The following is a 50,935-nucleotide window of genomic DNA, read 5'->3' on the forward strand; positions in this document are numbered from 1 at the left end:
ACTTCGGTTATCCTGATTAAAGTTAGCAGCTGCTCCTACCCCACTGAAAGGAGTGATCATCTGTTTCACAATGGTGGTTTCATAACTCAGGTTACCGTAAACAGGCGCGCTGGCTACAATGGCCGTATTCAGCTGGTAAACGGGTTCTATAGCCGTCAGCGCATTGGGATTGATATTCATTTCATCAAAACCGCTGTCGCATGATGCCCAAAAAACCAGGCCCGCCGCTACTATATATATTTTTAAATTTTTCATGACACAATGGAATTAAAGGGTTAAAACTTTAAATTAAGGTTGAAGCCAATGCTTCTTGTGATCGGCAAACCGGTTGCCTCCAGCCCCATCATATTATCAGAAGGGAACCCAAATTGGTCCGGATGGATATGAGGCACCCATTTCTTGATCACCGCCACATTGTTGGCGACTGCATTTAGTCTCAATCCCCTGACCGGAAAATTTCCAGGCAGCATTTTGGTAAAGTCGTAACCGAGTGAAATTTGCCTCAATTGCCATAGGCCTGCATTGAAAACCGATTCCTCGGAAAGCTGCAAAGAGCGGACCGATTCATAATACAATTGGACCTCAGCTGGAGTGGTGTTGATTTCCCCGTTGGGATTGACGCCCTCTCCCACCACAAAGCCAACATCTCTCCCCGGTAAGGTTCCCTTGTCCAGGCCATGTCGCCAGGCATTGGTGTGGGTGCCGGAGATCATCTTATGCCCCAGCTTAAAGTCTATCAAAAAAGAAAGGTTTATACCTTTATAATCAAATCCATTGGTAACTCCCCCCACCCAAAGGGGAATGGCACTGCCAAACGAAATCTGCTCGGGAGTACGCAGGGGTCTGCCGTTGCCCGGATCGTGTATAATTCTTCCCTGATCATCCCGCAGGTAGCCAAATCCATAAAGCTGGGCCATGGGTTGGCCTACCACGTGCCTGAGTTCCCCATGGAAATCCGCGGTACCCACCGTGATGCTGTTATCACTCACATCATCCCCCAAATCCAGCACTTCGGTGATATTGTAAGCAGCATTCAGATTGGCAAACCACCTGAAATCCGGAGTGGAAACGGGCTGTAAGTTTAGCATCATTTCCACCCCTTCATTCTTACTTTGTCCGACGTTGATCAATTGGTTCAAAAATCCTGTGGCATCGGACAGTTGGGCCTGAAGAATCTGGTCTGTAGAAAGCTTGTGGTAATAGGTCACTTCAAATCCAACACGGTTGTCAAAAAGCTGCATTTCCAATCCAAACTCCCGTTCAGTAACGGTCATGGGCCTTAGGTTTTCATTGGGAACCACAGAGCCGCTGATCCCTCCCAATGGCTGTGGCATCCCGTTGGAGTTGGGAAACTGTTGTGCGTTGATGCTGTAAAACAGGTTATTGGAATAAGGTTGCACATCTGTGTCACTGCCCACTTGGGAGTAAGCTGCCCTTATCTTTCCAAATGATATCCATTCCGGCAAAGTGGCCCCAAAAGCCTGTGAAAAGATAAAACTACCGGTAATGGAAGGATATAAAATGCTGCGGTTTGCGGGAGACAATGTGGAAAACCAATCATTCCTTAAAGTGCCGTTGATGTAAATGAATTCTTTGAAGGATATTTCGGAAGCCATGTAAAGAGAATTGACCTGACGTTCATGGAATTGGTATATCGGATCCCTTAAACGGCTGTTGCCGATCGTATATAGCTCTCTCGAAAAGAAATCCTGGACAAAGACATTGTGGCGGCTAAACCTCCTGTACATCTGATTGCCTCCCAGGTTCAGGTCTATTCCAAAGTTGCCGAACGTTCTGTTGGCTCCCAAAAGGAAATCTGCATTAAGCTCCCTGACCATACTGGCATCCTGCACATATTGGCCATTGACAAATCCGGGAGGTGCCGGCACTTGGCGCTGGGTACCGTGGGGAAGATTGTATTCCTGTTCCCTGGCAAAATAGTCCTGTCCCACCCTGCCTTGGAGAAACAACCAGTCCGTGAAATTATATCTTGCGGTGATGTTGCCAAAAACCCTGTCTCTGTCTATCAGATCAAAACGCTTCAAAGCAAAGTAGGGATTGGTCCGGTTTGTGAATCTGGACCATACCGTTTCATTGCCGTTTTCATCCTCCGCATTGTCTCTCAATACATCCAAGGGCATGGAAGTGGCCAACGTGTAAATGACTACAGGGCTGTAATCCTGTTCAGCTATGTTGGGAGGGTTTCTACGGTGTTCTTTGGAATAGTTGATGTTACCTGACACGGTCAGCTTATCCGCAAACGTCTGGGTAAACCCCAAATTGACCGTTTTCCTGTTAAAATCCGATTTGGGCACAATCACCTGGTTATCCATATTGGAAATCATCAGGTTAAACCCTCCGTTTTCTCCTGCTGAGGACAGGGTGATGGAATTGGTCCAGGTGTATCCTTGTCTGTAATAATCCTTCACGTGGTTACGCTGGGGCTCATAAGGCACTTCCAAACCGTCAAAAAGCGTGTGCGTCATGCCGGGTTCAAATTTTTCGCCAAAACTCCAAACACCTGAGGTTGGAAACGGAGAGGTAGGCCTGTTACCATTTTCTCCCTGTCCGTACTCATATTGGTAATCCCTGTAGTCCAAAGGGGTGTCTGTGGTGAAATTGCTGTTGACCTCCAAGCCAATTCCCCTTCCTTCGCCTTTCGTTTTGGTGGTAATCATGATTACGCCGTCCTTCGCCCTGGATCCATACAGTGCAGACGCTGCACCGCCTTTAAGCACCGTCATGGACTCGATGTTGTCAGGATTGATGCTGTTGAGGCCGTCTCCGCTATCGGAAGTCCTGTTGCTCCCTCTGTCAGCATAATCCCCTCTGGCTCCAAAGTTGGTGTTATCTATGGGAATTCCGTCCACCACTATCAAAGGGGAGTTATTCCCTCCAAAAGATGACTGCCCTCTTATTCTTATCTTGCTGGTACCGGAAGGTCCGGCTCCAAGAGGGGTGATGTTGACGCCAGCCATTTTTCCCTGAAGGGCGTTCATAAAATTGGGTGTCCTGTTGATGGTCATTTCATCCGAGGCCACCGTCGCCGTGGAATAACCCAAGCTTTTCGCTTCTCTTTTGATACCCAAGGCAGTAACCACCACTTCATCCAATCCGGAGATATCCTCCTGCATGACAACATCGATCACACTTCTGTCTCCAACGATGATCCGCTGGCTTTGAAAGCCGATAAAGGAAAAAACAAGGACAGCACCATCATCTACAGAAATGCTATAGTTGCCGTCCAAATCCGTAACGGTGCCTTGGGTACCGCCTTCTACCAAGACGGATACCCCGGGAAGCGGCACACCGTTGGCATCTACAACCTTACCGTTTACCGTTATTTCCGCGATAGTCAAGTAAAGCGATTCCGATGGCTTATCAGATAATTTCACATGGATATTGCCATTAACCTGTTTAAAACGATAACCGGATATGGAGGAAATCCTGTACAGGAGATCATATACGGAAACACCACTTTCATTCAGCGAAAAAGTATGGGGATAGGAGAGAATGGATTTATCATATACAAATTTAAACCCAGTCTTATTTTCAAGTGTCCTGAAAAGCTCCCTGGCATGTACCTGTTCCACTTTCAAGGTAACTACGGCATCCATTTTGGTCTTCATGGATCCGTCCTGGTCATTTACCCTGGCTATTGCCAGCACCTGGTCGTTTTGGGCCGCACAAACCATAGGCAGAATCGTTTGGAGGATCAATCCAAACATCAAGATTGCCGCCTGTCTCATGTAAGATCGTAGTTTTTTTCTCATAGTATTGGGCCATTTGTTAATTGATTATTCTCAGTTTCCGTTGACATCCAAAAGCATATATTTCTATTGGAATATCCGTAAGTGTTTTTTTGTCAAAATCTTAGTCCTTTATTTTGATCAGCACATTTTTGCCGTTGATTTGATAATCGATGCCATAGACAAACTGTAATCCTATAAGAATATCTTCCAGTTTTTCATTTTGATATCTCCCGTTGATTTTCCATGGCGACTTAGGTGTACCAAAGACCTGTATGTCCACCCCGTACCACCTCTCCAAAAGGTCGATGAGTTCTTTCATGCCTGCGTCCTCAAGCAGGATTACGCCTTCTTTCCAACCTGCCACTTTTTCTACATCAAAAGGCTTGAATTCATACTCCCATGAGTTCCTGTTGACCAGTATTTCTTTGCCGGGTGTCAGGTAATGAATATTTTTGTGGTTCCCCATGGGTGAAGGAAAATGCACCTTGAGCTTGCCGCTGACCAATGACACATCGGTTTCCATATCGAATTTTCTGGATCTGACATTAAATGAGGTGCCCAACACCTCCAAAGTCACCCCTTCCGTCATCACCACAAAGGGAAAAGATTTATCTGACATCACTTCGAAAAAAGCCTCTCCCGTCAGTTTCACCTCCCGTCTTGACCCTTTGAATGCTTTGGGAAACGCCAACACTGTTTCATAATTCAGATGCGCCACTGTTCCGTCCGGCAGTATGATTTTTGATTTTCTTCCTTTCCCGTTGTGGCTGGTTATCCACTCTATGGCTTCCGGCTCACCAATGTCGCCAGGTATCGGGCCGGGGACCAGCGCATCCCATACATATCCCGAAAACAGACTGATCACCAATATCGCGGCTACTCTGGCCCAGGGTTTGAATCCCCAGAAGCTCAGTCCTCCCCTTTCCCCTTTCTTTTCCTTTTGCTTGTTTTCCTCTGACAAAATGTTCGAAAGCAGGGTTTCCGACTCATCCTGTGTCATATGCCTTTCCCTGAATTTCAGCCTTGTTAAAAACTCCTGGGCTTTCAAAAACTCCTTTCTGTGCTGCGGGTGATTATGGATCCACTTTTGCCAAAAAACAGTACGCTCCTCATTGGGCTTGTCATGCCAATCCACAAAATCCCTGTTGGAAATCAATTCAAAAAAGATATTTTCTTGCTGTTTGCCCACGAGATAAGATGCTTTTTAAATTTATAAGGGGACAATTCTCAAAATGATACCGGGTTTTGACAACTTTTTTCAAAAAAATATTAAAGACGCCGCAAGGAACAGCTTTAAATTCTCTTTTGTTCTTGTTTTAACAGTGCGCTATTTTTGGCAGAAATCAAATAATGGCGTTTATTGTATCCGCTTTCTAAAAGTATATGCTTAAATTTATTCCAATAAACAGTTTAACAGAACCTGAATGAAAATCATACTATTTGGTATATCTAAAGAAATCATCGGCAACAATCAGCTTACGCTCCCGGAGGGACATGGCCTCACTACTGTACTTGAGTTAAAAAAGTGGCTTTTGAAAAAATACCCTGTCATGGGCAGCCTCAGTGCCGTGGCCATCGCAGTGGATCAGGTATATGCGGAAGATGAAACACCCATTTCGGATAACCAGGAAATAGCATTGATACCACCCGTAAGCGGAGGATAACATGAAGACGATCAAACTGGTAAAACATATCGATCTGAATGAAGTTTTCGGGCTTCTGGAACATCCTGAAGCGGGAGGAATGGATATTTTTGTGGGCACCGTAAGAAACCATGCCCACGGAAAAGAAGTGATGCAGCTTGATTTTGAGGGTTACGAGCCCATGGCTCTGAAAGAAATGGATAAACTCGCGACCAAAGCCCTCGAAAAATGGCCCATCATGAAACTGGTGATGATACATGCTCTGGGGCCAAAAAAAATCGGAGAACCTGTGGTGGTCATCGGCACGGCCACTGCACATCGGAGAGATGCCTTCGAATCCTGCCGGTTCCTTATTGATGAGTTAAAAACATCGGTGCCTATTTGGAAGAAAGAATACTTCGGAGACAAAACTGTATGGGTAAATGCCCATCCATAAGATATTGGAACAGAAATTTTGAAGAGGCAGCTTTATGCAAAAAAAATTGGTAGACAAATACGGACGTGAACTGAATTACCTAAGGCTCTCTGTCACTGACAGGTGTAACTTCAGGTGTTATTATTGCATGCCGGAAGAAGGAATTGACTTTGTCCAACGCAAGGACCTGCTCTCCTATGAAGAATTGGAATACCTCACCCGCATATTCTGCGGGATGGGGGTAGATAAAATAAGAATTACCGGTGGAGAACCCTTTGTCCGTAAAGGCATCATGCATTTTTTGGATCAGCTCAGTAAAATTGACACCCTCCAACAGATCACCGTAACCAGTAATGGCACCATCACGGCGGAACAAATAGATGACCTGAAAAAAATGGGCATCACAAAAATCAATGTCAGCCTGGATTCCCTTGACCGGCAGCGTTTTTTTGAAATGACCAGAAGGGATAAATTTGACGAGGTTTTTACCTGTATTCTCAACCTCCTGGATAAAGGTTTTACCGTCAAATTGAATTGTGTAGTGGCTGACGATAAGAATGTGGCGGACATTATACCTTTCGTAGCGCTCACCGAAAAATATCCGCTTGCTGTCAGATTTCTGGAAGAAATGCCTTTTAATGGTACCGGTAAATTCGAGACACCTAAGTGGAATCATTTGGCCCTCTATGATTACATAGCAAAGCATTTCCCCACCATTCAAAAACTTAGGGATGAGAAAAACAGTACCTCTACCAATTATAAAATCCCAGGTTACAGCGGTTCGTTTGGCATCATACCTTCTTTTAGCCGGACATTCTGCGGCAGTTGTAACAGAATAAGGTTGTCGGCCACAGGGGAAATGAGAACCTGTCTTTATGGACCTCCATCCACTAACCTAAGGGATGTTCTTAGGCAAGGCGCCACCGAAACCGAATTGATGGACGAAATTCTCCGCGCTGTGGCCAGGAAAGAAAAAGATGGGTTTGAAGCTGAGGCACTGAGTGCCAAGGCCCCAAAAAAATCCATGTCTTATTTGGGTGGCTAAGTGCCGTATACCCATAAAGCAGACCCCCCGTAATTTAATCTATCAATCGACCCCGTTTTCAAGAATAATCTCATAAAGACATCATGACAAGCGTAGAAGAGGCCAAACAAATTATTTTAGCTCATAAAATGCCTCAACATACAGAAACCGTTCCGTTAGGTGAATCACTCCACAAGGTTTTGGCCCAGGATATTTTTGCGGACAGGGATGCTCCACCATTCCATCGGGTCACGATGGATGGCATCGCCATCCGCGCATCAAGGCTTCAGGAAAAAAAAGGGTTTCCGATTGAAAATATACAAGCCGCCGGTCATCCTCAGCTGACGTTAAAGGACGAAAACCATTGTATGGAGGTGATGACAGGTGCTGTTTTGCCTGAGAATACAGACTGTGTTATCCCCTATGAGCAGTTGAGAATCGAAAACGGTACCGCTTATGTTACCGATGGTACTTTCACAGCCCACCAGAACGTGCATATGCAAGGTACGGATGCAAGACAGGGAGAGGTGCTTTTCCGATCAGGGCTGCACATCAATCCCGGAGCCGTAGGGGTCATGGCTACTGTGGGCGTAGAAAATGTATCTGTGATCAAAGCTCCAAAAATCATCATCTGCTCGACGGGAGATGAGTTGGTGGATATTGACGAAAAACCGCTACCCCACCAGATCAGAAAGTCCAATGTTTACATGCTCCAAACTGCCCTGAAGGAATTCGGCATTGAAGCCAATACCATTCACTTGGCAGATGATCTGGACATATTGGAGCGGGAACTTAAAAAGTTGCTGGATGAAAATGACATTCTCCTTTTTTCAGGAGCCGTTTCCAAGGGAAAATATGATTATCTTCCCGAAGTATTGGAAAAGCTGGGTGTCAACAAAAAAATACATGGCATAAGACAAAAACCGGGTAAACCGTTTTTGTTTGGGCAAATGGACGATCGCCTGGTTTTTGGCTTTCCCGGAAACCCTGCCTCTACCATGACGTGCTTTCATCTCTATTTTAAACCATGGCTCATGACCCATCTTGGTTTAGAAGGCGGAAAAACGACGGCCGTATTATCTGAGGATGTGGTATTCCAGCGCCCTGTCACCTACCACCTTCTTGTAAAAGTGGATACAGCCGGTGCCACCTTGACTGCCACACCTGTCAGGAACTCGGGATCCGGAGACCTGATCCACCTGGCAGAAGCAGATGGCATCCTATCACTACCCGCGGATCAGGAACGGTTCCCTAAAGGTGACAAGTTTCCTTTAACCTACCTGACGAATAAATGGCTGCTGTAATGCATTTCAGGGGGCATGTTTTCCCAAATTCATGCAGGGATATGAGAAATAAGGGTTATCCTATGATTGATTAATTCAAATCCTATTCAAAATGAAAGAGATTAAAGAAATCATAAAAGCATTCGATACAGCGGTCCAGGCCGGGGAGCAAGTTGCTTTGGCCACGGTGGTGCGGGTGGATGGATCTTCTTACAGACGTCCGGGCGCGCGGATGTTGGTTACAGAAAATGGCGCTCTTACGGGCGCTATAAGCGGTGGGTGCCTTGAGGGGGATGCCCTGCGGAAAGCACAGCTGGTGATATTCCAAAAAAAATCCATGTTGGTCACTTATGATACCACCGATGATGATGATGCCAAATTCGGTGTGGGCCTGGGCTGCAACGGCATCATTCACGTCCTTATTGAGCCCATCGACCCTGAACAGGAAAACCATCCGGTTACTTTGTTAAAAAAATGTCTGGAAGACCGTGAAGATAAAGTTTTGGTGACTTTATTTGACATAGACAATAAACGGAGCGAGCAAAAAGGCACCTGTTTGCTTTATCGAAATGTTAAAGGTGAATTCACCGGGACCGAAAGGCACTACGGCCCGTGGTTAACAAGTATAGAGAAGGACATACACGAGGTGTTGGCATCAAAAAAATCCCTGATCACTTCCTATCAACAACCCCAGACCATTTACGCATTTATTGAATCGGTGCAAGCTCCGGTCACTTTGATCATAGCCGGTGCAGGAAATGATGTCATTCCTTTGGCCAAGCTGACACAGGTGATGGGTTGGGATACCATTATTGTAGATGGCAGGGCCGACCATGCCACAAGACACCGGTTTCCTCATGCTGAAGATATTCTGGTAGGGAAAGCCGAAGAGCTGGTTCCATTACTCCGCCAAGACAGCAGAACAGCCGTAGTGCTGATGACCCACAATTTCAATTATGACCTTACCATTCTGAAAGGGCTGTTACCCCTTCAGATTCCTTATTTGGGCGTATTGGGACCGAAGAAGAAGTTGGAAAAAATGATTGAAAACCTGGAAAAGGAAAACATCCATCTTTCTGAAGCGAACAGGGAAAACATATTTGGACCTGTGGGGTTAAACATTGGGGCCGAAGCCCCGGAAGAAATTGCCTTGTCCATAGTTGCCGAAATCAAAGCCGTGCTGTCCGGAGAAAAAGGGACCTTTTTAAAAGAAAAACCGGGTCCGATACATGATGAAGAGAGAAAAAGGATAACAGATGAATCCAACGAGTTTAAAAAGTCCCTCCAAGGGAATTGACCTTGGAGGGTATGTGATCTATAAAAATTACTGAATGGAAATCTGCTTAGGCGTGGTATCCTTTTTGGATTCCTCCTGTTTTGGGACTTTTAATTTCAAAACCCCTTCCTTGTATTCTGCGGAAATTTTTTCTGCTTTGATATTTTCAGGCAGTTGAAAACTTCGCATAAATGAGGAATAACTGAATTCCCGTCTGGTTATTTTTTTATCCTTTTCTTCTTTTTCCTCCTTCTTTTCACAGGAAATCGTCAGGATATTGTCGTTTAGATTGATTTTTAAATCTTCTTTTTTCATACCGGGAACAGCTACATCTATCAAAAACTGACCGTTTTCTTCTGAAATATTCACTGCCGGAACAGAAGTACCTAATTCTAGTCTGCGACTAAAAGAATCCTTATTAAAGAAATCATCCCACACAGAATTAAATGAGGGGAACAAGTCGCTGGTCCAAGGGAAATTTGATTTGATTAATGTCATGGCATTGAGGATCTATTTGTATACAAATATCCTTAACGCCCTATCAAGATGGAATGACGGGAATCATCACGATCCTGGATTTTTGTCATTTACCCCACTTCTTATTTTTATGGGCTTTAAAACTTCATTTAGCGGCAACAGGTAAACATCGAGACCGCCGCACTCCTTTCCAGCCCACCAATCCCCTAAAAGGGTTCACAGTGATGAAATACACCATCGCGAGGAGCAGTACCCGGTCGTCAGGTTTACCGTATCACTGTCTGCGCCGAAGCGATCCCATGAAGGGTCCGTATAGAAAAAGATTGCTTTCCCTGTTGGCCGGGATAAACTCCTACTGATGATGATAGACGGCTTTCTTTGACGTTCTTGCTCCGGACTCTCGTTAAACTTAACTGTCTTTTTCTTTTAACGTAGCCAAAAAACTCACCAGATCCCGGATTTCCCTCCTTGTCAGGTATTCCTTCATATCGGGCATGCTAGAGGGGGCATCCCTTCTCTCTACGATATGTTCCTTGAGCACCACGGTGTCAGGTTGGTTCCCTATCTTTATTTTGATGGTATTGTTATTTTCCTCGGCTTTAATCCCAGCTACCTTCTTATCATCCTTTAACCGCAGGGTTACAACCCCAAACCCCGGAGCAAGTCTTTTACTGGGATCAATTAATGCCTCAAGGAGTTCCTGCCTGCTTAACTCACCGGCAATCCCGTTAAGACGGGGGCCGGCATTTCCCCCAAAATCATCATAAGCGTGACATTTTATACATTGTCCGGTGGGATGCTGAAAAAATATCCTTCTGCCTTTTGAAACGTCGCCGCCATACATGCTCCCGCTATAAGAGGCCAGCAACTCGTCTTCGGAGAGGCTTGCCTTGATTTTGTCATATCTCGAAAGCAACTTGTCTGCATCCATCATCTCAAGTGCCTCATGAAGCTCCAATTCTATAGCGGGCGATACATCCCCCGCTTCCAGTTTATCCAATATTTGGCTGAAGATCGGTTCGGAACTTGGCTTTTCCACCTTTGCCAGTGTCAATAAAGCCGCCTGCTGTTCTTCAATTGTCCGCTTTTCGATAACATCAGCAAGTAATTCAGCTTTTGTCGCATCAGGAATATCCAGTTTTTCCATCAGGTCCAATCCGGCTACCCGCACATTTTTATCGCTGTCGGAAAGCGCTGTTTCTATGGCCTTATCCATAGCAACCCCATTCATGACGGCCATGGATCTCAAAGAGGCTTCCCTGACCTCGGCGTTGGGGTCGGTCTTTAATTTGGACAACAACCGGTCGGTTCCGCCTTCAATACCCAATAAGCCAATGGCATTCACCGCTGCAATCCGTAAATCTTTATCCTGATGGTTGATCAGGTTCATCAAGGTACCGGAAGCCACTTTCCTGACCAAGCCGGCATCTCTTTTCATTTCCCCGCGATACCAGCCGTCCACCCTGTCCAGTACAGAAGGATCTGCCCAGGTACCCAGGGCGTCCAGGGTCTCCATACGCATATTCTTTGGAGCATCCTGTCTAGCTGCGAATTCAAGCAGATTATTGAGCGCTTCTTGGGTCCCCGTTCTAAAATTGGCATTGATAGCCCTCCTCAGTAAAGGCTCTGACCGGAAGCGGTTGTCTTTCAAAACGGCTCCCAATGCTTCCAAAGCATCAGGAATGGAAGTATCGTCATTGATTGCCCTGGCAGCTTCTGCCACAATATACTCATCCTTGTCTTCCAAAAAAGAAGCTATCCCAGGATCTTTCATCCTCCTCAATGCCACCACCGCTGCGAGCCTTACGGCCCTGGAAGGGTGGTCCTTTAAAGCCACGACGGAAGACGCATCCCCCATCCTGCTCAAAGCCAAACTTCCGGCATGCCTCAGATAAACGTCCTGATCATCATTTTCCTCCAGCATGGTCACGATAGACGAGAGAGCCTTTTTGTGACCGATTCTTCCCAAAGCTTCCGCCGCAAAAAAGCGAACCCGGGGTTCAGGGTCCTTCAACAAGGTGATCAGACCATCAGCGGCACCTTCATACCTTATGTCTCCCAGCCATCGGGCTGCCTGAGCCCTGATTTCCCCATCTTGATCATTAAGATAAGGAACCAGCACCGCCGCATGCTTCTCCTGTTTTCTGGCTAGCTGACTGATGCCCCAAATGGCGTGTATCCTGGCAAGACGGTTATCCGTTTGGTCTAGCTGCCGCTCAAAAGCTTCCAGTGACTTGTCTCCTCTTTTGGCCAACTCAAACTGGGCTTTTTGGCGCAATCGTTTGTCCTCATGGCTCAAAAAATATTCAAGCTCGGAGATTTCCAGCCCACCAAAATCTTTGGCCAGGTTTTCTGCCGTGGATTTTCTGATTTCCCGATTGTCGGATTTTTGATCGTCCAGCTTCCATATCCTTCCATAACCCTTGTTTACCCATCCGTCGATCCAGTCCGCAAAGTATAAAGACCCATCGGGTGCAAAATCCATTCCCGTGGCCAGAGTGCCACCCATAATCTGCTGTGTTTCCGCAAGCTCGAAACCTGCTCCTTTGGGATTTAATTTAAAGGCATGGATTCCCGAACGGGCGGGGTTTCCGGCAAACTCGGCCACAAAAAAAGTATTTTTCCATTTCGAACCCAATGCGGTTCCCGGATTGTAGACCATGCCGGTCGGGCCGTTAATATAATTGGCTATGGCAGGAATGAAGTAAGCGGCCTGGTCATCTGACCGGGGTGTATGCATATTTTCCTCCATCCATACTTTATAGGGGTTGTTTTTAGGATCCCTGTATTTGCCAAACTGCCAGTTGATCCGCCATCCCGTATCAGAACCCTCCACCAGATAAACGATCCGTTCCCTTTCTCCCCTGTGGTCTCCATCATTATCCACACTGATCAAATTTCCGAAATCATCAAAAGCAAATTCATGGGTGTTCCGCACCCCATACGCAAAAATCTCAAAGTCACTCCCATCCGGATTGGCCCGGGCAATGACCCCGCAATTGGGATATTCATGTTTGTTTCCATCCCCGTCCTCACCGTTGAAACCGATATCCCCAATACCCCAATAAATCTTCCCTTCAGGCCCAACTTTCAGCCCGGACATGTTGTGGCCCCCGAAGCCAATATGTACCCCAAAACCATGGGCCAGGGAGGTTTTTGCATCCATCAAACCATCTCCATTGGTATCTTCCATCCTCCATAGATCCGGAGCCACACCTACAAACAGAGCGTCATCATGATACATGACGGCCCCTGCCACATCGGTTATCTCTTCATGGAAATCCTCGACGGTCAACTGGGCCCTATCAGCCAGACCGTCGCCATCCGTGTCTTCCAGTCGATAGACATTTTCCTTCTCCACCGTAAGATCCCGCCAGTCATGAGAGCCGTCCTGGTTGATGTCCGGAAGCCATTCATTTTTATGGCTGTTTTCCGGAGACAGTTCCTGATGCAGAAATGCCCGTCTGTCCTCAGTGGTTTGCATACTTATAGAAGCGATTTCCCAATCCTGATGGCTTCTTATATCAAATTCAGAAATTTTTCTGCGATTAGTACGTGAATAAAACACCCTCCCTAAGTCATCTACCTGAATGGAGATAGGATCTGCCACAAGAGAGTCCACCGCCCAGATTTTCATTTCCAGATCCTCATGCAACTCCGGCTTTACCATCTCCTCCACAAGGCCGGCAAGTTGCTCCGCCCGTTCGGGAGAAACGGTTTTTATTCTTAAATCCTCCGGACTTTTCTTACAGGAAAAAAACAGGAATAGGACCATACCGCCTATTAAAAATCTCTGTAGATGGGTTATCATTAACTGTGGTTTGTTCATCACGCTGAATACAATTCTTTATTCTTCTGGTGGTATTTGTCCAATACCTCATGCATACATGTTATTGCCAATTATAATCGCTCATTCCGTGTCTGTAAGGGTAGCCAGAAAACTCACCAAGTCCCTGATCTCCCGCCGTGTCAGTAAATTTTTCATGTCCGGCATGGAAGACGGCGCATTGTCTCTCTGGGCAACGTGTTCCTTTTTTACCACGGTATCGGGCTGGCTCCCCATTTTCAAGCTGATGCTCGTGTTGTTTTCAGCTGTCATGACCCCGGATACGGTTCTATCATTGTCCAATTTCAAAGTCACTGTCCCAAATCCCGGCGCCAGCCTTTTTCCCGGGTCGATCAATGCTTCGAGAAGTTCTTCCCTGCTCAATTCATTGGCAATACCGTTCAGTCTGGGGCCTGCATTTCCTCCGATATCATTATAGGCGTGACAACGGATGCACTGCCCGGTCTGATGCTGAAAGAATATGCTTCTCCCTTTTCTGACATCCCCTCCATATAGGCTGCCGCTGTAAGAAGCCAATAATTCGTCCGGACTTGAGGAAGAGCGGATATGCTGGTAACGTTCCATAAGGGAATCGGATCCCGAAGCTTCCAAGGCTTCTGCTAGCTCCAATTCAATTTCCGCCGAGAGGTTCCCGGATTCCAGCCTGTCAAGGAGTTGTTCGAAAACAGGCGCTGAATATTCAGGATCAACTGTTCCCAAGGTCAGCAAGGCCGCCTGTTTTTCTTCGGTTGTCCTTTTCCCGATCACATCAGCAAGCAATTCCGCCATCAGATCGCCTTCCATTTCCAGTTCGGACATAAGATCCAAAGCGGCCACCCGCACATTTTTTTCCCTATCCCCGGTAGCCTGTTCTATGGCATCGTCCATCCTTTTCCAATCCATTTTTGCCAGTGAACGAAGGGCCATCTCCCTGACTTCTGGTTCCCTGTCCTGCTTAAGCATGGCAAACAGGGCGTCATGCGCATTTTCAATATCAATTTTCCCTATGGCACTGACTGCGGCAAGCCTAATGGCTGCATCATTGTGGGAAATGAGCTTAAGAAGTACATCTGCCGATAACCTTCTGACGTCACGCAGATCTCTGCTGATTTCACCCCTATACCTGCCATCAACCCGGTCTAAGACAGATGGGCTTCCCCAGGTGGCCAAGGCATCCATGGCTTCCACCCGCATGGCCGTGGGGGCACCTTCTCTCGCCGCAAAATTCAAAAGGTTACCAAGAGCCTCATCCGTCCCTACCCTCAGGTTGGCATTGATGGCCCTTCTCAATAAGGGCTCTGAACTGAACCTGCTTTCATTGAGGACATTGCCCAAAGCCGGTAAGGCAGGCTCAATGGAAAAATCATCGTTGATACCTCTGGCCGCTTCGGCCACAATGTATTCGTCAGGATCCTGTAAGAAATCGGCTATGCCCTCGTGTTCCATTCTTCTCAATGCCACCACAGCGGCTATCCTGACAGATCGTGACGGATGGTCTTTTAATGCCGTTACCGCGACACTGTCTCCTATTCTTGCCAATGCCAGACTCCCTGCATGTCTTAAGTAAACATCCTCCTCGTTGTTTTCCTCCAGCATGGTGACAAGGGGTTTTATGGCCGGCGAATGAGCGATTCTGCCCAAAGCTTCGGCGGCAAAAAAACGAACCCTGCTGTATTCATCTTTTAGTAAAGGGATAAGCTGATCCCCCGCACCTTTATGTCTCACATCTCCAAGCCACCTGGCAGCCTGAGCACGTATCTCTTCATCCTGGTCTTTGAGGTAAGGGAGCAAAATTTCTGCATGGGAAATATCTTGCCGTGCTAGCTGACTGATTCCCCAGATAGCATGGACCCTTGCCATTTGATTGCTTTTCTGCTCCAGCTGGCGCCGGAAAATATCCACTGAGGCCTTGCCCCTTCCGGCCAACTCAAATTGGGTTTTCTGCCTTACCCTTTGGTCTTCGTGGCCCAGTAAATTTTCCAACCTGTCTGTCTCCAGCTTTCCAAAATCCGCTTTGATCAAGGCCTCGGTATCTTTCCTGATTTGGGAATCGACGTTTTCGCGGTCCTCCAGCTTCCATATCCTGCCATAATCCTTGGTTCCCCAGCCCTCGATCCAATCAGCGAAATACAACGCGCCATCCGGTCCAAAGTCTATGCCTGTGGCGAGGACACCGCCCATGATTTTTTTGGTTTCTGCCAATTCAAACCCGGCTCCCTTAGGCTTCAGCTTAAACGCATGTATACCGGAGCGTGCCGGGTTACCCACGAACTCCGCCACAAAAAAGGTGTTTTTCCAGGAAGGACCCAATGCGGTTCCCGGGTTATATACCATACCTGTAGGTCCGTTCACGTAATTGGTGATGGGGGGTATAAAATAGGCTGCCTGATCATCTGATCTGGGCGTATGCATGTTTTCATCCATCCATACTTTGTAGGCATTGTTTTTGGGATCCCTGTATTTGCCAAACTGCCAGTTGATTCTCCAACCGGTATCCGATCCATCCACCAAATAGACGAGCCTTTCCCTTTCTCCCCTATGATCTCCGTCATTATCCACACTGATCAGATTTCCGAATTCGTCAAATACGAATTCATGGGTATTTCTCACGCCCATGGCAAAAATTTCAAAATCAGTCCCGTCCGGGTTAGCCCTGGCAATAACCCCACGGTTGGGATATTTATGGTTACCGCCGTCCGTGCCTCCTCCGTGGAATCCTATATCCCCAATGCCCCAATAAACCCTTCCATCAGGTCCCATAATCAATCCAGACATCCCATGGCCTCCAAATCCTATGTGGACGCCATAACCATGGGAAATAGATGTCATATCATCCGCCAATCCGGTTTTTTTATTTTCCCGGATTCTCCACATATCCGGTCCTGCCCCCACAAAAAGATCATCGCCGTACTTCATCACCGCGCCGGCTACATCCGTCACTTCCTCATGAAAGTCTTCCAATACCAATTGGGACCGATCAGCCAGTCCATCACCATCACTGTCTTCCAGCCGGTATATGTGTTCTTTTTCCAGGGTCATGTCCCTCCAGTCATGGGAGCCATCACCGTTGAGGTCTGCTAACCATTTGTTTTTATCGCTGTTTTCAGGCGAAAGTACCTCTTTTAAAAATGCACGCTTGTCCTCAATGGATTGTAAACGGATAGAGCCGATTTCCCAGTCCTGATGGCCCCGGATATCAAACTCAGAGTTCTTCTGTCTGTTCGTCCTGCTGTAATAAAGCCGTCCCTGGTCATCGAAATTTATGGAAATAGGATCATACACCAATGAATCCGGCGCCCACAAATGTATACTGAGTCTCTCATCCAGTTCCGGGTTCACGAGGTTCTCTATTTCCCTGGCCATTTCCTTTATCCTGGCTGGTTCTATTTCCTTAATCCGCAAATCCTGGGGAGAAGGATTGCAGGCAATGAATACCACATTGATGCAAATAAAAACGACTAAGCGGGACATGATCAAGCCAGTCTTTTCTGACAAAAAAGAACGATGCATTTTATATTTTTAATGATAACATGTTTACTCCTACTTCAATAACCAAGTAGGATATGTATTGATTTTTCCGGGGCTTAATATAGGTAAAAGAAAAGGATAGGAAAACGGTTTTTTTATAAAGGTATTAAATTTATGCTGTTTTCACTTTCCAAAGCCATCAGCGGTGTGAGCAAGCGGACCGGGATGCTTTAGCCTTTCCACACAATTTGCCAGTGACCTGAAATTATGGTAAGCGGTTTTCCATATATGCCCCTTAGGGGTTTTGCTGTGGTGAGGTTCCTTATCCAACCCTCCTGAATACCATTCCCCATGCTCGTGGTCAATGAGATACTTTTGGATATAATCCCATTGTTTCTCGAATTTTGAGAAGTAATCCCATTCGTCATCCGGATATAAATCAGCCATGATCAACAGGGTGTTGAGCCCCTCCGCTTGGGCCCACCAGTTTTTTGTATCTTTTACCACCTCAGGTTTCGTGTCCCCCTTGAAATAGTAGCCACCGTCATAGAAGCCTCCCACTTCATCGTCCCACCCGTATTTCAGGGCATGATCCACCATTTTCTTTCCCACCTCCCAAGTCTTTTTGTCATTTTTTATACCCAATACATGGGAAGCTTCCATCATCAAATAGGCCGTTTCTACATCATGGCCATAGGAAACATGGTCAATGGAATGATGCCTCGCTATCTCTTCCGCGGTACCCTCCCTAAAACTTACCGGCTTCCAGTCCGGGTATAAAAAAAGTTGCAGGTAACCCTCTTCCTGTACAATGCGGTCCCTTATAATCACCAGTAACTCTTCAAGTCTTTTTTTCAATAAGGGATCTTTCCAAACGGAATACAGTTCTGTAAATGCTTCCAAAAGGTGGATGGAACTGTTTTGATCTTTGTAGCCGATGGTAGCGGTGGAAGGTGTGTCTTGGGCTCTTTTAAGCGGGGAGCCATCTCTGGTCAGGGACTGAAAATATCCCCCGTAAACCGGGTCATGGCTATGTTCTTCCAGCCATCGAAAGGCTTTTTGGGCAAGTTCCAACGCACTGCTGTCCCCGCTTACCGCAAAATAAGCTGCCAGTCCATATATGCCAAATGAGTTGCCATATGCCGTTTTTTCCTCATCGGAATTAGAAATGACGTTGCCCTGCCGGTCCAACAGGGTATAAAATCCCCCATACTCCTTGTCCCAAAATTTGTCCTTTATAAAAACAAAACCGTGTTTGGCTCCCTCTAAATAATGTGGTTGATCAGGGTAATACATCGCCGCCTTCGAAGCGGTCCACAAATGCCTGGCCTGGGATACGATCATTTTATTTTGGCGCTCTGAAAGCGAAAAATCATATTCAAAACTGCTCAAGTATCCTCCATATTCATCGTCATAGGCAAGCGGATACCACTTGTTAAGCATTTGATGGTGAATGGAATATTCCATTTCTTTGGCCAAGCGTTCGCGTCTTTCATTTTCAAATGCAGATAGGCTAAAGCCAAAAAATAACCATACAAATGGCAACACAATCTTAAACGATAAGCTCATATGATTTTTCATTTTTAGGTTAAATCGGGGATGGGATTAAAATTAAAGCCAAAAAATTGTTTTTCCTAATCCCTTACAGAGACTTCATCCGCTCCTCTGAAATACCTCAATATCAAAGCATGTCTTATCGGCATTCTATTATTTTAACTTTTTGTAATGGGGGTTATTTCTTCCCTTTTTCTTTTTTCTTTCTTTTCCAAATTCTATAAACGACTATTACAAAGATGGGAAGCAGCAACACCGGCCAATAATCCGAAAAAGGATAAGAAACCCTGACTTCCTGGCTTCCCCCACCATTTTGGGCGATGGTGTTTAACATACCCATAAATATCAGCGTTGCAAACAGTATAAATGATTTTATCATGCTCCAAAATAATGTATTGCAGAATATATAACAATTCCCCGGTTAAAAATAATGTACTTGGCTTTTAAAAAACCATGTGTGTTTCTCTAAAATTCTCTCCGCCCTTTTATCTATAAATAATAAAGAAAATAATATATCGAATTCAACAAAATTTAATTTTTTAAAAAATGCAAGGTCTGTTTATTAAAAAAACCGTCTTTCTCGATAAAAAATGAAAGTTTCATTAGGCTTTAATGAAAAATACATAAAAAAGTGCTTTTTTTGCACTGCTTAAAAAATTTGTCTACCTTTTTGACCCTTATGAGGGGATCAAAGGGTGGGCAACTGGAACACTCGACATTTTGGGTATTAAATTTTAATTTACGTCAATTAACCACCATTATGATTTTAGGAGTACTAAAAGAACCTTCGCCGGAAACCCGGGTTTCCCTTCATCCAGAAGCGGTAAAGAACCTGGTGGCAGCCGGAAACAAGGTTCAGATAGAAAAAGGGGCCGGAGAAGCTTCTTTTTTATCTGATGAACTGTACAAAGAAGCCGGGGCGGAGATTCATGAAAGAAGTGCTGTTTTGGAAAGTTCGGAAATGATTTTTCAGATAATGCCGCTTTCGGAAAGTGAAAGAAAAGGGCTGACTGAAGGTAAATTTGTGATCGGCGTATACCAGCCGCTTGTGGCCAAAGAGTTAATGACTGAAGTAGCTTCACAAGGCATTACCTTGTTCAGCATGGATTCCATTCCGAGAATCACCAGAGCCCAGAGCATGGACGTCCTGTCTTCGATGAGCACGGTAGCCGGATACAAGGCTGTATTGCTCGCAGCCAGTCAGCTTCCGAGATTTTTTCCTATGCTTATGACTGCTGCGGGAACGATTGCACCGGCTAAGGTTTTAGTGATAGGTGCGGGTGTGGCCGGTTTGCAGGCCGTGGCCACCGCCAAACGCCTCGGAGCTGTAGTGGAGGCTTTTGACACCAGACCTTCTGTAAAGGAACAGGTAGAAAGCCTTGGGGGAAAATTTGTGGAAGTCCCCGGTGCGGTGGAAGACAAAGCTGCAGGAGGTTATGCAGTGGAGCAGTCTGAAGAATACAAAAAGAAACAATCAGAGATGTTGGAAAAATCAATCGTCAAGTCCGACGTCGTGATTACCACGGCCCTGATTCCGGGAAGAAAAGCCCCCATTCTGATCACAAAAGGGATGCTTCAACAGATGAAACCCGGCGCTGTAGTAGTGGATCTGGCGGCTGCGAATGGAGGTAACTGTGAAGGAACCGTCAACGAACAAACCGTTGTCGTCGAAGGAGTGACCATTATCGGAAGTTCCACGCTTCCGTCCACCATGCCGGAAGATGCCACCAAAATGTACAGCAAAAACGTACAGAATTTCCTTAAGCTGCTCTTAAAGGAAGATAAAATAAACCTCAACTTTGAAGATGAAATCATTAAAGGCACTTGCATTACCCATGAGGGGTCGATTGTCTACCAGCCTTTATTAAAATAATAAATAATGGAAGATATTATACAATACATTTCAGAGAACCAGCAAGAGTTTTACGTGTTTATTTTGGCGGTGTTTGTGGGAATTGAAGTCATTTCCAAAGTTCCTACCGTTTTGCACACGCCGCTGATGTCAGGTTCAAATGCTTTGTCAGGAGTCGTCATCGTGGGTTCCATCATCGTCTTGGGAAAAACGGCACCCGATAACTACGCTGCGCTGACCCTGGGCTTTTTCGCCGTGCTGCTGGCCACACTCAATGTAGTGGGAGGGTTTGCAGTCACCAACCGGATGCTGGAAATGTTTAAGAAAAAACCTGCTAAAAAATAACACTTATGATTTTATATATAATCGATATATGCTACCTGGTAGCGGTAGTACTCTTTATTTTAGGTATCAAGTTGATGAGCCATCCCGATACCGCCAGAAGGGGCAACGGAATAGCACTATCGGGCATGATACTGGCTATTGTGGCCTCCTTTTTTACACCAGGTCTGAATAACATCATCCTGATCCTCGTAGCCATGGCTTTGGGTACGGTAGGCGGCCTTTACTTTGCAAAGAGCGTGAAAATGACGGCTATGCCCCAACTGGTTTCTTTTTTCAACGGTATGGGGGGTGCCGCGGCTGCTTTGATCGGCTTGGTAGAATATGGGGATCTTCCAGTGGACGAAGTCGGCAAAGGTGCAGTGCTGATGGCCAGTTTGGTAATCGGATCCATCTCATTCTCCGGTTCCATGATTGCGATGGGCAAGTTGCAGGGAGTCATCAAAGATATCCGCATCAACAAAATGCTGGGTTTTACCATTCTGGCCGTGGCGGTAGCCCTTGCCGTTTATATTATAGCTTCCGGTCAACCTCAACCGGTGTTGGTTTACGTGGTAGTCCTGCTGGCTTTGGTATACGGATTGGCTTTTGTTTACCCTATTGGGGGAGCCGATATGCCGGTAGTGATCTCCTTGCTCAATTCCCTCACCGGTGTCACCGCTGCCACTACAGGTTTGCTGTATGACAATAAGGTGATGTTGATGGGAGGTATCCTGGTGGGTTCTGCCGGGCTGCTGTTGACTTTGTTGATGGCCAAAGCCATGAACCGTTCTGTAGCGAATATCCTGTTCACTTCTTTTGGCACCGCTGCCGGAGGAGCCGCCGCTGGCCAGACCGGTGATCAGGTGGTTAAGGAAATCAACCAATATGATTCCTCCATCTTGCTTTCGTACGCCAAAAGGGTGGTCGTAGTGCCTGGATATGGTCTGGCAGTAGCCCAAGCTCAGCATGCTGTTCATGACCTGGAAAAAGCGCTGGAAGAAAAAGGTGTCGAGGTATTATATGGTATTCACCCAGTGGCGGGCAGGATGCCGGGCCACATGAATGTCCTTTTGGCTGAGTCCGATGTACCTTACGACAAACTGATTGAAATGGATGACATGAACGAACAGTTGCCCAGCACAGACGTGGTCATGGTAATCGGCGCCAATGATGTGGTCAACCCCGCCGCAAACGACGATCCATCCAGCCCCATATACGGTATGCCGATTCTGGAAGTCAATAAAGCAGCCAATGTTATCGTGATTAAAAGAAGTATGAGTTCGGGTTATGCGGGAATAGAAAATGCCCTGTTCTTTGATCCCAAAACCCGGATGCTGTTTGGTGATGCCAAAAAAGTGTTGACGGGATTGGTGTCAGAAGTCAAGAACATGTAACCACATAGAGAATTTTTATACCATAAAACCTCCGGCTTATCCCAATTCAGATAATCACCGGAGGTTTTTATTTTCCAAACCGAAGGTTTTTATCCACGAAGTATGAATAATATTTGGTAAAACAATTCAACCGTCCCGGATCATTTCATGAAATCCGCGTCAATCCGTGGAATTCGTGGACAACCAGCCACTTTTGAAAAATAACCGTTTCAAAACCCGAAATCCACTAACAGTATCAGGCAAGCCCCGCAGCTTCAAATAACACCTCCACCGGGTGCAGGGCTTTCCTGCCCGTACCGTCGGCGATCTGATGCCTGCAGCTGGTTCCCGGAGCGGCCACCAAAGTATCTGTGGCAGCTTTCCTGACGGCCGGAAAAAGTACCATCTCTCCTATTTGCATACTCAGTTCATAATGCTCCTTTTCGTATCCAAAAGAACCTGCCATACCACAACAACCGGAAGGGATGACTTCCACCTCATAGTTTTCCGGCAGGGAAAGCAGCCGCTTTGAAAAGTTGGGTGAAGAAAGGGCTTTTTGGTGACAGTGACCATGCAGCAGGACTTTTTTCTTTTCCTGGCCAAACTGCTCCTGGGTGATGTTACCGGCTATCACTTCCTTTGCCAGAAACTCGTCAATCAATTCGCAATGCACTTTTAGCTTTTGGGCGTCTTTAACCAGTTCCTTTGCCACCAGCCTGGGATATTCGTCCCTGAAACTCAATATGGCGGAAGGTTCCAGACCGATTAAAGGCGTGTTCCTGTCTATGATCTGGCTAAAGATTTTCACATTTTCATTCGCCATTTTGCGGGCGTATTCCAATAATCCCTTGGATATGGCTCCCCTGCCGCTTTCTTCATGATCTGTCATTTTTACTTCATAGCCCAAATGACGCAATAGTTTAATGGCCTTGATCCCAATAAGGGTATCGTTGTAATTGGTAAATTCATCACAGAAAAAATAAACGGTTTTAATGATGGGTGTTTTGCCCTGTAAGCTGCTATAATTCTTTCTATACCATTTTTTCAGTGAAACCGGGTGGATATTAGGCAGATTCCTTTTGGGAGCCACGCCTAATATTCTTTTCATCGCCGCACCTGTGACCTTATTGTTCAAAAAGAAGTTGGAAATACCCGGAATGGTGCTTCCCAATCCATTGAGTTTATTGATAAAAGCAAAAGCACGTGCCCTTAGAGGTACACCGTTGGATTTATAATATTGATATTGAAATTCCGCCTTCATGGAAGCCATATCCACATTGGAGGGGCACTCGGAAGTACATCCCTTGCAAGAAAGACACAAGTCCATTACTTCTTTGATCTCTGCATGGTCAAAAGGGTTTTTCTTGTTGCTTTTGGTCAGAAATTCACGGAGCGTATTGGCCCTGCCTCTGGTGGTATCCTTTTCATAGCGGGTGGCTTGATAGCTTGGGCACATCGTTCCGCCGCCGGAGTTGGGCAGTTTGCGGCAATCCCCCGAACCGTTGCATTTTTCGGCCATCCTCAGGATTCCCCCTACCTCACTGAAATCCATAACGGTATCGTGTTCCGGCGTCACCATATCCGGCTCATACCTCAATGAGGTGTTCATGGGAGGTGCGTCCACAATTTTGCCGGGATTGAAAATAGCTTTGGGATCCCAGGTGTATTTTATTCTTTTCAGTAATTCATAATTTTCGTCTCCCACCATAAGCGGGATAAAAGCCGCCCGTACCCTGCCATCGCCATGTTCCCCACTGAGAGAACCTTTGTATTTTTTCACCAGTTTGGCACAAGCTTCACTGATTTTATAAAATTCCTCCACATCGTCGGACTGTTTCAGGTCCAAGATAGGCCTGAGGTGTATTTCGCCGGCCCCGGCATGGGCATAATACACCGGCTCCTGGCCAAAACCTTTCATGATTTCTCCAAACTCATCAATATAATCCGCCAAATCCTCAATATCCACAGCCGTATCTTCAATACAGGCAACCGCTTTTTTATCACCCGGAATATTCGCCAAAAGCCCCAAACCCGCACTTCTCAGTTCCCAGGCACTGCCGGTCCTATCCGGTCCGATCATGGGATAGGCATATCCCAAACCCGCTTCTTCCAGCGCCGCAATAAATGCCTTACCCTGCAGTCTGGCCTCCTCAAGCTGCTGGCCTCTGAATTCTACCATAAGAATGGCTTTAGGATCGCCCTCCACAAAATCCCTGTTTTTGCTTTGTTCCACGTTCTGTTTGGTACAGTCCAGAATGATTTTGTCCATCAATTCCACAGCCGTGGGCTTAAGCTTCATGGCCACCTGCGCCGCTTTCATGCTCTCATGGATGGAGTCAAAATGGGCCGCCACCACAATATCAAAAGGATCGGGCAAGGGGTCCAGGTGAATCTTGATTTCGGTGATAATGGCCAAAGTGCCTTCAGACCCGCACAGCAGTTTACAAAAATCAAATGGATTTGATTTGTCCGAAAACAATTCGGAATCCAGCAAATAGTCTACTGCATATCCCGTATTCCTTCGATGGATGGTAGGTTTGGGAAAATGCTCACGGATGTTCTTTTGGTTGATGGGATTACTGAGCTCTTCTTTGATATGCCTGTACAATTCACCTTCCAGATTGTTGAGTTGGCACTTGTTCTCAAACTCCTCTTTGGATGTGGATTTAAAGACCGCCTCGCTGCCGTCGCTCAATAAAACCGTTAACTCCAGGGTATGTTCCCGGGTACTGCCGTACACAATGGAAGTTGTGCCACAGCTGTTGTTTCCCACCATACCTCCTATCATGGCCCTGGTGGCGGTACTGGTGATGGGGCTGAAAAAATAGCCGTGCGGCTTCAGGTAATTGTTCAATTCATTTCTTATCACACCCGGCTGCACGCGCACCCACCCTTCTTCTTTATTGAATTCAATGATTTTATTCAGGTATTTTGACACATCCACCACAATGCCCTCCCCCACACATTGACCCGCCAGGGAAGTTCCCGCAGTTCTGGGAATAAGAGAAGTACCGTGCTGAGTAGCAAAGCCTATGAGTTTCCGGATATCTGATGTGTTTTTGGGCAAAGCCACCGCTACGGGAAGGGAACGGTAAACTGATGCATCCGTGGCATATAAGGTACGCATCAAACTGTCAAAGTGCAATTCCCCGTCTAATTCACCCGCCAGTTGGGCCAATAAGGGCTTCAAATCTACTGTAGTTTCACTCTTGGTCTGAGTGGAAAGGTTTACATCAAGATTTCCTTTGTGCTTCAAGTCTACTGTGGTTTCACTCATGGCCCAAAAATAAAACAGATCAGATTAGGAATGAATAATCCCTCTGTTTTTTTATTTTACGAAAATGCTTTTAAACAGCTTGATCTTTACCCGGAAGCAGTCCGGTATTTAATTTTTAAACTGGGGCAGATCCGGGCTCTCCGCGCCTGCTTCCCTTATAAAGTTCAAACACGAGCAACCTGCAATCAATGGTCCCGTTATAGAACGGGATCCGTCGTTTGGGTTTTAAACCGACTTTTTTTCCCAAATCCAGATTTCCGGTGAAAACCAAGCCTGTATAACCTGAGCAGCGCTTCTTCATGAAGTCACCTATTTCCCGATACACCAACTCTAGCTCATCTTCCTCCCCCAGCCGTTCCCCGTATTCCGGGTTTAAAAACATGGCGCCGGTTTCCGCCTCTGGAACAGTCGTGTCCCTAAAATCACATACTTCAAACCGAATCAGGTGTTCCACTCCGGCTGTGGAAGCGTTTGTTTTGCTCGCTGTTATCGCCCTGTTGCTGATATCGGAGGCGATGATATCAAAATCAACATGGTCATTGATCTTCCTGTCCAATTCCTTTTTTAGTTTCCGGTAATGACCTGGGTCGTAGCCTTTGATATGCATAAAGGCATATTCATCCCTGTAAAGCCCGGGGTACCTGTTGGTGGCCAATAAGGCAGCTTCAATGGCCACTGTTCCAGAACCGCACATGGGATTCACAAAAGGGCTTTTCCTGTCCCACCCCGAAGCCAACAGGGTAGCCGACACCAGGGCCTCCATCATCGGCGCATTGCCCGGTATTTTACGGTAACCGTGTTTGATTAAAGTTTCACCGGAAGTGTTGATGTAGATAGATGCCTCGCTTTCTTTCCAAAAAAATTGGAACACCGTACCGTTCAAAGCAGAACCGGAATCAGGGCGTACCCCAAATTTCTCCCTGAACCTGTCAGCAATGGCATCCTTGATTTTAAGATTGGCAAACAGGGGGTTGTCTACAGATTCATGAGCTACGTTGCTGATGACAGAAAAGTAGCCATCCTTCTCCAAATAATCTTCCCAGGATATATTTTTGACTTTTTTGTAAAGGTCCTGGATATGTTTGAGGGTAAAAGATTGTATCTCGAATAAAACATGGCTCGCCGTACGAAGGTGCATATTCAAAAAAATACAATCTTCCAGACTTGCCTTCAGTTCAACGTGGGTTCTATGAACATCAGCGGGAGAAAAACCGAGTTCCTTTAATTCCATTTCCAGATAAGGCGCGTACCTGTCAAAACAGGTGATCACGACCTTTCCCTCTTTGCTAAAATCGATCATAAGGCAAATATACCGTTATAATCGAAAAATAAAGGATTTCCCTCATTGGATGATCATCCACCCCTCCGAGGGTGGAGGTCTTTTATTGCCGCTTCAAACTCTTCCGGATAGTTTATATTTCTGAATTCCCGCACATCGGGAGCTTTTAACAGTTCAATATCCGTGTTGATCAGTACCTTCCTCGGGCAGCTGTAGCCCTGGCTTAAAAACTGAAGCAATAGAGGATAACTTCTGGGCTCCCAGATGGTAATCAAGGGTTCCGGAAATTTTCCTTCCGGATCAAGAAAGGCAGTCGCATGTTTGGAAGGATTACGGCGATCTATTAAATATTTGATGGTGCCTTCCGTCAAATAAGGGAGATCGCAGGCTACTGTCAGCCAGGCATGGTCAGGTTCCTGCATAAAAGCCGAAATCAACCCACCCATCGGGCCGAGTTCCAGTACTTTGTCCTGGACTACCGGGAATTTCTCTTCCAATATGGGGGCCTGCACCGGGTTGCAGGAAAGGTAAACACTTTGACAATAAGGAGCCAGCATATCCATCATGTGTTGCCGTTGGCTTTTACCATGATAAACCAAATCGCCCTTGTCTTTTTGCATGCGGGTGCTTTTTCCGCCGGATAACACCAAACCATTGACCGGAGCCGTATTTTTTTGCAGCCATCCAGAGATAAATCCCGTTATTTTCTCCGTCTCATCTATGGTATAACATGGAAGCTTTTCCCAGTCCGGAAGAAGCTTTCGGATGACATCCGGCACGGTTTCCTCATTGGTTTTCAGCAAGATCATCTGTACATCCGTCAACTTATCCAGCTTCTTTTCCAGGGATTTATTGGAATCAATGACCAAGATCTGTGATTTGGCTTTGAAATGGTTTGCATTTATTAAAATCAGGTCCTGTTTATTGAACCACTGCCTCCGCTCAAAAGGGCTATTGCTTTCAACCGCCAGGTCTATTCTCTTAAAAAGTATCTTATCCCTGAATTCCATGGTACCGGTTACCGACATGAGGCTGTCCTCTTCTCCCTCTCCTGCCAAAAGCCTGTCTCCTTCTTTGTGGTCAGCATCCACATAGGCCAACCGGTAACTTTCGGAAAGTGATTGGATCAGTTTTTTGGCAAGTTGCTGTATCAATCCACATGAAGTACCCAAAACACCTAGTTCGTTCCGGCCGAACTCACCATAGGCAGGTCGCTTCATGCTGACATGTTTTTGGTGTTTATCTTTTGAAGTCACTTTTACCTCCGGTTTTTTCTGCAAGTTGCAGGTTTTTAATCAGAATATCGTGGGAAAAACCTTTGCACATATCATAAATGGTCAATGCGGCCACAGAAGCCCCGGTGAGCGCCTCCATCTCCACGCCGGTTTTTCCGGTTACACTGGCGGTGCAGGAAATCAACACCTCGGTGCTATTTATCACTTCTATATCGATTTTGCAATTGTCCATTCCCACGGGATGGCAAAGCGGGATAAGGTCGGGGGTCTTTTTTGCAGCCATGGTTCCCGCAATAATCGCTGTCTGAAACACCGGTCCTTTTTTGGTCAGAATATCTTTATTTTCGGTAAGCCTCGTCATAATATCCTCCCCCAGCGCTACCACGCAAGTCGCTGTCGCAACCCTTTTGGTCACCGCTTTATTTCCCACATCCACCATGTTGGGATTGCCGGTGTGTTTGTCGAGATGGGTAAAGTCCTTTTCTTCCATTATTCAGCTTCATTTACTTCGAGGCAGCATCCCCCGTCATCTGCCGGTAACTTTCTTTCACAAATTCGATGGCAAAATCTACTTGTTCGTCCGTAGTGGACTTGCCTAATCCAAAACGCAGGGTACTTTTGGCCAGTTCATTTTCGAGCCCCATGGCTTTCAAAACATGGGAGGGCTTGTCTGTAATACTGCTACAGGCCGATCCCGAACTGACGGCCAGTTCTTTATTGATCCGGATCAGCCAGTCTTTGCCATTTACACCCGCAAACGAAATATTGCTCACGTGGGGGAGTCTATGAACCGGATGGCCGTTTAGCCTGCATCCATCCAAAGCCAACAAAGCATTTTCGAGCTTATCCCTTAAAGGTTTAAGCCTTAGCCGGTCCCTATCCATTTCCCTGGATGCAATTTCGGCAGCTTTGCCTAGACCTACAATTCCCGGAATGTTTAGTGTACCGCTTCGTCTTCCCAATTCCTGTCCGCCCCCGGTTATACAAGCTTTCAAATATACGCCGGGCTGGGATTTTCTTATATACAAGGCACCTACCCCTTTGGGGCCATAAAATTTATGAGCAGATAAAGGTACCAAATCCACGTTCAGTTCGCGGACATTTAATGGCATTTTTCCTACCGCCTGTACGCTGTCAGAAAGCAAGAGCACGCCTTTGGAGCGGGTCAGGTCTGCGATTTCCTGAATCGGCTGCAAAACCCCCGTTTCATTGTTTGCAAACATGGCCGCCACCATCACCGTATCGTCGCGAATGGCCTCCTCGAGTTGGTTTAAATCGACCAGACCATCTCCGTCTACGGGGAGCACGGTGACTTCAAAACCCTCCTGTCGCAGGTCTGCCAAAGTATCCAGGACGGCCTTGTGCTCAGTACTGAGGGTGACAAAGTGCTTCCCTCTATCCAGGTTGGCATTGCCCACTCCCCTGATGGCAAGGTTGACAGACTCCGTGGCGCCGCTGGTGAAAACAATCTCTTTTGGCGCGGCACGTATAAGATGGGCCACCTGTTCCCTTGCTATCTCCACCGCTTCTTCGGCCAGCCATCCATAAACATGATGGCTGCTGGAAGCATTCCCGTACAATGAAGTAAAATAAGGAGTCATGGCTTCCAAAACTTCCGGAAGACAGGGAGTTGTTGCATTATGGTCAAAATAAATAGGAAATTTCATTTCCTTCAAGAGGTTTAGTTGATCAGTTCAATCACTTCCTGTCAATCCAACGGTTTTAAAGCAATTGCAGACCTTGGGTTTACTTTGAGTGTTATTTTGAATCGGACATGGACTCCGCCATTTCCAATGCCTGATAGGCGTTGACCAGCCCACCGGTTATGCTCAAGTCACCAAAGGCTACTTCTTTTTCCTGTCCAGGTTGGATGACACGGTGCTCGGCCTTGCTGTACACTGATTTTTTTAAGATCTCTTTTATTTCTTTGGGTTTCAGATCAGGATAGTAAGCCATCAATAACGCCGCAACTCCGGAAACACTGGGAGCAGCCATACTGGTACCGCTGTTGGAATCATACTCGCTTCCCGGCATCGTGGAATAGATGTCCACACCTGGAGCAAAAAGGTCCACCGCATCGGAACTGAAATTACTGAAACTTGCCGGCAGATTTTCATTCAGCATCCAGGAAGCCGCACCTACTTCAATCCACCCGGAAGCCTCGCCCCTTCTCTCGTACCAACGGTTGGGGTAATTGTTGTGTGGGTTGATTTCTTTGGCACTGTTGCCCGCCGCATGGATCAACACCACCCCCTTTCTTTCCGCATATTTTACCGCTTTGTCCACATGTTTTTTTCCCGGAGAGTAGGATTTCCCGAAGCTCATGTTGATGATATGTGCCCCGTTATCCACCGCATAACGGATAGCATTGGCAATATCCTTATCCCTTTCATCCCCATTGGGCACCGCCCGGATGGGCATGATCAATACGTGCTCTGCGATTCCCTCTATGCCCAGATCATTCTTTCTGTCTGCGGCGATGATACCCGCCACATGGGTGCCATGCGAAGCATCGGGACCTATGGGGTCATTGTTCCCATAATGTTTCTCTTTATAATTTTCGGGATCATCACCGACAATGTGTCTGGGATCAAAGTCAGGATTATAGGCATATTTGGCTTGTGTTTCAAAATGTTTGACAGCCTTTTCCAATTCGGAAAGGATCTCATTGATAGTGGCCTCCTGCCCCATGAGCAATGAGAAAAGCTGCTGCAGCATCTCAATGGCGCCCTTTACCTCTTCGCTCTCAGGTTCAAAGGAAGATAGATCCTTTTTATCAAAATCATCCACCTCAAATTCATCTTTTACCAGGGCTGTCATGTTTCTAAAGCCCTCCAGCATGTTGGAATACATGCCATAGTTCATTTCTGCCTCTTCTTTGCTGCTTTCAAAATTTTCCTTGATGCGCTTCCAGTAAGCATATTCCTCCTTTTGTTTTTTCCTCAGCTTTTCAGGGTCTGCGTCCTCGAATTTTTCCCTCAACCTCACAAATTCCCGCGTAAGCTCATGAGAGTCCTCGGCCACGTGTGTACCGTCCTCGCCTCCTATAAAGTTCCAGCCATGCACATCATCTACATAACCGTTACCGTCATCATCTATCCCGTTACCGGGAATTTCACCTTCATTTACCCAGATTTTGCCCTTCAAATCTTCATGGTCCATGTCCACCCCGGAATCAATCACCGCTACAATCACCGTCCGGGCGGGGCGTTTGTCTTTTAAAAAAGTGTTGTGTGCCCTCTGGGCACCGGTTCCCATGATACCGTCTTCTATGGGATCAAGCAGAAACCAGTTTTTGGGGGCCTTAAGACTGTCAGGGTTGGTAAACAGGTCCCCCGTACCGGCAAAGGCACCTGCTCCTAAAAAGAAAAACAGCAAATAAAAATACAATTTCAGATAGATTTTCATTAACGTATGGTTTTGAGATAATAAATCATTTTCACGTTGAATAAACCTCAGGTATAAACTGACGGTCCGGAAATCAACATCTTAAGCCGGATTGTGCTTAAGTATGGCACATATTTTTCCAATATATTGTAGTTAACGTTGGATTCAAAATTAGTTGTTTTCTTCGGATGTCAACTTTTTTGATCGGTGATTTTTTGCCAATAAGACGACTTCCTCCCACCGTCTCCAAAAGCTTCCCTATCGCATTTTATTCACTATACAGTTAGTTAATTCGGCTTTTATTACTTACTTTTATCGTTGTCAATTGAAAGTTTTAGTTCCTTGATTTGGAAATAAGAAACTAAATGGTTAAGTTTAATGTAATCAAACGATGTACCCATGAAACCTCTTACAAAAGCTGAAGAACAAGTCATGCAGATTCTTTGGAAGATTGACAAAGGATTTGTAAAGGATATTTTGGGAGAAATGGATAATCCCAAACCTGCTTATAACACCGTCTCCACCTTTGTGCGGATTTTAGAAAAGAAGGGTTTTGTGAAGCACAAAGCTTATGGAAAATCCCATCGCTATTATCCCTTGGTATCCAAAGACGAGTACAGAAGTTTTACCGTAAAAAACTTGCTCAAAGATTATTTTGGCGGGTCCTTTTCGCAACTTGCCTCTTTTTTTGCCAAAGAGAGAAACCTGGATATTAAGGAACTCGAACAACTTTTACAGGAAGTAAAACAAGAAGTTAAAAATTAATATATGGCGGCTTTGATCAACTATACCTGGCAAAGTATCTTTTGCTTAACCTTTCTTTACGGAATTTACTGGGTTTTTTTAAATGGAGAAAAAACCTTCCGGTTTAACCGTGCCTATCTTTTGATATGCCCCTTGCTGGCGCTGTTGTTTCCCCTAATGGAAATACCGGTTTCCTTCGACAAACCCAGTATTTCCCTGGAAAACACTTCTTTTCTGAAGGCCCTCAAGGTACAGGAAGACCAGGAAATAGTAGGCACTTTCAGCCTCCCCGAAATCACGGTTACCGATACCAAGCTTCCTTTACTCTGGGAGCTAAAAGATTATTTGTGCCTGCTATACTTGTTGGTTACCGCTTTTTTGTTTTTCAAACTTTTCTGGCAATACCTTCAGCTGCGCCAATTGCTGGAAAAAGGCTGGTACCAAACCGTCTATAAATTGAAAGGCAATTATTTTCTTGTCCCCACTTTTGGGCTGGCTCCTGTTTTTTCTTTTTTCGACAAGCTGTTTTGGGACGATACCCAAAAACTCTCGGAAGAAGAAGAAGACCAAATCATCAGACACGAGTTGGAACACATACGGCAGCGGCATAGTTGGGACATTTTATATTATCAATTTCTTAGCATTCTATTTTGGTTTAATCCTGTTATCCATCTTATGCGTTATTCATTGGTGGACCTCCATGAATACCTGGCAGATGAAAAAGTGCTGCGGCAGATAACCAACAAAGAAACATATCCGAAACTCATTGTCAAAATGGCTTTCAAGGGGCTGGATCTTCCAATTGGCAATTACTTTATCCGATCTACAACCTTAAAAAGAATTCTGATGATGAAAAAGAAAGCAAAAATCAACTGGTTCAAACTTGTGATGGTCATACCTTTGACCATCATGCTGTTTGGCCTGGTAAGCATGAAGTCCGAAACCGGACTGGTGTTTTTCAACCAATATCAGACTGCCAATCTACACACCATCTCGAAGCAGGTCACCGACCTGAAAGACACCCTGGACGTTGGGATACGGGTGCGCAGCTTGAAAAACCCCAAGCACTATGAGTGGATTGGCCCGTTGGAAAACGGAAAGCTGAAAGTACAACTGGGTGAACTTGAATACGAGTTCTCCGGAATATCCACCGATGATGAGTACATTAAAGTACGGGAACTGGTCAATATCCTGCGGGCCAATTCAAGGATGAGCAAAACCTATGAAAACATCCAGTCGGAATATGCGGTGGAAGAAAGCCCCGAACCCAGGGACGGTTGGGAAGCCTGGGAAAGCTACCTCAGGGAAAAAGTCAGCATTCCGGAAAAAGAACAAGAACTTGGCCTGTCGGGCATGGTTGACATTGAATTTGTGGTAGATCAGGAAGGCCGCATACATCATCCGGTGATCCGGAGAAGTTTTGGAGGAGGTGTGGATGAGCAGCTTCTGGCTATCATTCAAAGAGCGGATACGCCGCTGTGGAAGCCAGGTAAGGATAAAAACAAAGCTGTTCCGGCGGTAGTCACTTCCCGTATCGCTTTTAACTTCGGGGAGGGTATGGCCAGCAGAAGCAGTTTTTTTCCTGAACCTCAAAAATCCCTCGACCACCGCACCTACACTTCCCAACGCCTGGATGGGGATGAGGTTTTCGATGTGGTGGAATCCATGCCTGTTCCTCCCGGCGGTATGGAAGGATGGAACGCTTATGTCAGGGAAAATCTCGACTATCCTGAAGCTGCCTTAAGAAACCAAGCGGAGGGTACAGTATACGTGATGTTTGTGGTCAACAAAAAAGGGGAACTTCTCCATCCGGAAATCCTTCGGGGGGTAGGCCATGGCCTGGACGAAGAGGCGATGCGTTTAATAGAAAACTCCCCAAACTGGGAACCCGGTAGGCAACATGAACAAGCGGTGAATGTAAAAATGAGGTTACCCATCCGGTTTAGAATGGCCGACCACCAAACCAGAGCAACCCCTATATCGGTTGATAATGATCTGATAGCAGGCCTAATCATTCCCAGCGAGGCGTTCCTGAAATATTCTTTACAAAACCTTCAATATCCCAAAGAAGCCCGCATAGACCGGGAAGCAGGTACGGTTTATACTAAACTCAAATTCAACAGGGAAGGGGAAATCCTTGATGCCATTATTTTTAAAGGCATATCCAAAGAGATCGACAAGGAAGTACTGGATATTTTCCAAAATGCGCCCAAGTGGACCGTGAAAGGTGATAAAGAGACTTACCAGGCCATCTATCCCATCACGTTCAATATGGGAGAACACCAGGCGGAAGCAAAAAATGCTAAAACAACTTTTAAGGGCGGTATTATTGTAAATGCTTACCCCGCCTCCTTAACTAAAGAGAGGATAAAAAACCCCGTTTTCGACGTGAAAATCATTGATGAGAAGCTGTTATCCTTCCATGGAAATTTAATGAGAATCAATGAGGATTTGGAAGACCGGATAAAAGACCTGTTGGCACGCAGTGGGCTGGATGCAGAAACCGCTACCATACAGCTGACCGCTGAGGAAGGTGTGAGGATGGGCACGGTTCAGGATGTCCAAGCGGCTCTAAGAGTAAATGGTCTCAACAGGCTATTGTACACCAGCCGGTCTTCTGAGGAGACTGGGAAATACGGAACGGACCCTCAGATCAACTTGAACAGAGGACCCGATCAGCCATTGGTGATATTGGATGGCAAAGAAAAAACCGATATGAACGGAATTGACCCTATTGATATTGAATCCATTACCGTGCTGAAAGGGAAAAAAGCCACCAACCTTTATGGCGGAAAAGCAAAAAACGGGGTGATCCTTATCGTCTCTCATGACAATTAAATTTGGGATTCACCTTTTGTTCAGCATACCATTTGGTAAGCGGCCGTTTTAAAGGACCAGCTGTTTTGGCTGGTCTTTTTTTTGCTATATATTGCAGCTGCCTTATTGACCCGATATTCACCAGAACAGTATGACCTCTATGTGTAAAATAAACCCAAAGTCCTTGATTGTTGCCTTTTTCCTTCAAGCCAATATTGTTATCCCGACTTTTGCCCAATCTCCTGATGGTTTCAATTACGATGAATCCCGCATCTCTGCTTACAGTCTTCCCGATCTTTTTGTAAGCTTACAGGGCCAGCCTATCAGCAGCATCCATCAATGGGAATTTACCCGCAGGCCGGAAATCCTGCGGCTGTTTGAAAACGAAGTCTATGGGCAGGTTCCCCGGGATTTGGACCACATTGCTTTCAAGCTGGTGTCTGAGGACAAAAAAGCGGTGGACGGAGCTGCACATTTAAAAGAAGTGGATATCACCGTGGCGAGAAATGAGCGTGAAATCACCATCAGGTTAATACTTTTTATACCTAACCATAAGGAAACACCGGCACCTGTTTTTCTTTTAATTACCCACAGAGGCCACGAAAACATAGACCCTACCCGGCAACAGAAATCCGATTTTTGGCCCGTGGAACAACTTATAGCCAATGGATATGCCGCAGCGGCTTTCCATGTCTCGGATGTCTCCGATGACCATAAAGATACCTTTACAGAAGATCTACTCGAGCGGCTTTACCCCGAGCAACTGAAAATGGAAAACGGTATGCGGGGACTCGGGGCCTGGGCCTGGGGTGCCATGCGGATGATGGATTATTTTGAGCGGGATCCCGATATTGACGCCAAACGTGCCGGGGTGGTAGGTCATTCAAGGGGAGGTAAGGCTGCGCTGTGGACGGGTGTCCAGGACACGAGATGGGCCATTACCGTATCCAACGAGTCCGGATGTGGCGGTGCTGCTCTCTCACGGCGCCGGTTTGGAGAGACGGTCAAAAGGATCAACACCAATTTCCCTTATTGGTTTACGGATAATTTTAACCGGTACAACGACAACGAAGACGCTTTGCCGGTAGATCAGCACATGCTGGTGGGGCTGATGGCGCCCAGGGCAGTATATGTAGCCAGCGCCTCGGAAGACCAATGGGCCGATCCTAAAGGCGAGTTCCTGTCCCTGAAGCTGGGCAGCAGAGTGCACAGGGAAATTTACGGCATCCCTGTAGACCTCCCTGAAAAATTACCGGGCGTGGCCCAACCCGTACATCTGCCTTATATAGGCCACCATATCAGAGAGGGCAAACACAACCTCACCCTTTATGATTGGGAGAGGTTCATGGATTTTGCAGATCAATTATATGCTATCAAAAATGACTAATCCACGAAGAAAATTCATCAAAAAGTCCGCTTCCCTGGCCGCCCTTTCCATGGCAGGAATCTCCGCAGTCCATAGCAGAGACATTAAAACATGGAGCGGAAAGACTTTGGCCAACGCTGAGAAAGATATGGGATTACAAATGTGCCTGGCTTATTTCTGGGGCATCGAACCCAGAAAAGTAGCATTGGCACGCCAAATGGATGTTTTGGGCGCTGTAGGAGGCATCAACCCTGGCATGGCAGGTTTGCAAGGAGAAAAACCCTGGGACAAAAAAGTAATCAGGGGAGTGAAAGAAGCCTGGAAAAAAGAGGGGTTAACTCTCCGGGTGATAGAAGGCCCTCCCTCCCTTGGCACTTCCACCAAACTGGGCCTTGCTGACCGGGATGAGGAGATCGGGAACTTCATCACATTCATGAAAAACCTTTCACTGGAAGGCGTCGATACCATCTGCTATAACTGGATGCCTGTAATAAGCTGGGCCCGCACCACCCTGGACCGGCCCAGCCGCGGCGGGGCGTTGGTCAGTGCTTTTGATATGGAAGATGTACTGGAAAGAGAAAAAATCACCGACTACGGCGAATTGAACCACCAAAAAATGTGGGATAACCTGGAATACTTCCTTAAGGCTGCGGTTCCCGAAGCCGAAAAATATGGCATCAGACTCGCATTGCATCCGGACGATCCACCGGTAGACGATATTCAGGGAATTCCCCGTATCATGACTTCTGTGGATGCATTTAAAAAGCTCCTTGACCTCTACCCCAGCCCTTATAACGGTATCACTTTTTGCCAAGGTAGTTTTGCCTCTATGGGAAATGCCCATGACGGTGTGGACATCCCGGCGGCCATCCGGTATTTTGGCCAAAAAGAAGCCATTCATTTTGTCCATTTCAGGGATGTGAGGGGCCACAAGACCAACTTTGAGGAAACCTTCCATGATGATGGCAAAACGGATATGTTTGAAGCCATGAAATGTTATTATGAGATCGGTTTTAAGGGACCCATCCGCCCTGACCATGTGCCCACCATGGCAAGCGACAGCAATGACAAGCCTGGATACAGTACAATCGGGACGCTATTTGCAATCGGTTACATGCGTGGATTGATGGAAGGGGTAACTAAATCTGCCCAATAACCGGAGCAATAAAAAACCTGTCCAAAAGACATCGAGTCCGACCGCCATAGCCGGCTGATTGCCTATTGCATGAAAAGGCCATGCCATCTCAAAAGCAACTAAACCGGCTTCACCATATTCCTGTATAAAGCATTTATCCTTGGTTGTAAGATCCAGACACCAACCGGAAAAATCAGTGCCATCACAAACTCCCCATAGTATTCTGAAGGCTTAATGTGACTTTCTCTTTCCGCTCTCACCAGCGTCTTGGCCAGATAATTTAACGCATAAAGCCAGGAAGTAATGGCTAGAAGAGAGATAATACTCCCCAATATGTAAACCCAAACCGTGTTCTGAGGAGGTTCCTGTTCATGTTCCCAATAGATGGAATTAAATACCAACAAAAAGAAAAAAGAAAAATAAGATACAGCAACGCTAATTGAAAAATTAGATGAAGGGGTTGCCAGCTTGTGGTGAAGATGTTGATTCAACAGTTTGCCTGCTGACCAGAGCCACAAAAAGTAGCATAAAAAGGGAATGGTCATGATTAATCTGGCCATTGCATCTCCGACAAACCTCTCTTCTTCCCTTAGGGTCAAAGAAGCACCTGCATAAAGGAAAATGATCAACGGAATACCGACTATGAGCAGGAAGAGCTGCCAGTGCCTTATTTTAAGAAATACTTCCATGGCTTGCCATTTAGGGTTTTAAGATCACTTTTGTACAATTATCCTTTTTCTTTTTGAAAATATCATAGGCATTTGGCGCCTCTGACAATGGCAGTGTATGGGTAAGGATATCATGAAGGACGACCTCTCCTGTCTCCAATAAGTCCATTAATTGATCAATGTAATGCTGAACAGGTACCTGTCCCATCCGAATGGTCAAACCTTTATCGAATATCCTATGGACGGGGAAATTGTTGTAAGGGCTTCCATAAACCCCTACCACTGAGACCATCCCTCCTCTTCTTACGACCTCAAAACACTGATTCATCACATCAACACTTCCTTTTTCCACATTCAATGTGGCCTTTATTTTTGAAAACAAATTCCGTTCCGCTTCCATTCCGACCGCGTCTACACATACGTCGGCTCCTCTTCCGTCTGTCATATCCCTTACCGTTTCTTTGACATCTGCAGAGCCAGGATTAATGCCAATGACATCATTGGTCTTCTTGGCCAAAGCCAACCGATAATCCAACGGATCCACTGCTATGACCTTCCCGGCTCCTTGTAGCCATGCTGCCTTTTGAGCCATTAATCCCACCGGACCGGAGCCAAATATGACAACAGTTTCGCCTCCTTTTATTTGACTCCAATCGATAGACGCCCAGCCTGTGGGGAAGATATCGGTGAGGAAGAGGACCTGTTCGTCGGAAAAATGATCCGCCACTTTCCGTGGCCCGGTATTGGCGTAGGGTACCCTGACATACTCAGCCTGTCCTCCGTTATATCCACCATACAGACCGGTGTAACCGAAAATACCTCCGCCTTTGTTATCCATCAAGTCCCCGTTAGGTCCATATTTTTTGGGATTTGATTGCTCGCAATGAGGATGGAGGGCATGGTTGCAAAAAAAGCAACTTCCGCAGGCTATGGGAAAGGGCACGATCACCCTGTCTCCTTTTTTGAAACCGGTCACGCCTGAGCCTACTTCTACCACATTGCCCATAAATTCATGCCCCATGACAAAATCATTGGTTTCGGGAACAAACCCATTATAAATATGTAAATCAGAACCACATATGGCTGTGGAGGTCACCTGCACAATGATGTCTTCAGGATGTTCTATTTCCGGATCCTCAATGGTATCCACGGTTATATCCCCCATTTTGTGAAACACAGCAGCTTTCATAACATAGAAATTAAATTAACATTTAGCTTTATACCTTCCACCCGCAATCAAACTGCCACCGATTGCCGTACCCCCAATTGGGGAGGGACTGCTTTTTGGAAACCCACATTATATTTCATAAAACAACCGCTCCGTTTAGATAAAATTTGCATGCACGGGATATGCCAAGCTTTCTGCACCCCAGCACTAACAGGCTATTTTTTTCCGATCCTAAAATAAAAGACCGCCAGGTTTAACCCCTTAGTCAAATTGGGGCTTATCCGTAACATATTGATCCTTTTGAAACAATACCCACACAAGAAAATTGCCAACATTTATAATACAAACAATAATAAATATAAATATTGCAATCTATTTAACATACAACTCGATTTTTCAAATATTGGTATGAGTTTGGTTCTTCTTCTCCCATCAAAGTTGATCAGGAACCAGAGACAGGAACCGCCACAGGACGATCACCCGGTAAATGTGGTTAAAAGACATTCGGCCATGGAAATTTCAACAGCATTGATTACAGGAGGCAGTAGTGGAATCGGCAAATCGATCGTCAAAGCCATCGCTGAGCTTGGCATTGCCACTATTAATGCCGATAAACAACCTCCGGTGGAATCCCATCCCATGGTGAGTTTTTTAGAATGTGATGTAGCGAAAGCTGAAGATGTTCAAAATCTATACAACATCGTAAAATCCAATTGGAATATACCTGAAATAATGGTGTTAAACGCCGGAATAAGTGTACACGAAAGATTGGATGAGGGGGATCCCGAAAAATGGCATCAAGTATATAACACCAATATAATGGGTGCGCTGCGTATGATAAGGGCATTTGCGCCTGAAATGAAATTATACAAAAGCGCCCGCATCATCTTTATTTCCTCAGTGGCTGCCGGAAAAATATACCCCTATGGGGGCATATACAGTTCAAGCAAAATCGCTTTGGAAACCATTGCCGAAACCCTGCGGGTGGAGCTTCATCCTGATATCAAAGTCACCATAGTAAGCCCAGGTATTACCACCACCGAGTTTTTCAATAATGAATTGGCCGGAAACAGGAGTTTGGATGACTTTCCACTTGCAGGATTAAACCCACAAGATGTGGCTGATCAGATCATCAACGTCATCAGGGGTCCCGAAAACCTCGTAATCAACAAAATAATCATTCGACCGGAAGCACAGGAATTTTAATCTCTTTATAATATGAAAAGGATATTGATAATTGGAGGAGCCGGTTTTATAGGCTCCCACCTCACAGATGAATTGATCAGGGAAGGTTATGCTGTAAGGATACTCGATAACTTATCTCCTCAGGTTCACGAAGGCGGTAAACTTCCATCTTATTTGAATAAAAATACAGAATTCTTTTACGGGGACGTAAGGGATCCTATTGTCCTGAAACGGGTCCTGAAAGGAGTTGACGCCGTGTTCCATCTTGCCGCCAAAGTAGGGGTGGGCCAGAGCATGTATCAAATCAGGAGTTATACCGAAACCAACAACCTCGGAACCGCGACTTTGTTGGAGGCATTGGTGGATCATCCTGTACAAAAACTGATCGTGGCCTCCAGCATGAGCATTTATGGTGAAGGTCTGTATCTTGATTCCAAATCCGGAAATACGCTTGACAATTGCCGACGTGATCTTTCGGCGCTTAAAGAGGGGATTTGGGATATCCATGACCACACCGGCTCCTTGCTGGAACCGCTTCCTGTTAATGAAGAAAAAAAACCTAACCTTTCTTCTGTGTATGCACTTTCCAAATATGATCAGGAAAGGCTATGCATGATGGTGGGTGAAGCTTATAATATCCCCACTACGGCTTTGCGGTTTTTTAACGTATACGGAACCAGGCAATCTCTTTCCAATCCTTATACAGGCGTGCTGGCTATTTTTGCTTCAAGACTGCTTAATGACCATCCCCCCCTCATTTTTGAAGACGGGCTTCAGCTCCGGGATTTTGTACATGTAAAGGATGTCGCCAGAGCCTGCCTACTTTCCCTGGAAAGCGAAAGTGTAAACGGAGAAGCCATTAATATAGGGAGTGGTCAAAAATATACGGTTCGGTATATAGCCGACACGCTTGCCAAAATAATGGATAAGACTTCCGTAGGCTATCAACTTACCGCCACATACAGGAAGGGGGATATCAGGCATTGTTTTGCTGACATCTCTAAAGCCGCCGGGCTTCTTGGTTATTCTCCGCAAATTTCACTCGAAGATGGACTGCAAGAACTATCAGAATGGTTGCGGACACAACTGGCTATAGACAGGGTCAATATGGCCAAAGAAGAATTGGAGCTTAGGGGACTTACGCTTTGAGAGTACCAATTATCTTACATGAACCCTTTATAATGAATTCGCCATGAAACCAACAAAAAACCACAACTTAAAAGAACCTACCATCGGAATTCTTGAATGGTTCAGGATTGGGGAATATGACCACGTTGAAAAAACCCTTGAGGATCTAAAAACACTGGGAATAAGCCACCTAAGAACAGGGATTTCCTGGGCGGATTGGCATATTGGAGCGTCCGACTGGTATGATTGGCTGTTTGATAGACTCAAAAACCAAGTCGATTTGTTGCCGTGTTTTCTATACACTCCACCGTCAATCGCCGAGGTCCCAAAAACCTCGTCTCCTCCACAATCCCTTAAATCCTATCCGGATTTCATCGATGTCATGATCAGCCGTTATGGAGACTGTTTTGAATGGGTAGAGCTGTGGAATGAACCCAATAACCGGCTGGAATATGATTTCACCCTGGATACCTCCTGGGAAAAATTCTCTTCCATGATTAACATGGCCGCTTATTGGTCCAAGCACAGGGGTAAAAAAACCTTGCTGGGCGGAATGAGTCCTATCGATCCAAATTGGCTGCAACTGATGTTTGACAAAGGCGCCATGAAATACATTGATGCGATAGGCCTGCATGCTTTCCCTGATGTATTTGACCAACAATGGCTGGGATGGGATTATAATCTGGAGCAGGTGAAGGAAGTTTTGAAAAAAAATAACGCCGATAAGACCCAGATTTGGATATCTGAAACCGGATTTTCCACCTGGCAGCATGATGAAATGAAACAGTTGGAAGAATATAAAAAAATAAAATCCCTTGATAAAAATGAAGTAAGCAGGGTTTATTGGTACAGCTTGTACGATCTAGACCCCGCGCAGTCTACCATCGGTGGATTCCATTTGGATGAAAGAGAATATTTCTTCGGCTTGAAAAAATTGGACGGGTCGGGCAAACTGCTTTACAAAATTCTGGAAGAGAGTAAATCCACCCGCCGGTTAAAGCATCAGGAATATTTAAAGAAATCCTACTACGTGAATCACCTCAAACCTTATGTCATGATAACCGGAGGCGCAGGATTTATAGGAACCAATTTAGCAGCCCGACTGGTCAAAGAAGGCAAGAAGGTGATGATATATGACAACCTTTCACGGCCGAATGTCCTTCATAACCTGCGATGGTTAAATGACAATTTCGGAGATAAGCTACTCATCCAAATAGCCGATATAAAAGAAACCAGGACCCTGGAAACTTCCGTGGCAGGCGCCACGGAAATCTATCACCTGTCGGCGCAGGTTGCGGTGACATCCTCTTTAACGGACCCTGGTCATGATTTTGAAGTCAACCTGCAGGGCACTTTCCAGCTTCTGGAAGCCATAAGAAAATCCGGGAATAATCCTCCCCTGTTGTTTACTTCCACCAATAAGGTATATGGGAATCTCGAAGACATAGAGCTCATCGAACTTGAAAAGCGGTATGTCCCTGTGAATGATAACTTGAATTCGGGTATAAGCGAACAGAGGGCTTTGGATCTTTACAGTCCCTATGGCTGTTCAAAAGGCGCCGCGGATCAATATATCCTGGATTATAGCCGCTCATTTGGGCTGCAAACCGTGGTTTTTAGAATGAGCTGTATCTATGGACCACACCAGTTCGGCACGGAGGACCAAGGTTGGGTGGCCCATTTTCTTATCCGGTGCCTGCAGGGAAAACCCATTACCATTTATGGAAATGGAAAACAAGTCAGAGACATTCTGTTTGTTGAAGACCTCATAGAAGCCATGTGTCTCGCCACCGGGCACATCGATAAAATTGCAGGGGAAGTATTCAATATGGGCGGAGGAGCAGCTAATATGGCCAGTTTAATAGAGGTGTTGGATTACGCATCCTTATTGGTCCCTTCCCTGCCCCAAATCCGTTTTGAACCCAAACGTCTTGGAGATCAGGATTATTATGTTTCAGATATTGGTAAGTTCAACGATAAAACAGGATGGAAGCCCAGCTACTCTATCCACAAGGGTATGAACGAACTGTATTCCTGGCTTATCCACCATCCCACACCGCTGAACCTGCCTTTTTCGCCCAATGGAATTTATAAAAAACCCACTGCCGTATGAATCAGCTTAAAACATCCACCGGAAAAACAGAAGGGCTGACCAAGGACCCCGCGTTAATGGAAAGTGCGGTGATAAAATCCCCGGGAAATATCCATCTGGAAAAATATGTAATCCCCCCTCCTTTGGAAAACCAATTGATCCTTCAGATGGAAGGATGCGGAATCTGTGCATCCAGTCTCCCCGTGTGGCAAGGAAGAGAATGGTTCTCCTATCCCCTAAACCCCGGGGAACCGGGTCACGAAGGCTGGGGGACTGTGGTAGAAGCAGGAAAAAAAATAACTCACTTTCGTCCCGGGGACCGCGTGGCTACATTAAGTACCCGGGCCCTTTCCACCCATGTCCTTACCGATGCGGAAAATGTAATTAAGCTGCCCCCTTTTCTTTTGGGCAAACATTTCCCGGGTGAACCTCTCGGCTGCACCATGAACGTCTTCAAAAGAAGCAGGATAAAAAAGGGGGACACTGTTGCCGTAGTGGGTGCCGGTTTTTTGGGTTTAATGTTAATACAACTGGCAAAAGCCCAGGGAGCGGGAGTGATCGCTGTCTCCCGCCGCAGATTTTCGTTGGATATGGCCACAGCTTATGGCGCGGATGGAGTGATCCTCATGGACGACCAAACAGCAATCATCGACCAGGTCAATATGATGACAGAGAAACGCCTTTGTGATTGTGTGATAGAGGTCACTGGCAAGGAATGGCCGTTAAACCTCGCCATAGAACTGACCAAAACCAGGGGCAGGCTGATCGTAGCCGGGTTTCATCAGGACGGGATGCGCCGGATCAACATGCAGCTTCTTAACTGGAGAGGTATTGATATGATCAATGCTCATGAAAGAGAGCAACATGTATATATTCAGGGCATAAATGAGGCCATACAGGCCATTTCGGAAAACCGGTTAAACCCATTCCCGCTGTTTACCCACAGCTACGATCGCTATCACCTGACAGAGGCTTTCCACGACCTGGAAGGCAGGCCGGATGGTTTTGTGAAAGGCATTGTTACTTTTTGACTTCCTGGCGATGAAAAAACCGCAGAGAAAAACGAGGCTAGGGTTCATAGGCGTGGGTTGGATAGGCCTTAACCGCCTCAAAGCCGTTTCGGATTCCGGAATGGCCGAGATATGCCAGATTTGTGAGCCATCGGAAATAAATGCAAAAGCAGCCCTACAGGCATGCACCAACGGCGCCCGGATCCGTTCCGAAGATGAAATAATAAACGATCCTGAGATAGACGGGGTGGTCATTGCCACGCCCAGTGCCTTGCATGCCCGCCAAGCTATCAATGCGCTGGAAGCAGGTAAAGCGGTCTTCTGTCAGAAGCCACTTGGCTGTACATCCACGGACGTTCAAAAAATCCTGGATGCTGCCAAAGATCACGACAAACTTCTGGAAGTCGATTTCTCCTATCGCCACTGCCAGGCCTTCCGGTATCTTATGGACACCGTAAAATCCGGGAATCTGGGAGAAATATTCGCCGTGGATTTGGTATTTCACAATGCCTATGGTCCTGACAAAAACTGGTATTATGATACCGGCCTCTCAGGCGGAGGGTGCGTGATGGATCTTGGAATCCATTTGCTCGATATGGCTTTTCATTGTTTAAGTTTTCCGGAAATCATTGACGTACAAAGTGACCTTTTTCATCAGGGCAGACGCCTCGCGAAAAACAAGGCCCACAATCAACCGGAAGATTATGCCCATGTTTGTCTACAATCCCCCGGCACTTCATTTAACCTGCAATGCTCATGGAACCTTCATGCCGGAAAAGATGCCATTATCAAGGCTGTTTTTTATGGAACCAAAGGAGGCGCAGCCTTTAAGAATTCAGGTGGCTCTTTTTATGAATTTAGGGCAGAAAAGTATGAGGGGACAAAAAGCCGGTATATCGATACGCCGGATGATGACTGGGGAGGCAGAGCCGGTATAAAATGGCTGCAAAAACTTCATGAAGGCCGCGGCTACGATCCACAGGTTTCAAAGGAAATCCTTTCTATAACCAAAACCATTGATCGCATATATGGAAGAGGATAAACTCAAAATACTGATGACCGCTGACACCCTGGGCGGCGTATGGAATTATGCCCTGACGTTGAGTAAGTGCCTGGCTCCCTATAATGTGGAGATCCACCTAGCCACCCTTGGAAGAACACTTTCTGACAAACAAAAAGCAGAAGTTAAAAAAGTGTCCAATGTCATCATTTATGAAAGTAGTTTTAAGTTAGAGTGGATGCCTTTGCCATGGGAGGATGTGGAACTTGCCAAAACATGGCTCATTGATCTGTATAAAGAAATACAACCTGACCTTATCCATTTTAATAATTTTGGCCAGGTATTACACCGATGGGACTGCCCCATTGTCACCGTGTTTCATTCGTGTGTAATGACCTGGTGGAAAGCCGTGTACGGGCATGAGCCTGAAGCGCTCCAATGGAAAACATACAGGCAGAAGGTGGAAGAAGCGTTGAGTCTTTCCAATATGGTCATAGCCCCAAGCTATGCTATTCTGCAGCAAGCAAAAACAGTATACAACATCTACAGTCCGTCAATGGTAATCCCCCACGGCACAGAGGAGTTGGATTTTCCCTATTTGCCCAAAGAACCGCTGATTTTTTGTGCCGCAAGGCTGTGGGATGAAAGCAAAAATATCAGGGCCCTGGACAAAATCGCCCCCTATATCGACTGGCCCATTTATGTGGCAGGTGATCTCAACGATCCCGTTACCGGAAAAACCTTCACGGCCGATAATATCCATTTATTAGGAAACATAGAAAGAAACGAACTGGCAGCCTGGCTTCAAAAAGCCATCATCTACACACAACCCTCTCTTTATGAACCTTTTGGATTAGGCGTATTGGAAGCAGCGAGCCATGGTTGCACCCTGATTCTTCAGAACCAGCCCACTTTTCGGGAGCTATGGAATGATGCAGCTTGCTTCGTGGATTTTAAAAATCCGGAAGAGGCAATCGCCAAATTCAATCAGATCATCAATAATGGATTGGTGCTGCAAAACCTATCTTTTAAAGCCAAAAAACGGTCAAAGCTATACAATGTTCTCCAAATGGCGGAAAAGTATATTTCCCTTTATCATTATCTTATTAAATCACATAAACCTTTAACATCATGAAGATTACCATGTTTTATCATTCCCTGTTCTCCGATTGGAACCACGGAAATGCCCATTTCTTAAGAGGTGTTGTTGATGAACTCCATGCGAAAAATCACGAAGTCACCGTCTATGAACCCTACAACGGATGGAGTCTCAGAAATATGTTGTTGGACCATGGCATGCAAACCATTCATCAATTTCAGGAGTACTATCCCAATTTGAAGGGCGCCTTTTATGACGACGACAACCGCGATGAAATAGAATTCATCGTTGAGGATTCGGATCTGGTCATCGTCCACGAATGGAATGCTCCCCACCTGATTAAAATCCTCGGAAGAATAAAAAGAAAACACGGATTCCTCCTCTTATTTCATGATACACATCACCGCGCCATCTCAAAACCGAAGGAGATGGAACAGTTCGACTTTTCGGATTTTGACGGCGCACTCGTCTTTGGCAAAGTTCTAAAATCGTTATACGACGAAAAAAATTGGTTTCCCAACGTCTGGATTTGGCACGAGGCCGCTGATGTAAAACGCTTCAAACCCTATCCCAAAGCCGAAAAAGAAGGGGACCTGGTTTGGATAGGAAACTGGGGTGACAAGGAAAGAGAAGACGAACTGATGGAATTTCTCATCCGGCCTGTAAAAGAATTAGGGGTTAAAGCAAAAGTATATGGTGTAAGGTATCCCGACCATGCCTTAAGGGAATTGAAAGCCGCGGGCATCGCTTATGGAGGGTGGTTACCGAATTACAAAGTGCCCGAGACGCTTGCCAAATACAAAGTCACTTTACACATCCCCCGGAAACCTTATGTACAACTGCTTCACGGCATTCCTACCATCCGCCCGTTCGAAGCCATGGCCTGTGGAATACCGCTTATCTGTTCTCCCTGGCACGATACAGAAGCATTGTTTCAGAAAGGTAAAGATTACCTTCCCGCCACTGATGGGGAGAAAATGAGAGAGCATATACAGGATTTGCTGGAGGACCATTCCAAAGCGGATGCTCTTTCTTTACACGCCAATAATACGATTCTGGACAGACACACCTGTTCGCACAGGGTCGGGCAATTGGAAACCATAGTCTCGCAACTGAGGCTGCAACAATCCATACCTATTAATTAAACCGCATCATTAATTATGAAAACATTAAAAAAAAAGATAGCCTTCTTCGGATCAAGCATCGTCTCCGCCTATTGGAACGGTGCGGCGACCTATTATCGGGGAATGATCAGAGCGCTCGCCGAATTAGGGTATACCACCACTTTTTATGAACCCTTAATCCTCGACCGGCAACGGCACAGGGATATCGCTGACCCGGGTTGGTGCAAGGTGGTTATCTACGAATCGACGCTGCCAGCACTGGATAAATGTCTGGAAGAGGCGGCTTCCGCCGATATTATTGTCAAAGCCAGCGGCGTGGGTGTATTTGATGATTATTTGGAAAAATCTGTCCCATCGCTCAAAAACGAAAACAACCTCATCATCTTCTGGGATGTGGATGCACCTGCCACACTTGACAGGCTACACCGAAATGATACGGATCCCTTCCACGATCAAATTCCCAAATTTGATCTGGTTTTGACCTATGGAGGCGGGGATCCGGTAACACAAGCCTATCATGAGCAAGGGGCTTCTTTGTGTTTCCCTGTTTATAATGCTTTGGATACATCGACCCACTTTCCCGTGGCCCGCAAGAAAGCGTTCTCGGCGGATCTCGCCTTTCTTGGGAACCGGCTTCCGGATAGGGAAAAAAGGGTAAGGGACTATTTTCTGGATGTAGCCAAAAGGACGCCTCAAAAGACATTTTTGCTCGGGGGAAGCGGCTGGCATGACTTAAATTTTCCGGAAAACGTCACCTACAAAGGTCACGTCTATACACGCGACCATAATGCCTTTTACTGTAGTCCTCTGGCAGTTCTGAATATCAGCAGAGACAGCATGGCTACTTATGGGTTTTCACCGGCCACCCGTGTCTTCGAGGCAGCCGGTGCCGGAGCCTGTATCATTACGGACCAATGGCCCGGAATAGAAACCTTTTTTGAACCGGAAAAGGAAATCTTAGTCGCCGATAGCGGAAAAGAGGTGGAAAAAATACTGCTTGGCCTCACCAAGGAAAAAGCAAAAAAAATCGGTGAGGCAGCCTTTGAAAAAGTACGTAAAATACATACCTATTCCCACAGGGCGAAGTTTCTTCATCAACTGTTTATAGAATACGGGGCAAAAAAGGAAGGACAGGATATTTTAAAAATCAATTGAAATACCACCATGAGAATAATATCAGGAAAAGAACTTTCCTGTTCCATATGACCACTGATAAATAAACTGCCACCATGAAAATCGTAATTATCGGGCTTTCCATTACCTCCTCCTGGGGAAACGGACATGCCACTACCTACCGTTCGCTGGTAAAAGCCCTTACCAGTTTAGGGCATTCCGTTTTATTTTTGGAGTTCAACACCCCTTTCTATGCCGCCAACCGCGACCTGCCCCATCCTTCGTTTTGCGAACTGGGTGTCTACGATTCATTTAAATCTTTACAATCTGACTTTTCTTCCAATGTGCAAAATGCGGATTTGGTAATAGTCGGCTCTTATGTCCACGATGGAATCCAGGTGGGCGAATGGGTACAGCGTCTGGCACAGGGAGTCGTGGCATTCTATGACATCGATACGCCGGTGACCCTGGCCCGGCTAAAATCCGGTAACTGCGATTACCTCTCCCCGGCGCTAATCCCAAAATACGATCTCTATCTTTCCTTTTCCGGGGGTCCTATTCTGGATGAATTGGAAGATAAATGGAAGTCACCCAATGCCAAACCGCTTTACTGCTCAGTTGATATTGACATGTACTATCCGCTGAGCCTGGAAAAAAAATGGCTCATGGGCTATATGGGCACATACAGTCCGGACCGGCAGCCGCCCCTTGATAAACTGCTTATAAAGCCGGCTGAAACATTACCGGCCAGCAAATTTGTGGTGGCGGGACCCAAATTCCCTTCGGAAGTGGATTTTCCGGCAAATGTGGAGACGATCGAACACCTGCCACCCCACCGGCACTGTGAATTCTATAACTCCCAGAGGTTCACTTTGAACCTCACCAGATCAGATATGATTGCAGCGGGTTATTCTCCCAGCGTGAGATTATTTGAGGCAGCAGCGTGCGGGACACCTGTGATTTCGGACACCTGGAATGGTTTGGATTCTTTTTTCACGCCAAACCAGGAGATATTGTTGGTGGAGGATACGGAGGATATACTTGTCTATCTTCAAGACCTTTTACCGGAAGAAGCCGTGAAAATCGGAAAAAATGCAAGGAAAAAAATCCTTAAGCACCACACTTCACAAATCAGGGCTTCAGAATTGGTTCTTTATACAAAAGAAATAATAAATCGATAACAGCAAACGTCACGTATTCTGAATAAACCATAATTAAGTTCCAATGGCAAGCGTAATAAAAAGTCGCAATTTGTTGATGCTTCAGGGCTGGTACTATTTGCTTACAGGAATATGGCCGCTGATACATATAGAAAGCTTTATGTGGGTCACCGGCCCTAAGTTGGAAATTTGGCTGGTGAAGACCGTTGGCGTGATCATCACCATGGTGGGCACTGCCTTTTTGCTGGAAGCCCATTACAATGACCGGTCCTTATCCATGAAACTATTGGCTGTGCTTGCAGCGCTTGGGTTCATCTACGTGGATATCCATTATGTGGCCCGCGGCACCATTCATCCCGTATATTTAACGGATGCATTTGCCCAGTCCCTTCTGGTGCTTTTCTGGATGATTATTTGGCTTAAACGAAAAGCATAAACCGGGCGTGGTGTTTCATCTGTTTATAATTGTTTTTTTAAGGTCACATGCTTGCGTGCCGTAATGCACTTCAGCATGCAGGCAGGGAATCTCGCATGTTTTCCCCCCCGATATTCTATCCACCTCCGTTAACTTAAGGACTAACCTGCTGACAAACAGGTTTTTGAGGACGGCGTAATTCCTCCTTGGAGGAATTGCGTAGTTTTTTCCCCATATTTGTTTAGTTATTTATTTGTAAATAAAAG

At 46.0% G+C, this 50,935-nt stretch carries 38 protein-coding genes (1 of these 38 only partly in view); 22 read left to right on the plus strand and 16 right to left on the minus strand.

Translation table 11 applies throughout. The features are described from left to right. From ACFPFU_RS19975 to ACFPFU_RS19985, 3 genes are all read right to left on the minus strand, one after another. A protein-coding gene (locus ACFPFU_RS19975) for a SusD/RagB family nutrient-binding outer membrane lipoprotein (protein ID WP_377067414.1) crosses the window boundary here: on the minus strand, positions 1-255 show its start. It extends 1,269 nt beyond the left edge of the window; 255 of the gene's 1,524 nt are visible here — the first part of the coding sequence; the start codon lies at positions 253-255; its stop codon lies beyond the left edge, outside the window. A 20-nt stretch (positions 256-275) separates the two neighbouring features. Continuing rightward, the gene (locus ACFPFU_RS19980) at positions 276-3,749 is read right to left on the minus strand and encodes a SusC/RagA family TonB-linked outer membrane protein (protein ID WP_377067416.1); all 3,474 of its coding nucleotides are present in this window, start codon (positions 3,747-3,749) and stop codon (positions 276-278) included. Positions 3,750-3,873: 124 nt separating this feature from the next. Further along, the gene (locus tag ACFPFU_RS19985) at positions 3,874-4,941 is read right to left on the minus strand and encodes a FecR family protein (RefSeq protein WP_377067418.1); all 1,068 of its coding nucleotides are present in this window, start codon (positions 4,939-4,941) and stop codon (positions 3,874-3,876) included. 235 nt (positions 4,942-5,176) lie between these two features. Between ACFPFU_RS19985 and moaD the strand changes: the two genes are divergently transcribed. The 5 genes from moaD to ACFPFU_RS20010 all read left to right on the plus strand — a co-directional run bounded on the left by moaD (position 5,177) and on the right by ACFPFU_RS20010 (position 9,414). Further along, a complete protein-coding gene (gene moaD / locus ACFPFU_RS19990; RefSeq protein WP_377067420.1) occupies positions 5,177-5,416 on the plus strand; it encodes a molybdopterin converting factor subunit 1 in 240 nt (79 codons plus the stop codon). A 1-nt stretch (position 5,417) separates the two neighbouring features. Then, entirely contained in the window at positions 5,418-5,831 is a 414-nt protein-coding gene (locus tag ACFPFU_RS19995) for a molybdenum cofactor biosynthesis protein MoaE (RefSeq protein ID WP_377067422.1), read from the plus strand. A 34-nt stretch (positions 5,832-5,865) separates the two neighbouring features. Beyond that, a complete protein-coding gene (moaA, locus tag ACFPFU_RS20000) occupies positions 5,866-6,855 on the plus strand; it encodes a GTP 3',8-cyclase MoaA (protein WP_377067424.1) in 990 nt (329 codons plus the stop codon). Positions 6,856-6,938: 83 nt separating this feature from the next. Then, positions 6,939-8,138 (plus strand): molybdopterin molybdotransferase MoeA, encoded by a 1,200-nt coding sequence (locus ACFPFU_RS20005; RefSeq protein WP_377067426.1) that lies wholly within the window; start codon positions 6,939-6,941, stop codon positions 8,136-8,138. A 91-nt stretch (positions 8,139-8,229) separates the two neighbouring features. Then, on the plus strand, positions 8,230-9,414 hold the full coding sequence (locus tag ACFPFU_RS20010; RefSeq protein ID WP_377067428.1) for an XdhC family protein: 1,185 nt from the start codon (positions 8,230-8,232) through the stop codon (positions 9,412-9,414). A 27-nt stretch (positions 9,415-9,441) separates the two neighbouring features. On the opposite strand, the gene ACFPFU_RS20015 is transcribed toward ACFPFU_RS20010, so the two are convergent. From ACFPFU_RS20015 to ACFPFU_RS20035, 5 genes are all read right to left on the minus strand, one after another. Then, complete coding sequence (locus ACFPFU_RS20015; RefSeq protein ID WP_377067430.1) at positions 9,442-9,891, minus strand: Hsp20/alpha crystallin family protein; 450 nt, start codon at positions 9,889-9,891, stop codon at positions 9,442-9,444. Between the two features lie 388 nt (positions 9,892-10,279). Then, on the minus strand, positions 10,280-13,681 hold the full coding sequence (locus ACFPFU_RS20020; protein WP_377067432.1) for a HEAT repeat domain-containing protein: 3,402 nt from the start codon (positions 13,679-13,681) through the stop codon (positions 10,280-10,282). A gap of 99 nt (positions 13,682-13,780) precedes the next feature. Further along, positions 13,781-17,167 carry a HEAT repeat domain-containing protein gene (locus tag ACFPFU_RS20025; protein WP_377067434.1) on the minus strand — a complete coding sequence of 1,129 codons (3,387 nt, stop codon included), beginning with the start codon at positions 17,165-17,167 and terminating at the stop codon, positions 13,781-13,783. Between the two features lie 180 nt (positions 17,168-17,347). Then, entirely contained in the window at positions 17,348-18,733 is a 1,386-nt protein-coding gene (locus ACFPFU_RS20030) for an AGE family epimerase/isomerase (protein WP_377067436.1), read from the minus strand. A gap of 163 nt (positions 18,734-18,896) precedes the next feature. Further along, a complete protein-coding gene (locus ACFPFU_RS20035; RefSeq protein ID WP_377067438.1) occupies positions 18,897-19,097 on the minus strand; it encodes a hypothetical protein in 201 nt (66 codons plus the stop codon). A gap of 381 nt (positions 19,098-19,478) precedes the next feature. On the opposite strand from ACFPFU_RS20035, the gene ACFPFU_RS20040 reads away from it, so the two are divergent. The 3 genes from ACFPFU_RS20040 to ACFPFU_RS20050 are packed head-to-tail and all read left to right on the plus strand — an operon-like array spanning position 19,479 to position 22,288. Beyond that, the gene (locus ACFPFU_RS20040; protein WP_377067440.1) at positions 19,479-20,591 is read left to right on the plus strand and encodes a Re/Si-specific NAD(P)(+) transhydrogenase subunit alpha; all 1,113 of its coding nucleotides are present in this window, start codon (positions 19,479-19,481) and stop codon (positions 20,589-20,591) included. A 6-nt stretch (positions 20,592-20,597) separates the two neighbouring features. Next, entirely contained in the window at positions 20,598-20,915 is a 318-nt protein-coding gene (locus ACFPFU_RS20045; RefSeq protein WP_377067442.1) for an NAD(P) transhydrogenase subunit alpha part 2, read from the plus strand. A gap of 5 nt (positions 20,916-20,920) precedes the next feature. Next, the gene (locus ACFPFU_RS20050) at positions 20,921-22,288 is read left to right on the plus strand and encodes an NAD(P)(+) transhydrogenase (Re/Si-specific) subunit beta (protein ID WP_377067444.1); all 1,368 of its coding nucleotides are present in this window, start codon (positions 20,921-20,923) and stop codon (positions 22,286-22,288) included. A 235-nt stretch (positions 22,289-22,523) separates the two neighbouring features. Here the strand turns inward: ACFPFU_RS20050 and ACFPFU_RS20055 are convergent, their stop codons facing one another. From ACFPFU_RS20055 to ACFPFU_RS20080, 6 genes are all read right to left on the minus strand, one after another. Continuing rightward, positions 22,524-25,544, minus strand: a complete 3,021-nt coding sequence (locus tag ACFPFU_RS20055; protein WP_377067446.1) for an FAD-binding and (Fe-S)-binding domain-containing protein — start codon at positions 25,542-25,544, stop codon at positions 22,524-22,526. A 115-nt stretch (positions 25,545-25,659) separates the two neighbouring features. After that, on the minus strand, positions 25,660-26,844 hold the full coding sequence (locus tag ACFPFU_RS20060; RefSeq protein WP_377067448.1) for a THUMP domain-containing class I SAM-dependent RNA methyltransferase: 1,185 nt from the start codon (positions 26,842-26,844) through the stop codon (positions 25,660-25,662). A gap of 53 nt (positions 26,845-26,897) precedes the next feature. Further along, complete coding sequence (locus tag ACFPFU_RS20065; RefSeq protein WP_377067450.1) at positions 26,898-28,043, minus strand: NTP transferase domain-containing protein; 1,146 nt, start codon at positions 28,041-28,043, stop codon at positions 26,898-26,900. A 19-nt stretch (positions 28,044-28,062) separates the two neighbouring features. Then, on the minus strand, positions 28,063-28,548 hold the full coding sequence (gene moaC, locus ACFPFU_RS20070) for a cyclic pyranopterin monophosphate synthase MoaC (RefSeq protein ID WP_377067452.1): 486 nt from the start codon (positions 28,546-28,548) through the stop codon (positions 28,063-28,065). A 13-nt stretch (positions 28,549-28,561) separates the two neighbouring features. Continuing rightward, the gene (locus ACFPFU_RS20075; protein WP_377067454.1) at positions 28,562-29,725 is read right to left on the minus strand and encodes a cysteine desulfurase family protein; all 1,164 of its coding nucleotides are present in this window, start codon (positions 29,723-29,725) and stop codon (positions 28,562-28,564) included. Between the two features lie 91 nt (positions 29,726-29,816). Further along, positions 29,817-31,466 carry a S8 family peptidase gene (locus ACFPFU_RS20080; RefSeq protein WP_377067456.1) on the minus strand — a complete coding sequence of 550 codons (1,650 nt, stop codon included), beginning with the start codon at positions 31,464-31,466 and terminating at the stop codon, positions 29,817-29,819. A 378-nt stretch (positions 31,467-31,844) separates the two neighbouring features. Here ACFPFU_RS20080 and ACFPFU_RS20085 point away from each other — a divergent pair, with 378 nt between their 5' ends. The 4 genes from ACFPFU_RS20085 (at position 31,845) to ACFPFU_RS20100 (ending at position 37,528) form a co-directional block, all read left to right on the plus strand. Beyond that, positions 31,845-32,210 carry a BlaI/MecI/CopY family transcriptional regulator gene (locus tag ACFPFU_RS20085; protein ID WP_377067458.1) on the plus strand — a complete coding sequence of 122 codons (366 nt, stop codon included), beginning with the start codon at positions 31,845-31,847 and terminating at the stop codon, positions 32,208-32,210. 3 nt (positions 32,211-32,213) lie between these two features. Then, complete coding sequence (locus tag ACFPFU_RS20090; RefSeq protein ID WP_377067460.1) at positions 32,214-35,027, plus strand: TonB family protein; 2,814 nt, start codon at positions 32,214-32,216, stop codon at positions 35,025-35,027. A 163-nt stretch (positions 35,028-35,190) separates the two neighbouring features. After that, complete coding sequence (locus ACFPFU_RS20095; RefSeq protein ID WP_377067462.1) at positions 35,191-36,393, plus strand: alpha/beta hydrolase family protein; 1,203 nt, start codon at positions 35,191-35,193, stop codon at positions 36,391-36,393. Then, positions 36,386-37,528 (plus strand): mannonate dehydratase, encoded by a 1,143-nt coding sequence (locus ACFPFU_RS20100; RefSeq protein WP_377067464.1) that lies wholly within the window; start codon positions 36,386-36,388, stop codon positions 37,526-37,528. Before ACFPFU_RS20095 ends, ACFPFU_RS20100 begins: the two co-directional genes overlap by 8 nt. A 98-nt stretch (positions 37,529-37,626) precedes the next feature. On the opposite strand, the gene ACFPFU_RS20105 is transcribed toward ACFPFU_RS20100, so the two are convergent. Together ACFPFU_RS20105 and ACFPFU_RS20110 are read right to left on the minus strand one after the other, a co-directional pair. Beyond that, entirely contained in the window at positions 37,627-38,196 is a 570-nt protein-coding gene (locus ACFPFU_RS20105; RefSeq protein WP_377067466.1) for a hypothetical protein, read from the minus strand. A gap of 10 nt (positions 38,197-38,206) precedes the next feature. Then, complete coding sequence (locus ACFPFU_RS20110) at positions 38,207-39,364, minus strand: zinc-dependent alcohol dehydrogenase (protein ID WP_377067468.1); 1,158 nt, start codon at positions 39,362-39,364, stop codon at positions 38,207-38,209. 489 nt (positions 39,365-39,853) lie between these two features. On the opposite strand from ACFPFU_RS20110, the gene ACFPFU_RS20115 reads away from it, so the two are divergent. From ACFPFU_RS20115 to ACFPFU_RS20160, 10 genes are all read left to right on the plus strand, one after another. Then, entirely contained in the window at positions 39,854-40,549 is a 696-nt protein-coding gene (locus tag ACFPFU_RS20115) for an SDR family oxidoreductase (RefSeq protein WP_377067470.1), read from the plus strand. 12 nt (positions 40,550-40,561) lie between these two features. Continuing rightward, the gene (locus ACFPFU_RS20120; RefSeq protein ID WP_377067472.1) at positions 40,562-41,677 is read left to right on the plus strand and encodes an NAD-dependent epimerase/dehydratase family protein; all 1,116 of its coding nucleotides are present in this window, start codon (positions 40,562-40,564) and stop codon (positions 41,675-41,677) included. A gap of 43 nt (positions 41,678-41,720) precedes the next feature. Continuing rightward, the gene (locus ACFPFU_RS20125) at positions 41,721-43,769 is read left to right on the plus strand and encodes a GDP-mannose 4,6-dehydratase (RefSeq protein ID WP_377067474.1); all 2,049 of its coding nucleotides are present in this window, start codon (positions 41,721-41,723) and stop codon (positions 43,767-43,769) included. Further along, positions 43,766-44,779: an MDR/zinc-dependent alcohol dehydrogenase-like family protein gene (locus ACFPFU_RS20130; RefSeq protein WP_377067476.1), complete on the plus strand. Its 1,014-nt coding sequence runs from the start codon at positions 43,766-43,768 to the stop codon at positions 44,777-44,779. The genes ACFPFU_RS20125 and ACFPFU_RS20130 overlap by 4 nt, the downstream gene beginning before the upstream one ends. A gap of 10 nt (positions 44,780-44,789) precedes the next feature. Continuing rightward, positions 44,790-45,800 carry a Gfo/Idh/MocA family protein gene (locus ACFPFU_RS20135; RefSeq protein ID WP_377067478.1) on the plus strand — a complete coding sequence of 337 codons (1,011 nt, stop codon included), beginning with the start codon at positions 44,790-44,792 and terminating at the stop codon, positions 45,798-45,800. Continuing rightward, positions 45,787-46,893, plus strand: coding sequence for a glycosyltransferase family 4 protein (locus tag ACFPFU_RS20140; RefSeq protein ID WP_377067480.1), 1,107 nt, complete (start codon positions 45,787-45,789; stop codon positions 46,891-46,893). Before ACFPFU_RS20135 ends, ACFPFU_RS20140 begins: the two co-directional genes overlap by 14 nt. Continuing rightward, positions 46,890-48,002, plus strand: a complete 1,113-nt coding sequence (locus ACFPFU_RS20145) for a CgeB family protein (protein WP_377067482.1) — start codon at positions 46,890-46,892, stop codon at positions 48,000-48,002. Before ACFPFU_RS20140 ends, ACFPFU_RS20145 begins: the two co-directional genes overlap by 4 nt. A 15-nt stretch (positions 48,003-48,017) precedes the next feature. Beyond that, positions 48,018-49,136, plus strand: a complete 1,119-nt coding sequence (locus ACFPFU_RS20150) for a CgeB family protein (protein WP_377067484.1) — start codon at positions 48,018-48,020, stop codon at positions 49,134-49,136. Between the two features lie 74 nt (positions 49,137-49,210). Continuing rightward, on the plus strand, positions 49,211-50,275 hold the full coding sequence (locus ACFPFU_RS20155; RefSeq protein WP_377067486.1) for a CgeB family protein: 1,065 nt from the start codon (positions 49,211-49,213) through the stop codon (positions 50,273-50,275). 43 nt (positions 50,276-50,318) lie between these two features. Beyond that, complete coding sequence (locus tag ACFPFU_RS20160; protein ID WP_377067488.1) at positions 50,319-50,690, plus strand: hypothetical protein; 372 nt, start codon at positions 50,319-50,321, stop codon at positions 50,688-50,690. Positions 50,691-50,935 lie beyond the last annotated feature (245 nt).

The sequence above is a fragment of the Negadavirga shengliensis genome, from assembly GCF_042652345.1.
Classification (GTDB): domain Bacteria; phylum Bacteroidota; class Bacteroidia; order Cytophagales; family Cyclobacteriaceae; genus Negadavirga; species Negadavirga shengliensis.

What these genes read in the sequence shown, in the direction of transcription:
- ACFPFU_RS19980 (WP_377067416.1), bottom strand. Translation starts at nt 3,749, where the DNA reads ATGAGACAGGCGGCAATCTTGATGTTTGGATTGATCCTCCAAACGATT.
- moaD (WP_377067420.1), top strand. Translation starts at nt 5,177, where the DNA reads ATGAAAATCATACTATTTGGTATATCTAAAGAAATCATCGGCAACAAT.
- ACFPFU_RS19995 (WP_377067422.1), top strand. Translation starts at nt 5,418, where the DNA reads ATGAAGACGATCAAACTGGTAAAACATATCGATCTGAATGAAGTTTTC.
- moaA (WP_377067424.1), top strand. Translation starts at nt 5,866, where the DNA reads ATGCAAAAAAAATTGGTAGACAAATACGGACGTGAACTGAATTACCTA.
- ACFPFU_RS20005 (WP_377067426.1), top strand. Translation starts at nt 6,939, where the DNA reads ATGACAAGCGTAGAAGAGGCCAAACAAATTATTTTAGCTCATAAAATG.
- ACFPFU_RS20010 (WP_377067428.1), top strand. Translation starts at nt 8,230, where the DNA reads ATGAAAGAGATTAAAGAAATCATAAAAGCATTCGATACAGCGGTCCAG.
- ACFPFU_RS20015 (WP_377067430.1), bottom strand. Translation starts at nt 9,891, where the DNA reads ATGACATTAATCAAATCAAATTTCCCTTGGACCAGCGACTTGTTCCCC.
- ACFPFU_RS20020 (WP_377067432.1), bottom strand. Translation starts at nt 13,681, where the DNA reads ATGATAACCCATCTACAGAGATTTTTAATAGGCGGTATGGTCCTATTC.
- ACFPFU_RS20025 (WP_377067434.1), bottom strand. Translation starts at nt 17,167, where the DNA reads ATGTCCCGCTTAGTCGTTTTTATTTGCATCAATGTGGTATTCATTGCC.
- ACFPFU_RS20030 (WP_377067436.1), bottom strand. Translation starts at nt 18,733, where the DNA reads ATGAGCTTATCGTTTAAGATTGTGTTGCCATTTGTATGGTTATTTTTT.
- ACFPFU_RS20035 (WP_377067438.1), bottom strand. Translation starts at nt 19,097, where the DNA reads ATGATAAAATCATTTATACTGTTTGCAACGCTGATATTTATGGGTATG.
- ACFPFU_RS20040 (WP_377067440.1), top strand. Translation starts at nt 19,479, where the DNA reads ATGATTTTAGGAGTACTAAAAGAACCTTCGCCGGAAACCCGGGTTTCC.
- ACFPFU_RS20045 (WP_377067442.1), top strand. Translation starts at nt 20,598, where the DNA reads ATGGAAGATATTATACAATACATTTCAGAGAACCAGCAAGAGTTTTAC.
- ACFPFU_RS20050 (WP_377067444.1), top strand. Translation starts at nt 20,921, where the DNA reads ATGATTTTATATATAATCGATATATGCTACCTGGTAGCGGTAGTACTC.
- ACFPFU_RS20055 (WP_377067446.1), bottom strand. Translation starts at nt 25,544, where the DNA reads ATGAGTGAAACCACAGTAGACTTGAAGCACAAAGGAAATCTTGATGTA.
- ACFPFU_RS20060 (WP_377067448.1), bottom strand. Translation starts at nt 26,844, where the DNA reads ATGATCGATTTTAGCAAAGAGGGAAAGGTCGTGATCACCTGTTTTGAC.
- ACFPFU_RS20065 (WP_377067450.1), bottom strand. Translation starts at nt 28,043, where the DNA reads ATGAAGCGACCTGCCTATGGTGAGTTCGGCCGGAACGAACTAGGTGTT.
- moaC (WP_377067452.1), bottom strand. Translation starts at nt 28,548, where the DNA reads ATGGAAGAAAAGGACTTTACCCATCTCGACAAACACACCGGCAATCCC.
- ACFPFU_RS20075 (WP_377067454.1), bottom strand. Translation starts at nt 29,725, where the DNA reads ATGAAATTTCCTATTTATTTTGACCATAATGCAACAACTCCCTGTCTT.
- ACFPFU_RS20080 (WP_377067456.1), bottom strand. Translation starts at nt 31,466, where the DNA reads ATGAAAATCTATCTGAAATTGTATTTTTATTTGCTGTTTTTCTTTTTA.
- ACFPFU_RS20085 (WP_377067458.1), top strand. Translation starts at nt 31,845, where the DNA reads ATGAAACCTCTTACAAAAGCTGAAGAACAAGTCATGCAGATTCTTTGG.
- ACFPFU_RS20090 (WP_377067460.1), top strand. Translation starts at nt 32,214, where the DNA reads ATGGCGGCTTTGATCAACTATACCTGGCAAAGTATCTTTTGCTTAACC.
- ACFPFU_RS20100 (WP_377067464.1), top strand. Translation starts at nt 36,386, where the DNA reads ATGACTAATCCACGAAGAAAATTCATCAAAAAGTCCGCTTCCCTGGCC.
- ACFPFU_RS20105 (WP_377067466.1), bottom strand. Translation starts at nt 38,196, where the DNA reads ATGGAAGTATTTCTTAAAATAAGGCACTGGCAGCTCTTCCTGCTCATA.
- ACFPFU_RS20110 (WP_377067468.1), bottom strand. Translation starts at nt 39,364, where the DNA reads ATGAAAGCTGCTGTGTTTCACAAAATGGGGGATATAACCGTGGATACC.
- ACFPFU_RS20115 (WP_377067470.1), top strand. Translation starts at nt 39,854, where the DNA reads ATGGAAATTTCAACAGCATTGATTACAGGAGGCAGTAGTGGAATCGGC.
- ACFPFU_RS20120 (WP_377067472.1), top strand. Translation starts at nt 40,562, where the DNA reads ATGAAAAGGATATTGATAATTGGAGGAGCCGGTTTTATAGGCTCCCAC.
- ACFPFU_RS20125 (WP_377067474.1), top strand. Translation starts at nt 41,721, where the DNA reads ATGAAACCAACAAAAAACCACAACTTAAAAGAACCTACCATCGGAATT.
- ACFPFU_RS20130 (WP_377067476.1), top strand. Translation starts at nt 43,766, where the DNA reads ATGAATCAGCTTAAAACATCCACCGGAAAAACAGAAGGGCTGACCAAG.
- ACFPFU_RS20135 (WP_377067478.1), top strand. Translation starts at nt 44,790, where the DNA reads ATGAAAAAACCGCAGAGAAAAACGAGGCTAGGGTTCATAGGCGTGGGT.
- ACFPFU_RS20140 (WP_377067480.1), top strand. Translation starts at nt 45,787, where the DNA reads ATGGAAGAGGATAAACTCAAAATACTGATGACCGCTGACACCCTGGGC.
- ACFPFU_RS20145 (WP_377067482.1), top strand. Translation starts at nt 46,890, where the DNA reads ATGAAGATTACCATGTTTTATCATTCCCTGTTCTCCGATTGGAACCAC.
- ACFPFU_RS20150 (WP_377067484.1), top strand. Translation starts at nt 48,018, where the DNA reads ATGAAAACATTAAAAAAAAAGATAGCCTTCTTCGGATCAAGCATCGTC.
- ACFPFU_RS20155 (WP_377067486.1), top strand. Translation starts at nt 49,211, where the DNA reads ATGAAAATCGTAATTATCGGGCTTTCCATTACCTCCTCCTGGGGAAAC.
- ACFPFU_RS20160 (WP_377067488.1), top strand. Translation starts at nt 50,319, where the DNA reads ATGGCAAGCGTAATAAAAAGTCGCAATTTGTTGATGCTTCAGGGCTGG.